This window comes from Natronomonas salina (assembly GCF_013391105.1).
GTDB classification, from domain to species: domain Archaea; phylum Halobacteriota; class Halobacteria; order Halobacteriales; family Haloarculaceae; genus Natronomonas; species Natronomonas salina.
Genome location: NZ_CP058335.1, coordinates 2,422,984 through 2,478,227, shown reverse-complemented (window position 1 = coordinate 2,478,227; position 55,244 = coordinate 2,422,984). Strand labels below are relative to the sequence as shown.

Here is a 55,244-nt window from a genome sequence, read left to right as displayed (position 1 = left end):
AGCCGGGTATGAGCGACGGCACGTTCGTCTACGACGAGGACTGCGGGTTCTGCACGTGGCTGGCCGACTACTTCGGCCAGCGGACGAACCTGGAGCTGGTCGGGTTCAGCGAACTCACCGACGCGCAGCGCGAGCGCCTGTCCGCGGACTACGAGGAGTGTTCGCACCTCGTGACCGACGACGAGGTCTACTCCTGCGGGGCCGCCATCGAGCAGGCGCTGGCCCGCGCCGACGTGCCGCCGGGCTCCCGCGACCTCTTCGAGTTCCTCCGGCAGTTCGAGGACTACGAGCGGGTCCGCGAGAAGCTCTACTGGGAGCTCGCCGACCGGCGTGGACTGCTCGGCCAGTTCGTCTCCAGCGAGCGGGTCGGGGACGGCAGCGGCCGCCGGTGATCCCGGGCCGAGCCGTACCGCTCGCCTTCGAAGCGCTTTTGCCCTGCACCTGCGGTATCCAGAGCATGGATCGTGATGCCGTCGTCGAAGCCGCCGTCGCGTTCGTCGGCGTCGCCACTCTCGCCGGACTCATCGTCACTATCGGAAGCGTCTACTACGACGACGGGCTCTCCAGCGACGGCGGGCTCGCGCTGGTCGGCGCCGTCGCCTTCTTCGTCGTCTTCATGTCCGCGATCGGCCTGTTCCTCGCCCGGCGGTACTGACGTCGCGAGCTGAAGCTTCCCGGCTCAGGTGCCGCTCTCCCGCCAGTCGGTGATCCGGTCGTCGGGCGCCTGCGCCAGCCGCTCCTCGTAGTAGGACAGCGGGTGCTGGATCGTCTCACAGAGGTCGTCCTTGTCGACGCAGTCGCCGTACTCCGCCATCACCGCACAGGACGGCGGCGCCGCGACGGCGCCGGTCTCGTCGCGGAGCCGCTCGACCTGCGAGCGGACCGCCGCCGCGGGTTCGCCGGAGACGTCGCACAGCTCCGTCACCTCCTCGGCGTCGAGGCCGGCGCTGACGAGGAACGCGACCAGCGAGAACCGCGAGTGGTCGGGCAGCGCCTCCCCCTCCCTGGCCCGGGTCAGCAGCGCGCGCATGCACGGCGGGAACAGCCCCGGTACGACGGCGTCGAACGACGTCGGTGGGTTGAGGTCCGCGACGCTGCCGCGGACGGCCGCCAGTTCGTCGTCCAGCGGGTCGGCGATGGCGTCCGGCACCGACAGCGGCAGCCCCTCCTCGACGCGGCGGCGGACGGCCTCCCGCAGCAGCGTGTACAGTTCCGGCCGGGCGACCGGCACCCGGCCCCCGTCGAGCGGCCGGCCGGCGAGCCGCCACTCGTCGCCGTCGAGCGACGAGGCGAGCTGGAGGTAAGCGGTGACGGCGACGCTGAACTCGCCGTCGCCGGTCGGCTCGACCCGCCCCGACAGCCCGAAGTCGGCCAGCAGGCCGTCCAGGGTGAGCCGCTCGTCGGCGGTGCTCTTCAGTTCGAGTTCGGCCTCGAAGTCGTCGACGAACCGCTCGCGGGCGGTGGCGGCCTCGGCGGCGGCGTACTTCTCGACGGCCCCCGGGACGTCCAGCAGCGAGACGAGCACGCGGGCGACGGGGTAGGAGAGCAGTTCCGCGCGGTCGCTCCAGGTCCGCGGCTCCTCGGCCTCGGTGGTGCCCGCCAGCAGCGCGCGCTGGACGCGCTCGCGGCCGCGCTCGACGGCGGGACCGCCGGCCGCGACGAGCTCCGCGAGGTCGACGTCCGCCGCCTCGACGGCGTCGCGGGACGCCTCGAGGAAGGGGTATCGGGCGTGGAGCCGCTCCATACCCAGCCCGTTTCGTACCGGTCCCGATAAACGAACCGGTCAGCTCTGGTTGCACGACCGGACGGGGTTGATTCGAGGTGTCGCGGTGCGGTATCCGCCGGGAGTCAGCCGATACGCTCTTGGCCCGCGGGCGGTATCCCTCCGGTGTGCGACTGAGGTATCGCTGTCCAGGCTGCCGGACGACGAGCAACCTCCACGACCCCGGTTGCGAGTTCGAGGGCACCGAGCGGGTGCACATCGAGAAGGCGTACACGGACCTGCTCGCGGCACTGACCGCGCGTACCTACGCCGACGAGGAGGCGCTCCGCGAGGCCGTCCCCGAGCGCTGGAGCGGACTCCACGCCGCCGCCCTCTCGCGGCTCCGGAGCGACCAGCGCGTCGTCGAGGAGGACGACGAGCTGCGGCTGCTCTCCGCCGAGGAGTACAAGGAGCGGGTCTCCCACCCCACCTTCGAGCCGATGCAGACCATCTACGAGAAGGGGAGCGTCCCCGGCGCCCACGACAACAGCGTCTTCAGCCTCATCGCGTTCTACGAGATGGTCGGGCTCTCCTGGGAGGAGGCCCGCGAGAACACCATCGACTGGCTGGAGACCTCCGGCACCTGGGACCGCGGCGGCTTCGACGAGGAGACCCCGGCGGAGCTCGTCGACGACAAGCAGCACGTCTACGAGCAGGGCTACGGCTGGAAGGAGAAGGCCCGGGCCGCGAAGGCGGTCATCGACCGCCACCTGGGGTAGCGCGGGCCGCGGACCGCCGTCTGATCTCACTCCCCGCCGTCGGGGCCCCACCGGTACCGGGTCGTCCGCGTGCCGTCGAACTGCGGGCCCGGGCCGTACTCGTCGAACTCGGCGCGGTCGGCCGCCGCGCGCGCGTTCTCGTCGTCCTGCGGTACGAGCAGCTCGACGGACATCCCCTCCCGCTCAGCGAACCGCCGCGGCTCCCCGAGCAGGCGCGCGCCGAGTTCCGGGTCGCCCTCGAGCTGTGTCACGTGGACCGTCTCGTTCTGGGCGTCGAAGCTGACGAACCCCGCGACCTCGTCGCCCTCCTCCGCGACGCGGACCGTCCGGTCGTGGACGAGGTTCCGCATCACGTCCTTCGGCGACCCGGTCAGGTTCGCCATCCGCTCGGCGTCGGCCTCCACGGCATCCCGAATATCCATGTGACCTCCTAGCGTATCCCCGTGGTTTAACTCTTGCAGCCGTCGGGGGGACCGGCACCGCCCGGACCGCGACTTCGGCCCACCCGAATCGGTTCGGGGGACGCTACATCCGGAAGCGCAATATTCGCCGCGAGTAGGCCGGCTGGCAAACGTTCCGCAGATGGACAGGATTATCTCCCGGGACCGGCTACCCGGCGGTATGAGCTACCACGCCGTACAGCGGGTGATCACATGCGCGTAGTCGCCAAGTTCGGCGGCACGAGCCTCGGGAACGGGGACCGCGTCAACCGGGCCGCAGACACCATCGCCGACGCCGTCGAGGCCGGCCACGAGGTCGCCATCGTCGCGAGCGCGATGGGGTCGACCACCGACTTCCTGCTGGACGCCATCGAGTTCGAGGCCGACGAGTCCGACGAGGCCGAGATCGTCTCGATGGGCGAGCGGACCTCCGTCCGGATGCTGAAGGCCGCCCTCGGCGCCCGCGGCATCGACGCGAAGTTCCTCGAACCCGGCGCCGACGGCTGGCCGGTCATCACCGACGAGCACGGCGAGGTCGACGTCGAGGAGACCCAGCGCCGCGCCAAGCAGCTCGCCGCCGACATGGCCGCCGAGGGCTACGTCCCCGTCATCACCGGCTTCCTCGCGCAGGACCACGCCGGCAACGTCACGACACTCGGCCGCGGCGGCTCCGACACCACCGCCGTGATGATGGGCAACTACATGAACGCCGACGAGGTCGTCATCATCACCGACGTCGAGGGCGTCATGACCGGCGACCCCCGCGTCGTGGAGGGCGCCCGCAACGTCGGCGAGATCACCGTCGACGAACTGCGGAACCTCTCGTTCCGCGGCGCCGAGGTCGTCGCCCCCTCCGCGCTCGCCTACAAGACCGCCGACATGATCGTCCGGGTCGCCCACTACCAGCACGGCGACCTCCTGGAGGGCGGCACCACCATCGAGGGGCAGTTCGAGAACCTCATCGACCTCCGGGAGGAACCGCTGGCCTGCCTCACCGTCGCCGGCCGCGCGATCCGCAACACGCCCGGCGTGCTCTCGGACCTCTCGGTCGCGCTCTCGGACTCCGACATCAACGTCGACGCCGTCGCCAGCGGCATGGACAGCGTGACGTTCTACGTCGACGAGGAGATCGCCGAGCGCGCCGAGAACGTCCTCCACCAGGCCGTCATCGACCTCGACGAGCTCTCCAGCGTCACCGTCGACGACAACGTCGCCGTCATCCGCATCACCGGCGGCGAACTCCCCAACCAGTCCGGCGTCCTCCAGGAGATCATCGCGCCGCTGTCCGAACAGCACATCAACATCCACGACCTCGTCACCAGCGCCACCTCCGTCGCCGTCTTCCTCGACTGGGCGGACCGCGAGGAGGCCCTGGAGATCATCCAGGACGCGGTCTAGAAACCCCACTTTTTGCACGCTCGGCGCGGCGGGGCCGCGCCTCGCGGCAAAAACTTGGGGAAAATATGCGCGCGTGCTCCTGCCGCGGCGCCTTCCTACGGTCGGCGCCGCGTTAGTCCGCGCGCGCTACGGCGACTCGCTCCCTGCTCACGGCTCGTTTCACTCGCCGTTCGCGCCACGCACCGCTCGTCGCCGGAGAACCGCGCTCGCTTCGCTCGCGCGGATGCTCCACCGACCGACGTTTTATATCCGATTACGCGGCCAGACCGCCCGTGACCTGACGTGAGCCGGCGGTCGGTCGAGACCGTAGCGCGGAACACCATCGCCGGTTGTAGGGATCGGGAGAAAATGTTGCCCTCGACGGTCGAGTGAGCCGTCTTCCCCGAATCCCAGTTCCGCCTGTCTGCCCTTCTCGGCGAGACACGTCTCTTGCGACCGTCGTCGTGGATCTATCGGCCCTTCCGCAGTCGGGTGCCCGTCCCCTCCGGGAGGCCCGCAGCCTCGACAGCCTCGACGACGGCCTCGACGTCGTACTCGACGCGGTGCTCCTCGACGGTGAGGTCGTCGAGGTCGACCACCGAGTACGCGGCCCGGGGGTCCTCGTCGCGGGGCTGGCCGACGCTCCCCGGGTTCATCACGACGCCTTCGTCGAAGGTCTCGTGGGCCTGGACGTGGGTGTGGCCCATCACCAGCACGTCCTCGTCCTCCAGCAGGGTCGCGGAGAACAGTCCCGGGTAGGTGTAGCGGTTCGGATCGTCCGGGTGGCCGTGGACGAGCTTCATCCGGCCGTCGAAGCACAGCCGCTCCGTCGGCAGGCTGCGGAGCCACTCGAGCTGGTCGTCGTCGAGTTCGTCGAGCGCGTGGTGGACCCCCGCGTCGGCCATCCGGTTGCCCGGGTAGCCGGTCTCGGTGACGACCGACCGGTCGTGGTTCCCCATGATCGTCGGGACGTCCCGCTCCCGGAGCGCGTCGACGCACTCGGCCGGCCAGGGGTTGTACCCGACGACGTCGCCGGCACAGACTAGGGCGTCGACGTCGGGCATGTCCGCCAGCACCGCCTCGAGCGCGACCCGGTTGGCGTGGATATCGGAGATGACCCCGACTAGCATCGTCGACTGCTACGCGGGCCGACGGCTAAGGCGTGGTGGTCGAACGGGAGTGTCGACGGCCCCCGGGGTCACATCCGGGAGGCTTCCTTGGCGTCCTCCGCGTGCTCCAGCGCGAAGGTGAGCTGCTCGCGGTGGAGCCGTTGCAGCTCCTCGGGGTCGCCGTCGGCGAGCTGGGTCGTCACCTCGACCCCGGGGAGCTTCGTCTTCATCTTGGAGTCGCTGCCGTCGACGAGTTCGTCCAAATCGAGTTCCACGTCTGACATCACCACGACGGACGGCACGGACCGACTTAGCGGTTGGTGTCGGACAGGAAAGACGGCTCGCGGGCCCGCTACTCGCCGTTGTAGAAGCCGGTCTCGAAACCGTCGCCGGTCTGCGCGACCGCGGCGGCACAGACCGGGTGTTCGAGGTCGAGGTCGTAGACCTCGCGGGCCATCTTCTCCGGCTCCGTGGCCTCGAGGGCCGTCGCCTCGGGGCGGTCCGTCTCGTAGGTGGCCACGAGCGTCGGTTCCTCGACGGCGTGGACGAGCATCGCGTCGCGGCGGACGATGCCGACGTAGCTCTCATCCGGCCCGACGACGCCCGCGATCCGCGGCGTGTCGTAGTCGTCCTTCTCGTAGTCCAGCGCCAGCAGCGGCTCGACGAGCGCGTCCCGCGCCGGGTAGCCCAGTTCGAGCTTCTCGGTGATCGGGTCGACCTGTGTCCCGTTGCCGACGACCGCCCGGTCGCCGTCCCCGGTGATCCGCAGGCAGTTGTAGGAGATGTAGGGGTTGTCCGTCTCCGGGGCGTCCGCCGTCGGCGCGACGGTGAGCGTCCCGTCGCGCTCGATGACTCGTCGGTTCGGGAACGACCGCGAGGAGACGCGGTAGGCGGCCCGGTCCGGTGCCACGACGATGAAGCGGCCGACGTACATGGTCGTACGTGCCCGCGAGGGCGGTATGTCGGTGTCGGTTCGCCGTTGCCGCGCCGACCGCGGTCCGTTACGACAATCATAAGTATGGCGGCGGCGTGCTACCGTGTGCAGGCAGTCCCGTGGGGTAGTGGCCAATCCTGTTGCCTTCTGGGGGCAACGACGGAGGTTCGAATCCTCCCGGGACTATACCCATTTTGGCACGAATCCCTAATTCACCAGGGATTCGTACCGCTAAATCTCCGGCGGAGTTGGTAATCGTACTGACTCACGGTCATCTGTGATTATCTCAGGTGATTGTGAGCAGTCACTGTGAGAGGAGTGGGTGACAAGCGATCGTAACGAGGGAGCACCACGGGCGATTGTGGTTGGTGGTTGTGAACTCTCACGGTGATTGGCGATTGTGCCCAATCACTGTGAGTTGTAACTCGCTCAGGTGACTGTGAGAGGTGTCTGTGACCGGTGATTGTGACGATACAGCCGTCCTAGTCGATCTCCATCAGGTCGAGAATCACCGCTCGTTCTAGCCGTTTGAGTTGGTCGCACCAGTTCGGCGCAATATTTCACGGTCTCAGCAATGAACCAGCCGCAAGTTTGAGTCTGCGTACTGTTCGATGTTTTCCAGTACACGCTACTCCGATGACGCCGTCACCATGACTGCTTATGGAGCGAGGAGACGTCTCTCCGCTATGACCGATCCGAGTAGCGACGAGTTCGACCCAACAGCACCAGACCAACGAGAGATTGGCCGCGAGATGGTTGACGACAGTACTGGACTCGGATCGGTGATGGCCCACGCCTATCGCGGAGAGATAGACCGCGTGGGGACGTGGCGGCAGCGCCTCGACGAGACGACGACGTGGGCGGTGACGCTGATGGCAGCGATCTTGACGTGGGGATTCTCGAGTACCGATAACCCTCACTATATCCTGCTGATCGGGATCGTTGTCGTCACCGTTTTTCTGGGCATCGAAGCGCGGCGGTACCGCGATTACGATGTCTTTCGCTCTCGGGCACGCGTCATCCAAGAGAACCTGTTCGCTAACGCGCTTGATCCGTCCCAGGGCACTGAACGTCACGACTGGCGGGCGGAACTGAGCAGGGACTATCGCAGGCCGACGCTGAAAGTCTCGTTCTACGAAGCTCTCGCAAACCGGCTCAGGCGTGTGTACCTCGCGCTGCTCAGTGTCCTCTTGGTCGCGTGGATCTTCAGAATCACAGCGTTCGCGCCACGCCAAGACTGGTTAACAGCCGCTGGAATCGCGCGTCTCCCCGGGAGTGCTGTGGTCGCCGTTATGGGTGTATTCTACGTCGTACTACTGGGCGTTACCTTCTGGCCCCACGAACGGCATGCCAAGGGTGAATTCCGTGAAGGGAACCCGGACGACTGGAAAGAGACGGACCGATAAATCCGTTCTCTCTACCGAACGGTTCGGGTTTCGGCTGGTTTCACCAGAATGAGGCTGAATCAGCTGATAGACTGATCCTGCTTGCCGACTGGCTCATCCGTATCTCCGTCCAGTAAAAATACGAGTTACCCACCGCTGGCGATCTTCCCCCAGACTAATTTCGGCAGCAGGAAAATCACGTCCGGGAAGGTGAAGCCGAGCTGGGCGAGCATGTCTTTCTGGTCGTAATAGAGGCGGTCTTCCTGTACCTGTCCATCTCTCACGATGGTTTTTGCCATCCCTCTAATCTCCATCGACCGGCCACTCGGCGGTGCGCCATAGAACTCGTTTCGAGGGTTCCGGCCACCGTCCACTCGACCATAACCGTCTCATCTTCAACGAGCATCTCCTGAGTCTGGAGCGTAAAATCGGGGAACGCCTCCCGCGTCTCCCGGAGGAACGCTTCGAATGGCTCACGACCGTGAACCTCTCCATCCGGAGCTGCCGGGTCGTACACATCGGCAGACTCCGCAACCACCTCAAGTTTCGAGAAGTCACCGTTCCACAACGCCTCGTAGTCGGCGATCACCTCTTTGACGTCCGCCTGGGTTTGAGCCATTGCATCTCACCGTAGACATATCGTGAGGTGTGGTAACATAATTATTGTTACTGAGAGTCAGCAACTCGGCAGAAAAGACGGTATGACGTGTGTTGCATTCTTCCGTCCCATTCCATAGATGCCCTACGTCGATCGAACCGAGAGCAAGTTGGTTCCACAGATCGACGGGAGAGGATCCGCCGAACGATCGGGCCTGCATACGTATCAGAGCCAGGGTGTCCAACTAACGAGACGGGGATGATTAGAGCGTATTCATCAGCGATGTATTAGTCCCTGTATCCGGCTTCGAACGTCATCAGCGGAATCGTACGTTTGGTCGTCGGTTGGGGCAAGCACTTCAGCAAGGGGTTTCTGCCCGTCCTGCGTTTCGATCTCATAGTCGCCATAGGCCTCGATCAATGCTTCCGTCGTGGTTGGGTACTCATGGTTTTGGAGTGCTTCATCAAGGTCACCAAGTTCCTCGCCAGGGTCATCGCGGATCGGTTCGGCTTCATCGCCGCGGTTACGTGCCTCCTCTAGCTCACGCTCCCGCTGGCGTCGCTCTGCATCATCCGCTTGGTCGTCTCGGCCCTGTTTGTCATCTGCCATCCTTCGTAATAGGGAATGGCTTCGGATAATGGTTTGGTCGAGCATCGGTCTGACCGATTCGAGCACACATTACACCCCCTATATAGACCGATCCGGGAGTGCCGTTGGTGGCGTAGAAGGCTTGACGGAGACGAAGAACCCGGTTTGTCGCCTCTGACGGTGGGGTGTTTGTCGTTATAGGGCCGAAGAACCAGCTGTGTGTCGATTATCCCGCTATCTGCTGTAGAAACGACATCGTTGGTGGGACCGTCTTGCTCTCAGTTTGGCCTTCTTCGAGGCCCTCAGGTACACGCTTGAGGAGTGCCCTGACGAATCGTTCCATTTGGCCAACCATTTATACGCTACCAGCGTTATTCGAGGACAATGGGTTCCTCCGAACAATCGCCAGAGGTGACGTTAGACGATGTTCGGGGGTTTTTCGATCAAACGGCTCAGTCCTTTACACCGCTCTCTACGGAGGAAGTGGCTGAACCGCTGGGCTGTTCTCCGCAAACAGCACATCGCTATCTGGAGGAGCTTGCCGGACAAGGAGAACTCCAAACGAAGGTCGTAGATGACTCAAGCAGAATTTGGTGGACGCCCGAGAAACAGCTCTCTGCTGGCCAGCAATCAGACGAAGAACGGTTTCGTGCCTTCGTGAGTTCCGTCAAAGACTACGCGATTTTCATGCTCGATCCCGACGGCGCCGTCGTCAGCTGGAACGAGGGCGCCGAGCGGATCAAGGGCTACTCGGAAGACGAAATCGTCGGCCAGCACTTCTCGACGTTCTACACTGAAGAAGACCGCGAGGCGGGGCGACCTGCGAACAACCTCGAAGCTGCACGGGAGCAGAACCGGGTCGAAGACGAGGGGTTGCGCGTCCGCAAGGACGGCTCGACGTTCTGGGCGAACGTCACCATCACCGCCATCCGGGACGACCAAGGAGCCCTCCAGGGATTCACGAAGGTCACCCGCGACATGACCGAGCGCCACGAGTACGAAGAACGGCTCCGCAAAGAGAAAGACCGATTCGAGACGCTCGTCCAGGAAGTCAAAGACTACGCGATTTTCATGCTCGATCCCGACGGCGTCGTCCAGACGTGGAACGACGGCGCACGCGAGTTGAAAGGCTACAGGGAGGACGAGATTATCGGTCAGCACTTCTCGACGTTCTACACCGAGGACGACCGCGACGACGGGCGGCCCGAGAGAAACCTCACGAAGGCCGCTGAAGATGGTCGCGTCGAAGACGAGAAGTGGCGCGTCCGCAAAGATGGCTCGACGTTCTGGGCGAACGTCATCATCACGGCGCTCCACGACGATGACGGTACACTGCGTGGATTCGCAAAGGTCACGCGGGATATGACCGAGCGGCGGGAACGAGAGCAGCAGCTCCAGCGCGAACGCGACCTGATCGAACAGATGCTCGAAACAAGCCCCGTGGGCATCGCGGTTGTGGATTCGGACGGCTCGACCAGCCGGGCGAACGAACGGATGGCCGAACTGCTCGGCCTTCCGACGACCGACATGGCAGCGTACACGGCAGGTCAGCGGGACATCTACGACGCCGATGGGGGGGCCTTCCCGATGGAGGAACGGCCTGCGAGTCGCGTGTTCGAACGCGGCGAGCCGGTCTACGATCGAGAGATCCTCCTCGATCCGCCGGATGGCCAGAAGCGGTGGCTCTCGATAAACGCCACCCCGATCACCGACGAACAGGGCGACCCTGAGCAGGCTCTCGTCACGGCAACGGACATCACCGAACTCAAGGAGCTTGCGACCCGGCGCAAGCACGAACTGGAGGAGCGCGAGAAGAATCTCGCTGCCGTCCGACTCGCCACGAACCTGTTGACACCCGGTGAACAACCACTGGAGGAACTCCTTCAGGAGTTCGTGACGAGTCTTGCCGACTCGTTCAGATTCCCCGACCACACTGCCGTGCGGATTGCGATTGGCGATGACGAGGTAGCGACTGAGGGATACCAGCCGCTCGACCGCTCGATCACTGCCTCGACCAGAACGACCAACGACACGCCGATCAGGATCGACGTCGTCCTCCTCGAAACGCCAGCAGAGGAGGCTACCAAGCCGTTTCTCGCCGAGGAGGAGGAACTGCTCGACACGCTCGTGACACTCCTGCGGTTTCACTTCGAACGGGAGGAGTACATCGAGCAGTTACACGCGGAGACCGATCGACTCGAACAATTCGCGTATGCAGCCAGTCACGACCTCCAGGAGCCGCTCCGGATGATCTCGACGTACCTTCAATTTCTCGAACGGGATTACGAGTCCGCCTTCGACGAGGACGGGAAGGACTACCTCGCGTTCGCTATCGATGGGGCCGAGCGGATGCGTGAGATGATCGACGGGCTGCTCACGTACTCCCGGGTCGAGAGGCAGGGCGACCCGTTCGAGGCGGTCGATCTCGACGCCGTTCTCGACGACGTGCTGAACGATCTCCAGATGCGCATCGCGGAAAGCGACGCCGAAATCACGTCCGAGGCGCTTCCCCAGGCGAAGGGAGACGCGGGGCAGCTCCGCCAAGTGTTCCAGAACCTCCTCGACAACGCCATCGAATACAGTGAGGAGCGGCCACGGATTCAGATCACGTCCGAACGGCGGGGGTCGGAATGGATCATTTCAGTCCACGACAACGGGATCGGCATCGAGCCTGAGCAACAGGAACACATCTTCGAGGTGTTCGAGCGCCTGCACGGCCGCGACGAACACGATGGCACCGGAATTGGCCTCGCGCTGTGCGAGCGGATTATTGAGCGTCACGGTGGCGAGATCTGGGTCGACTCCACGCCCGGGGAGGGGTCAACGTTCTCGTTCACGCTTCCGACCGCGAGCGGTAACGATACGTGAATCCCCTATACTGACCGCTTCAACGCGCCGAATGATAGACGGTGTTGTCCGTACTACCCTGCGCTCGGTTTGCAAGCTGGTTCTCACAGCTGATCCAGACTCATACTGCTGGAATCATCCTACCCACAATTCGGTCGGTATAGGGAACGTACGGACCGATGAACGTATCGATATTGGAAGCCACAGCAAACTGCTTCGACGAATTTACCTCCCGCTGCTGGCTGTTGTACTCATCACCTGGCTGTTCCGAATCACGGTGTTCACGCCAAACGAGAGTCTACTGACGACTGCCACCGCGGAAAGAAAAACGCTGCTCGTCGGAGTTAGATCCCGGACTGGGCCGCCTCGATCCACTCCTCGGCCTCGGACTCGGAGACGCCGACGGCCGTCGCGACCGCGTCGGCGTTCGCCTCGGCCAGCGCGTCGATGGACTCGTAGCCCTGGTCGTAGAGCAGGTCGGCGTTGTCGGTGCCGAGGTCGGCGAGGGTGTCGATGGACTCCTCGGCAGCCTCCGCCTGCGTCTCGACCTGTTCTTCGGCCGCGTCGGCGGTCTCCTCGGCCAGGTCTTCCGCGTTCTCCTGGGTGGTCCGGGCGACCTGTTCGGTCTGCTCCTGGGCCGTCCGTGCGGCCTCCTCGGCCTGCTGGACGCCCTCGATCGTCTGCCGTTCCGCGTCGGCGTGAGCGTCGAGGAACGCGTCGATCGACTGGGCGACGAACTGCTGTTGCTGCTCGTTCAGGTCCTCGAAGGCGTCGAGGAACTCCGGCTCGAACTCGTCCCAGGCCTCGTCCTGGGCGTCGGAGAACGCCTCGAACTGCTCGTCGACGGTCGTGCGGACGTCGAAGTCCTCGGACTCCAGGGCCGACTGGAAGGCGTCGAACTGCGCGTTGAGGAGCTGCTGGAAGAACTCCGCGCCCTCCTCGAACTGGGAGTTGAGCACTTCCTGGGTGAGCTCGGCGTTCTGCTCGAACTGCTCGTCCATCGCGGCGCGGAAGTCGCTCTCGTTCTTGTCGACGGCCGACTCGAAGGCGTCGATCTGGGCGTCGGTCACCTCGTGGGCGAGTTCGGCGCCCTGCTTCTGGGCGGAACGCTGGGCCGTCATGCTGTTGCGCAGGAACGCCTCGGTCGCGTTCTGCTGGATCTCGAGGCCCTGCTCGAACAGCTGCTGGGCCGGCCTGGTCGCCTGTCGCTGCATCTCGAACATCGTGTGGATCGGTGTGGTTGCGTTAGTCATGGGTTGTGTGGTGGGCGGCGAGATGGCCAGAAGCCACCCCGCCGCTGGTCTTCGCATTTGAAACGAGGGGACTCACACTGATAAGGGTTGCCGCGCAAAGGCTTTCGTTGCCTTTCGATACCGTCAGATGGTTACCATCCTGTTGGAGAGCCAACGTGAATTGGACCCGGACGGCGACGACGACGAGCAGACGGCGAGACCGGGCCAGGACCCAGCGTTCATGCACCGGCGGGCCCTAGTACGAGCGATGGAAGAAACCTCACAGACGGGGCCCTGGGTGCTCGCGCTCGGGGCCCTCGCGATCGGTGTCGCGGCGCTCGTCGTCGAGGGACTGCGCCGAAGCGGAGACGACGAGGGCGAGGGTCGCGACGGTGCCGGACAGGAACAGCGGAGCTGACGACCGGAACGGAGTACAGCCGGTACGCTCGAGTGGGGTCGAGAAGCGAAGGAGAGGGGGCGACGGCTCAGTCCGGCGTCGAGTCGCCGCTGGTGGCGACGGCTTCGAGGAGCGTCTCGCGCTCGTCGAAGTACGCGGGGGCGTCGGCGTCGCGCTCGAAGGAGACGACGCGGTCGAGGGCGGCCTGCCAGTCGTCGAGGTCCGTCTCCAGTTCCTCGGCCAGTTCGACGTAGCCGGCGGCGAGGTCCTGGAACAGCTCCATCCGCGTCTGCTTGGCCTCGACGAGCGCCTGCTTCGTCTGGAGTTCCTCCTCCAGCTGTTCGAGGTCCTCGACGTCGTCCTCGCCGGCCGCGGTCGCCGGCGGCTCGGCGGCGGTCGGGGCCCCCTGGTCGGCCAGCCGCGTCCGCATCCCGGCGATGTCCTCGTCGATCTCGTCGAGCAGGTCGTCGGCCTCCTCCCCGATGGTCTGGACGCGCCCCGAGAGCAGCCCGGCCTGCGTCCGGCAGTACTCGGCCAGTTCCGGGATCGTCAGCTGGCCCCCGTCGTCGGTCATGTCCACGGCTTGGGGCTCCAGCCCGAAGGCAGTTGTCACCCGCGGAGGGCAGTTAGCAGACACCTGATGCCATCTGAAACCATCCGATGCCATTCAGCGGTAAGTTTATATCCTCTCGGGTGGTAGTTGGAAGTACAATGAGCCAGAACGACTCCGCCGTCAGTCCGGTCTTCGAGTTCCAGCGCAACGCCATCGAGCAGACCCACCGCGTCTTCGCACGCGGCGTCGAGTTCCAGCAGACCGTCAACGAGACGTTCGTCGAGAGCTTCGACTCCGCAGCGGGCGTCTCCCAGCGCAGCAACGACCTCCTCCGCCGCAGCGTCGACGCCTACTTCGACGCCGTCGAGGCCACCGTCCCCGGCGACCAGGAGGTCCTCGCCGAGGTCCGCGAGAACGTCGACGAGCAGTTCGACGCCCTCGAGGAGAGCCAGTCCGAGGCCCTCGAGACCATCGAGCAGAACCTCCAGGAGGGCTCCGAGTCCGTCGACGAGATGCTCGAGGACTTCCTCGCGCAGCTCGACGAGCAGGTCCAGTCGCTGCTGGAGACCAGCGAGGACCTCGAGGACCAGACCGTCGAGGCCCTCGAGAACCTCGAGGAGCAGATCGACGAGCTCCAGGCCCAGGTCGAGGAGCAGTCCGAGCAGCTCCAGAACCAGGTCGAGGAGGCCACGGAGCAGGTCGGCGACACGGTCGCCTGAACGGCGGCGACTCCCTCAGAGTTCCCCACTAGTTCTTCCCTTTTCTCTCGCGTCTCGCCTCCGGAGCGACGGCGCCGTCCCGGCACGCCGACGCGGCCGGAGCCCCACGTTTCAAACCGTTCCCCGACGGAGGGGGACACATGTCCGCTTCAGAGCTCGCGGCGCAGGTGAAGGAGGCCCTGGAAGCCGACGGCGAGGAGTTCGCGTCGCGGGTCGAGGCAGAGGTGGAGGTGCTGCGCGAGGAGATCGAGGCGGGCACCTTCGACAACCCGCAGGCCATCGTCGGCCTGGAGTACGAGTTCTACGCCGTCGACGCCGAGACCGACGCGCTGATGCGCGTCCCCCGGCGCCTGCTCGAGTACATCGGCTTCGAGAAGGAGCTGGGGCTCCACAACGCGGAGCTGTCGACGGCGCCGCAGCCCCTCTCGAAGTACGGCCTGCGCGCCCAGGAGGCCGAGGTGCAGGCGAAGCTCGACGCCGCCCAGAACGAGGTCGCCCGCGAGGGGATGGCCCTCGTGAGCGACGGCCTCTGGACGGTGCCGCCGGTCGGCGAGACGGCCACCGGCTACCTCACCGACAGCGTCGAGGAAGAGGGCGTCCGCCTCGCGACGAACATGTCGGCGGCCGTCCGGTACCACGCGATGGCCAACACCGACTACGCCGCCGAGCTGCAGCTGGACGCCCCGCACGTCTCGCTGTCGGCGGACACGGTGATGCCGGAGAGTCTCATCACCTCTATCCAGCCGCACTACCAGATGGCCCACGCCCACGACCTCCCGGAGAACTTCCGGTACGCGCTGCGCATCGCGGGGCCGCTGCTGGCCGTCTCCGTGAACTCGCCGTTCTTCCCGCCGGACCTCTACCACGCCGACCCCGAGACGATCCTCTCGGAGGGGTGGATGGAGAACCGCGTGCCCATCTTCGAGTCGGTGCTCAACCCCAGCGACGACGAGAAGGTGACGTTCCCGCGGGACCTCGAGGACATCGACGACGCCCTCGAGCGGATCGCGACCGACGAGACGGTCGTGCCCGCGACCGTCGAGACCGGCGACCGCTTCGACGACGAGTTCGCGCACTTCCGGCACAAGCACGGGAGCTTCTGGCGGTGGGTGCGCCCGGTCTTCGGGGGTCGGACACGCAAGGGCGCCAACGCGCGCATCGAGTTCCGGCCGCTGCCGGCCCAGCCGACCGTCCGCGACACCGTCGCGCTGCAGGCAGTGTTCGCCGGGCTGCTCGAGAGCCTCCCGCGGCGGGAACACCCCGTCTACGACCAGTCCTGGGCGGTCGCCCGCGAGAACTTCTACGCGGCGGTCCGGGAGGGCCTCGACGCCGACCTGCGGTGGGTCACCGCCGACGCCACCGAGACGACCGACACCGAGGAGCTGTACGCCGAGCTGTTCGAGCTCGCCCGCGACGGCCTCGAGCTCCGCGGGATGGACGCCGAGGAGGCCAACCGCTACATCCAGCCGCTCCGCGAGCGCGTCGACCGCGGCGTCACGCCCGCCAGCTGGAAGCACGGCCGCGTCCGGCGGGCCGTCGACCGCGGCGAGCCGTTCGCCCAGGCCATCTGGGGGATGCAGTCCGAGTACATCGACGAGCAGTCCGAGACGCTGGTCGAGGGGACGTTCGTCGACTGGCTGGGCGACGATGGGGCCTGACGGCTGCCGTTTTACGTCCGCTCCCGCTAGTTGGCGTATGCCGAGTCGGGAGGACGTCGTCGAGTTCGCGGTGGCCGTCTTCCGGTCGGCCGAAGAGCACGACGTCAAGTATCCGGCGGCCGCCTTCGCCTACTACGGGTTCGTCGCGTTCCTCCCGCTGCTCGTGCTGGCTGTCGGGCTCCTCGACCGGGCCGCCGTCGTCCGGCTCGACCGGTCGCTGCCGCAGCTCCTGGCGCCGGAGGCCCAGCTGCTGGTCTACGAGTCGCTGGCGGTCGCCTCGGGCCGGGCGGGCGCGACCCTGTTCGCCATCGGCGTCTTCGCCTGGAGCGGCGCCAACATGACCGTCGCCTTCCAGACCATCGTCGAGCGGGTCGAAGGGCTCGACGGCCGGACCTGGGGTGAACAGCTCCGCGACGCCGCCGGCATCTTCGCGTCGCTCTGCCTGGCCGTCGGGTCCGTGGTGTTCACGGAGGGGTTCGTGGCAGCCCGCTCCACGGTGCCGTTCGTCACGTGGCTGGCGCCGGGCGTGCTCCTGGTGACGCTCACCCTCGCGTTCCTCCCGCTGTACTTCGTCTCCTCGCAGGTCGTGACGGATCTGGTCTCGGCGCTGCCGGGCGCGATCACCGCGGCGCTCGGGTGGACGTCCCTCGTGACCGGCGTCGTCTTCTACGCCTCCAACGCCGGACAGTACGCCCTCTATGGCATCCTCAGCGGCATCATCCTCATCTTCACGAGCCTCTACATCGCCGCCGCCGCGCTCATGCTGGGCGTCGTCGTCAACGCCACGGTCGCCGAGTTTCGCGAAGCGTCGGGGGCCGCCGGCGACTAGGAGAGCACCTCGACCTCGTAGCCGGCGGCCTCCAGGGTCTCGAGCAGGTCGAGGACGTGCTCGGGGCCGCGGGTCTCGAGGTCGAGTTCGACCTCGGCGGCGTTCATCGCGATGTCCTTGGAGGCGCGGTCGTGCTCGATGGCGTGGATGTTGGTCCGGTTGTCGGCGAGCAGTTCGGCGAGGTCGACCAGCGCGCCGGGGCGGTCCTTGAGGACGGTCCTGATCCGCAGGAAGCGGCCGCGCTCGACGAGCCCGCGGGTGACGACGGTGGTGAGGACGTTGAGGTCGATGTTGCCGCCGGAGAGCACCGGGACGACGGTCTCGCCGTCCTCGTAGTCGAAGCGCTCCTCGAGGACGGCCGCGACGGGGACGGCGCCGGCGCCCTCGACGAGCACCTTCGTCCGCTCCAGCAGCGACGTCAGCGCGTCGGCGATCTCGGGGTCGGAGACCGTGACGACCTCGTCGACGCGCTCCTCGATGACGTCGAAGGTGTGCTCGCCGACCGTCCGGGTCGCGATGCCGTCGGCGATGGTGTCGACGGACTCCCGCTCGACGCGCTCGCCTTTCTGCAGGGACTCGGCGACGCTGGAGGCGCCCTCGGCCTGCACGCCGATCACGCGCGCGTCGGTGGCGGCCTTCAGCGCGGTCGCGACGCCGGCGATGAGGCCCCCGCCGCCGATGGAGACGACGACCGTGTCGACGTCCGGGCACTGCTCGGCGATCTCGAGGCCGATGGTGCCCTGGCCGGCCATCACCGCGGGGTCGTCGAAGGCGTGGACGTAGGTGCGGTCCTCCTCGCGTTCGATCTCGTGGGCGCGGTCGGCGGCGTCGGCGTAGTCGGTGCCGTGGAGGACGACCTCGGCGCCGTACTCCTCGGTCGCGTTGATCTTTGAGATGGGCGCGTACTCGGGCATGACGATGGTCGAGTCGACGCCCGCCCGGGTGGCCGCGAGGGCGACGCCCTGGGCGTGGTTGCCGGCGCTGGCGGTGACGACCCCGGCCTCGCGCTCGGCGTCGTCGAGCTGGGCGATCATGTTGGTGGCGCCCCGGATCTTGAACGAGCCGGTGCGCTGGAAGTTCTCCAGCTTCAGGCGCACGTCGGCGCCGGTGTACTTCGAGAAGGTGTTGGAGTACTCGAGCGGCGTCTCCCGCGCCGTCTCAGCGACGCGGTCGCGGGCCGCCGTCACGTCCGCGAGTTCGAGCATACCCCCGCCTAGTCGGGGCTGGGTGGTAGGCCTTCCGGGCGGCGGGTCCGCCGGCGGACGGGAACGGTCGGTGTGCGGTCGACCTCGCCCGGGGGAGCACCGCCGCTCGGAGTGTAGCGACCAAAGGGGAAGGAGCGTGTGCAACTGATTCGGGGGAGGGGAGGAACATAAAACCCGCCCATGCATACTGAAAGTGAAATCGGCAGCGGGCGGCGCTGTGAGGCCGTCGTCAGACGGTCGTTCGACGGCCGGCCGACGGTTCGATACGGGGTTCGAATCGGTGGGGAAAGCGGGGGCTCGATCTCGGCCGGCCGGTCAGTTGATCGGGATGTCGTGGCCGTCGTCGACGCCGACCTTCGGGAGGGTCACCGTGAGGACGCCGTTGTTGTACTCCGCCTCGGTGCCGGACTCGTCGACGGCCTCCGGGAGCCGGATCGTCCGGCTGACCGACTGCTGGCGGCGCTCCTTGCGGACGTAGCGGCCGTCGTCCTCCTCGGCCGTGGTGGCGTCGGTGTGGTCGGCGGAGACGGTGAGCCGCTCGCCGGCGAGCTGGACGTCGATGTCCTCGCGGTCGTACCCCGGGAGGTCCGCCGTGACGACGTACTCGTCGCCGGCGTCCTCGACGTCGACGGCGACCGAGCCGCCGAGGGGGCCGCCCAGGGCGCCGCCCTCAGTGGGGTCGAACTGGCTGCTCATCCGGTCGAACATGCGCTCGATCTCGTCGAAGGGGTTCCGGGACATCGTGTCGGTGACGAGGGGCCGCGGACGCAAAAAGGATTCCCGGGGGGTCGGCCTCAGAGGTCGGCGGACTCGAACCGGAGGTAGCCGATCGCCAGCGGAACGACGATCCACAGCGCCAGCACGACGAAGCCGAACCAGTCCTGGACGTAGAAGGGCAACTCGGAGACCGCCTGGTCCAGGCTCTGGTCGTCGGCCATGAGCCGGATCGTCCAGTTCGTCCCCTGCTGGTAGGCGGTGGTGGGGCTGAGGATCTGGATGAACTGGTAGAGTTGGTAGAGGCTGTCGCCCTGCTGGATACCCTCGTAGGAGAAGCCGTTCGCGACGTAGACGATGCCCCGGCCGAGGATGCCCCACAGGAACTGGAAGACGACGAACAGGCCGAACGAACCGTAGGCGGCCCGGGACGTGGAGGAGGTGAACGCGGAGATGCCGACCGCGATGGCGACGAAGACGAACGCGAACAGCAGCGAGATCAGCACGAACGCCAGGTACTCCACCGGTGCGAAGCCGTCGGCCAGCGCCGCGGTGACCACGAGCCCGATGGAGAAGCCGATCAGCAGCGCGACGGAGACGACCGCGGCGCGGCCGAGGAACTTCCCGGCGACGACGTCCTCGCGGCTGTTCGGCAGCGACAGCAGCAGCTTCAGGCTTCCGCTCTGTCGTTCCCCCGCCAGCGAGCGATAGGCGGCCGCGATGGCGACGATGGGGATGAACACGGCCGTCGCCCGGACGAGGCCGCTGATCAGCAGGGCCGTCGTCATCTCGCCGGTGATCGTCGCCTGCTGGGGCGGCTCGATCTCCGAGACGACGTAGGAGGCGAGCGCGGCGAACAGCACGAACAGCGTCGTCAGTGCGATGAGCAGCCGCGAGCGGATGGCGTCGCGGAAGTCCTTCTCGGCGACGGCGAGCACGCTCATGCGTCGCCCTCCGTGTAGGCCGCGAAGAGGTCCTCCAGGGGCGCCTCCTCGGTCGAGAAGTCGGAGACGGTCGCGCCCGCCGCCTCCAGTTCGCCGACGACGTCCATCTTCGCCTCGTCGGCGCAGGCCACCCGGAGGGTCGTCCCCTGGACGGTCACCTCGGAGACGCCGTCGAGGCCCTCGAGCCGCGAGACCGCGTCGTCCGGTACCCGGTCGACATCGACGACGAGCGTCGAGCCGCCGGCGACGTTCTCGCGGAGCCCCGCGATGCTGTCGACGGCGACGACCTCGCCCTCGCGGATGATGCCGACGCGGTCGCAGACCGCCTCGACCTGCCCGAGGATGTGACTCGAGAAGAAGACGGTCGTGCCGTTGGCGGCCTCCTCCTCGACGATGGTCCGGAGTTGCCGGGCGCCGTTGGGGTCCAGCCCCGATGACGGCTCGTCGAGGATGAGCAGGTCGGGGTCGCCGACCAGCGCCATCGCCAGCGTGAGCCGCTGCTGCATCCCCGTGGAGAAGCCGCCGGCCTTCCGGTCGGCCGCGTCCGCCAGCCCGACGCGCTCGAGCAGGGGGTAGGGGTCGTCGTCGGCCTCCTTCGAGTCGATGGCGAACTCGAGGTGCTCGCGGGCGGTCAGCCGGTCGTAGAGGTCGTACCCCTCCGGCAGCACGCCGGTGCGCTCCCGGACGGGGACGCTCTCCTCGCGGACGTCGCGGCCGAGCACGCGGGCCGACCCGCCGTCCGGCCGGACGAAGTCGAGGATGATGTTGATCGTCGTGGACTTGCCGGCGCCGTTCGGCCCGAGGAAGCCGAAGATCTCGCCCTCCTCGACCTCCAGGTCGACGCCGCGCAACGCGCGCACGTCGCCGAAGGACTTCCGTACGCCGTCCAGCTCGATGGCGGCCATGATTCTGTCGGCGGTTCAAAGCCCGGACCTATAGGCCTTTAGGGCCCGCCTGACGTGTGTTAATCATTTCCAAAACGGGGCGCCGCCGCCTCAGATCGGGTCGTCCGGCTCGTGGTCCTCGCGGACGCGCTCGACTTCGGTGGCGTAACGCTCCCGCGTCTCCTCGTCGGCGACCGGTTCGAGGTCCTCCGGGTCCGCGTCGACGGCCGCCGTGATCGTCGTCCGCTGGAGCATCGTCGAGGCGAGCTCCTTGCGGAGCTGCTGCTTTCCGTCCGGCGTCGCGTAGATGAGGACGACGAGGTCCCGGTCCGTGTAGGTGCGCTCGACCATCCACAGCCGCTCGGTGTCGGTCATCGAGTGTGCGGTTGGTCCGCCGGTCGTTTGTACGTGCCGCTCCCGGGAGCCCCGCCGGCCTCCGAGATGTTCGGCGGGAGCGCACGGTCGGCGAGCCCAAACCAGGCAAGGGCGACCCGACGCGTCACGCTGATACGGTTCCGCCACCACTAACCGACAACACATGGACGCGGTGGCGGTCCGGGAGCGCGCGAACGACCTGCCCCGAGAGCCGGGCGTCTACCACTTCGAGGCGGGCGACGACGTCCTCTACGTCGGGAAGGCCGTCGACCTCCGGGACCGGGTGCGGTCGTACGCGGACCCGCGGGGCCGGCGCATCCGCCGGATGGTCGACGCCGCCGAGCGGATCGACTTCGCGGTCACGGACACCGAGACCCAGGCGCTCCTCCTCGAAGCCAACCTCATCAAGCGCCACCAGCCGCGGTACAACGTCCGGCTGAAGGACGACAAGTCCTACCCCCTGGTCCAGCTGACCGACCACGAGTTCCCGCGGATCGAGGTGACCCGCGACCCGGAGGACGGTGCGACGGTGTTCGGCCCGTTCACGAACAAGGGCCGCGTCGAGACCGTCGTCAAGGCACTGCGGGAGACGTACGGCATCCGCGGCTGCTCGGACCACAAGTTCGCGAACAGGGACCGACCGTGTCTCGACTACGAGATGGGGCTGTGCACGGCGCCCTGCACCGCGGAGATCGGCGCGGAGGAGTACCTCGCCGACACCGAGTCGGTGGTCCGGTTCCTCGAGGGGGAGACGGGCGTCCTCGCCGAGCCGCTGCGCGGGGAGATGGAGCGGGCCGCCCAGGAGCAGGCCTTCGAGCGCGCCGCGGCGGCCCGGGACAAGCTCGACGCCGTCGAGGCGTTCCACGAGGGCGGCGGTGAGGCGGTCGTCAACCGTGAGGAGGAGGTCGTCGACGTCCTCGGCGTCGCCGTCGAGGGCGACTCGGCGACGGTCGCGCGGCTCCACAGCGAGGACGGCAAGCTCGTCGACCGGGAACGCCACCGCGTCGACGCGCCGGAGGGCGAGGAGCGCGTGGCGGCTGTCCTCGCCGCCTTCATCCCGCAGTTCTACGCCGACCGGCGGCTGCCGGACGCGCTGCTGCTGCCGGAGCGCCACGGCGACGCGGACGTCGACCGGTGGCTGGAGGCCGAGAGCGTCGCCGTCCGGGTGCCCGGCGCCGGTCGGGAGGCGACGCTGGTCGACCTGGCGCTGAAGAACGCCCGCCGGACCGCGGGCGAGGCCGACGACGCGACCGCGCTCGCCCGCCGGCTCGGCATCGACCGCCCGGAGCGCATCGAGGGGTTCGACGTCAGCCACGCCCAGGGGAAGGCCGTCGTCGGCAGCGACGTCACCTTCGCGGGCGGCTCCCCGGAGAAGCGCGGCTACCGCCGGAAGAAGCTCGACGAGACCAACGACGACTACGGCAACATGCGGGAGCTGGTGCGGTGGCGCGCGCTGCGGTCGCTGGAGGGCCGCGACGACCGCCCGGACCCCGACCTGCTGCTCATCGACGGCGGCGAGGGGCAGCTCGGCGCCGCCCGCGACGCGCTCGCGGAGACCGGCTGGGACGTCCCCGCCATCGCGCTCGCCAAGGAGAAGGAGCTGGTCGTCACGGACGACGGCGTCTACGACTGGGAGGGCGACGACCCCGCGCTGCACCTGCTGCAGCGCGTCCGCGACGAGGCCCACCGCTTCGCCGTCCAGTACCACCAGACCGTCCGCGACACCGTGTCGACGCCGCTGGACGACGTCTCGGGGATCGGCCCCGAGCTGCGCAAGCGCCTGCTCCGGCGGTTCGGCAGCGTCGAGGGCGTCCGGAAGGCCTCCCGCGACGAACTGGCGAGCGTCGACGGCGTCGGGGAGTCGACGGCCGACGCCATCGACCGCGCGCTCTGAGGTAGCCGCCTTCAGGCGGTCATCCCGAGGGCGGCCAGGTCGTAGGCCGCGATGTCCGCGGGCGACTCGAGCAGGACGACCGTGAACGACCAGCTCGACCCCGACGAGAGGTCACCGGTGCTGGCGACATACCGGCCGAGTTGACGGTCGGAGCCGTCGTAGACGCGGACTCGGACCTCGACGGACTCGAGGCGGTCGTCGCCGGTGTTCGAGAGCGTCCCCTGGACGGTCGACCCCAGGTAGCCGTCCTCGAGGACGAACTCGTGGTCCTCGACGGTGATCGCGTCCAGCATCGAGAGGTTCTGGTCGACCTGCTGCTGGGCGACGGCCTCCGCTGCGGACATCTCCGAGGCGTTCCGTGCGGTTCCGTTGACGCCCTCTACCGTCCGCTCCTCGTAGGAGGGAGAGCGGGCAGAGTCGCTACAGCCGGCGAGCCCGACGGCCAGGCCCGCGCCGAGACCCGCGACGACCCGGCGGCGGCTCGACGAGAGCGGGCCCGCCCGCGACTCCCGGTCGGCGTGGTGTCGCTGCTCTGTCATAGTTGCCCAGACGGGGCCGACCCATTTCAGTGCTGGTCTCCCGGGCCCGAGAGACCGCGGCGCTCGCGCGCCAGGGTTCAAGTGCGGACGGGCCCAAACCGGGGGTATGTCCCGAAGCGCCGCCCGGTCGCTCGGGCGCGCGAGCGCCCGCGTCACCTCCAGCCTGACGGTCGCCGCGCTGGCGGCGGCAGCGGTGGGGCTGGCGGTCTGGTCCGGGGTCGTCCAGTTCGACCCGATGCTCCTCGTGGGGCTGGCGCTGCTGGCGATCACCGTCGCGGCGGTCGTCAGTTCCATCGAGATCGTCGAGGCCTACGAGAAGCGCGCACTGACGGTCTTCGGCGAGTTCCGCGAACTCCTCGAGCCGGGGCTCCACGTCGTCCCGCCGTTCGTCTCGCGGACCTACCCCTTCGACCTCCGGACCCAGACGCTCGACGTGCCCCAGCAGGAGGCGATCACCCGCGACAACTCGCCGGTCATCGCCGACGCCGTCGTCTACGTCCGGGTGATGGACGCGAAGCGGGCGTTCCTCGAGGTCGAGGACTACCGGAACGCGACATCGAACCTCGCGCAGACGACGCTCCGGGCGGCGCTGGGCGACATGGAACTGGACGAGACGCTCAGCCAGCGCGAGAAGATCAACGCGCGCATCCGCGAGGAACTGGAGGGCCCGACCGACGAGTGGGGCGTCCGCGTCGAGGCCGTCGAGGTGCGGGAGGTCACCCCCTCCGGCGCCGTCACCGGCGCGATGGAGCAGCAGACCGCCGCGGAGCGCCGCCGCCGGGCGATGATCCTCGAGGCGCAGGGCGAGCGGCGCTCGGCCGTCGAGCGCGCGGAGGGCGACAAACAGGCCGACATCGTCCGCGCGCAGGGGGAAAAGCAGAGCCAGATCCTCGAGGCGCAGGGCGACGCCATCGCGACGGTGCTGCGGGCGAAGTCCGCGGAGTCGATGGGCGAGCGCGCCATCGTCGAGCGCGGCATGGACGCGCTGACCGAGATCGGCACCAGCCCCTCGACGACGTACGTCCTGCCCCAGGAGCTCACCTCGATGCTCTCGCGGTACGGGAGACACCTCACCGGCAGCGACGGGGCCGCCGGGGACGGCCCGCCCCTGGAGTCGCTCGGCTTCGACGAGGAGACCAGCGAACTGCTCGGCCTGGACGACATCGACTCCATCGCGGCCGGCAACGGCGCCGGCGGGATGGACTTCGAGATGGAGACCGCCGACATCGAGCGGGACGCCGCCGACGAGTGAGGACGTCAGTTCTCCAGAGGCACTCGACCTCGTAGCGATAGCTGAGCAAGTTCACCCGCCGGTCGATAAACCACACTTTCCCTAGAACAAGCATAATTGTTTTACGCGCTGCTGTAGTTGTATCCCCATGGCACGCGTAGCGCTCCCCCACGACGCGAAGGCCGGGCCGACGAAGCCGGAGGTCCGGTCGGTGACGCTCGGGAAGCTCGAGTTGGGCCCGGCCGACCACTTCGTCGAGGTCGGCTCCTGCACCGGCGCGGTCACCGTCGAGGCCGCCCGTCGGGCCGGCCGCGTGACGGCGCTGGAACGGAAGCCAGAGCGGCTCGAGACGACTCGGAAGAACCTCGCGGCGAACGACGTCGGCGACGTTGAACTGATCGACGGGGAGGCCCCCGAGGGGCTCCCCGACGACGCCGACGCGCTGTTCCTCGGCGGGTCGAGGAACTACGGCGCGGTACTGGACCACGCCGCGGAGACCGGCGTCGACCGGATCGTCATGAACGTCTCGCGGCTGGAGGTCGCCGGCGACGCCGTCCGGGCCTTCCGCGAGCGCGACCTGTTCGAGGAGATCGTCCAGGTGCAGGTCTCGACGGGCTACGAGCTCGCCGGCGCGACCAGCTTCGACTCGAACAACCCCGTCTACGTCGTCGTCGGAGGTGCGGCGTGACGCTGTACGGCGTCGGGCTCGGCCCAGGCGACGCCGGGCTCGTGACCGTCCGCGGCCGCGAGGTCCTCGCGGACGCCGATACGGTCTACACGCCCGGGCGGCTCTCCCGGAACGTCGCGACCGAGTACGTCGACGAGTCCCAGCTCGGCGACCTCGACTTCCCGATGACGCGCGACGAGGACGAACTCCGACGGGCCTGGAAGGCCGCCGCCGAGGAGGTCGCCCCCGTCGCCGAGGACGGCAGCGCCGCCTTCGTCACGCTCGGGGACCCGAACGTCTACTCGACGTTCGGCCACCTCCGGCGGACGCTCGACCGCTTCCACCCGGAGGTCGACCTGGAGGTCGTCCCGGGTGTCTCGGCGGTGACCGCGTTCGCGACGGCGCTGGACGTCGAGATCACGGCCGGCTCCGACCTCGTCCTCCGCGAGGCGGCCGGCGGGAAGGCCCCTACCGGCCCCGACCGGATGGTGCTGTTCAAGGTCACCGACGTGCCCGCGACCCACGAGGGGCTGCTCGAGGCGGGCTACGACGTCACCTACGGCCGTCGGCTGTTCATGGACGGCCACGAGTCGGTCGTGACGAGCGACCCCGACCGGCTCGACGAGCGCGACTACTACACCGTCGCCTACGCCGAGCAGCCGGACGCCGGCGAGGAGCCGGCGACCGCGGCGTTCGGCCGGGAAGCGGCGACCGACGGTGGCGGAACCGTCGCGGAGGAGCTAGCGGTCGCCGAATCGGGCGGGGACAGCGAGGCGCATCGCGCCTCGACCGGTCGAGCAGTGGAACCGCGAGAGGAGGTCCACCATGACTGAGGAGGCGGACCCGCAGGCGGCCATCGACGCCGAGCGGGCGCGGCTGGCCGGGGAGCGCGACGACCGCATCTACGAGCACGGCGCCGGCGACGAACAGGAGGGCATCCCCTTCGTCGGCGCCGGGCCGGGCGACCCCCGACTGCTGACCGTCGCCGGCCGGGAACTGCTGGCCGACGCCGACCTCGTCGTCCACGCCGGCTCGCTGGTCAACAGCGAACTGCTGGAGGTCTACTGCGACCACGCCGAACTGGTCAACAGCGTCGGCAAGGACCTCGAGGAGCTAATCCCACTGATGCGGGACGCCTACGAGGACGGCCGCGAGGTCGTCCGGCTGCACAGCGGCGACCCAGCAATCTACGGCGCCGCCCTCGAGCAGATGGACGCCCTGGAGCACGAGGGCGTGCCCACCTACATCGTCCCCGGCGTCACGTCGGCGTTCGCCGCGAGCGCGACGCTGCGCACGCAGCTGACGCTCAACGGCGTCGCCAACCACGTCGCCTTCACGCGTCCGCAGGGGAAGACGCTCGACCCCGAGGACGATCACATCGCCGACTTCGTCGGGAAGGGCGACGTGACGACCTGCATCTACCTCGGCACCCACGCCATCCCGGAGACGATGGACCGGCTGCTCGACTCGGGCGCCGACCCCGAGACGCCGGTGGCGGTCGTCTACCACGCGTCCTGGCCCGACGAGGACGTGCTGGAGGGCACCGTCGCCACCATCGACGAGGCCGTCGAGGAGGCCGGCTACCGGGCCTCCGCGATGGTGATCGTCGGCGGGGCGGCCCGCGGCGCGAGCGACGAGGGGTACGAGCGGTCGTACCTCTACGGCGACTGGGCGAACAGGAGCGGAGACACAGCGGAGGGAGACGACTGACATGAGTACTGACGACACCACCGACACCAGCGACAGCGGCGGCGGGGAGGCGAGCGAAGCGAGCCGACCCTCGTCGGACGAGACGTCCGACGGTGGCCACTGCTCGACGCCCGACTCCGACGGCGAGGTTGCGGAGGAGATCGCCATCGTGAGCTTCGAGCGGAAGCTGCCCGTCGCGCGCGACATCCAGGACGAACTGGCGGACGACTACGACGGCATCGACGTCGTCGAGTACCACGGCGAGGTGTTCGAGGAGCACTGGGGGGAGTACGACTGCTTCGTCGGGCTGATGGCCTCCGGCATCGCGATGCGGAAGACGGCCCACCTGCTCGACGACAAGTGGGACGACCCCGCGCTCGTCGTCGTCGACGAGGAGCTGACGTGGGCCATCCCGATAACCGGCGGTCACCACGGCGCCAATCAGGTCGCCCACGACCTCTCGAAGATGGGCGCCGTGCCGGCGATGACGACCGCCAGCGAGGCCGCAGGCAAGCAGGGCATCGAGTCGAAGGCGAAGGCGCTGGACGCCCACGTTGTCAACGGCGACTCGACGGTCGCGACGAACCTCGCCGTCCTGAACGACGAGATCGACGCCGTCGAGCGGCTGGACGGCCCCCGGGCCGTCCTCGTCGGCGACGACGTGACCGTGATGAAGCGGAACACCGACGGCGTCGTCCTCGGGACCGGCACCGTCGACGGCGTGAAGAAGGCCCAGGTACTCGACGCCTGGGAGGCCGCCCTCGCGGACCTCGACCGCGACTTCTCGGACGTGGAGTTCGTCGCCACCGCGACGCGGAAGGAGGGCGAGGAGGGGCTCTACGAGGCCGCCCGGGAGATCGACGCCGGCGTCGTCCTGTTCGAGAAGGCGACGCTGCTGGACTACGAGGGGCCGACCCCCTCGCGGGCGAAGGAGCTGATCGGCTGGCCCGGCATCGCCGAGGCGTCGGCCATCGCCGGCGGCCGCGAGCACGAACTGGCCCGCGAGAAGGAGCGGTACGACGAGGCCGTGACGGTGGCGGTGGGACGATGACGCGCGAGACCGACCGAAGGGAGGTCTCGGAATGAGCGAGCGGGGAGCGGAGCGACCCGCGAGTGGTGGCGAAACTGACGCCGACACCGACGACTATGGCACGCTCTACGTCGTCGGCATCGGTCCCGGCCTGCCGCACGCGATGACCCAGCGCGCCCGCGACGTCGTCGAGACGGCCGACTGCGTCATCGCGTCGAACCTCTACCAGGAGTTCCTGCGACAGGACGGGACGCTCCCGCCGGAGACGGCGACCGATGGCGGCGTCGCGACGCGACCGACCGGCGACGAACAGGAGATCGTGCGGTCGTCGATGGGCCAGCAGGTCGAACTGGCCCGCGAGGCCTTCGAGCGCGTCCGGGACGGCCAGGACGTCGCGCACGTCTCCGGCGGCGACCCGAACGTCTACGGGAAGAGCGACCTCGTCTTCCTGATGGCCGAGGAGGAGGACGCCTACGACGTCCCCATCGAGATCGTCCCCGGCGTGACGGCAGCGCTGGGCGGGGCCGCCAACCTCGGCGCGCCGCTGTCGAACGACTTCTGTACGATATCGCTGTCGGACAAGTGGCGCGGCTGGGAGGAGATCGCCGAGAAGCTGCGGGCCGCCGCCATCTCCGGGTTCGTCGTCGTCCTCTACAACTGCTGGCGCGACTACGAGCGCGCCATCGAGGTGCTCCGCGAGGAGCGGGCCGACGACGTCCCCGTCGCCATCTTCAACGACGCCGGCCGCGGCGAGGCGGGGCGGAACCTGGAGGACGAGACCCACACCATCACAACGCTCGGGGAGGCGATCGAGCACGACGAGAAGGTCGGCGGCATGGGGACCAGCATCCTCGTGGGCACCCACGAGTCCCACGAGTGGACCAACGACCACGGCGAGTACCTCGTGACGCCGCGCGGCGGCCGCGAGGTGGAGGACTTCTGAAATGAGCACTGACAACACCGCGGAGACGACCGAGGCATCGACAGGCAGCGAATCGAAGTGCGGGGCGAGCGAGGCGCGGAGCGCCTCGGAAGCGAGCGGCGAAGCCGCGAGCTCCTCGACGGCGGCCCAGGCCAGCACCGAGCCCTCTAACGAGAGCAAGTGCGGCGCCTCTACGACCGAGACGTCGACGGAGAGCACGTGCGGAGCCGCCTCGAGCGACGCGTCCGCCTCGAAGTGCGGCGCGTCCTCATCCAGCGACGAGCAGGAGGTCGGCGCCACCGTCGACGACTTCGAGGGCGACCCCGGCCGCCTGATCGCCGTCGGGCTCGGTCCGGGCGAGCCGGAGGGGATGACCGCCCGCGCGAAGGCCGCGCTGGCCGACGCCGAGCACATCGTCGGCTACACGACGTACGTCGACCTGCTGCCGGACGACGTCACCGACGGCGCCGACGACATCTACTCGACGCCGATGTGCGGGGAGGTCTCCCGGACCGAGGAGGCCATCGACCGGGCGCTGGCGGGCAACGACGTCGCCATCGTCGGCTCCGGCGACCCGAACGTCTACGCGCTGGCCGGCCTCGCCCTGGAGATCCTGGAGTCGAAGGGCGGGACGGCCTCGGCGGTCGACTTCGAGGTCGTCCCCGGCGTGCCGGCAGCGCAGTCCTGTGGCGCCCGCCTCGGCGCCCCGCTGGTCAACGACACGGTCTCCGTATCGCTGTCGGACCACCTCACCCCGATGGACGAGATCGAGTCGCGGCTGCACGCCATCGCGCCCGAGGGGTTCACGATCGCCATCTACAATCCCTGGAGCCGGAAGCGCCGGGAGAACTTCCAGCGGTGCTGCGAGATCCTGCTGGAGCACCGCGACCCAGAGACGCCGGTCGGCATCGTCCACGGCGCCTCCAGGGACGACGAGGCGACGATGATAACCGACCTCGGGACGCTCCCGGAACTCGGCGAGGCGGACATCGTCGACATGACGACGACCATCGTCGTCGGCAACGGGGAGACGTACGTGTGGGACGACCGGATGGTCACTCCGCGCGGCTACGAGACGAAGTACGACTACTGACCATGTCGGGATACAGCGTTTCGGTCGACCTCGACGCCTGCGACGGCGTCTTCGCGTGTCTCGTCCGCGACGGCCGCTTCGCCGAGGCCGAGGACGGCCTCGTGACGCTGCCGGGCGGCGATCGCGACGGCGGCGAACTGGTCGCGACGTTCGACGACGAGCGCCGCGACGAGGCCGAACAGGCCGCCGCGGCGTGTCCGCTAGATGCCATCGAGGTGCGCGGAGACGAGCGGAGCGAGTCCCCGGAACGAGCGAGCGGGGAGCCTGCGCGACCCGCGAGCGGTGACCGGAGGGAACCATGAGCGTCGAGACCGGCGCGCCGAGGAACCTCCTCGACGCCCACCCCGAGACGGCGTACTTCTGGGGTCGGGTCGTCGGCGACGGCGAGGTGACCCGAGACGGCGTGACGGTGCGGACGACCGACGAGACGGCCGCGGACCGCCTGGCTGCGGTGGCCGGCGCGGACGTCATCGACCACCGGATCGTCGGGCGGGAGTACGCCCACGACACGGCGATCATCCGCAGCGAGGACAGCTACACCGTGCAGGCCCTCGGCGGCGTCGGCGACCGGGCGGCGGCCGCCCTCGGGCTCCCCTTCGAGGGCGACGACGGCGGCTACCGGCTCGACGTGCTGGCCGACCACGACCGCCAGCTGTTCCGCGGGCTGCTGGAGGGCTGCGGGACGGTCTGCTTCAAGTCCTCGGCCGGCACCGTCGGCGTCTCGTTCGTCCACGACGACCGGAAGCTGCTCGAGCGAATCCAGCGCCTGCTCGAGGACGCGCCGGTCGCGGCGCCGTACGGAGAGGTCTCGGAGACCTCGTCGGGCGGCTACTGGTTCGGCCTCGACGACGGCGCGGCGCCAGCCTTCGGCGAGTGGGTCTACGAGGGCAGCGAGCGTTCGGGGCTGTTCGCGCCGAGTCGACGCCGGAAGCTCCGCCGGAGCGTCGAGCAGGCGGAGGAGTACTGATGCTCGACGCGGAGGCGGTCGTCCTCGCCGGCCACGGCTCGCGCCGCGAGAAGTCCAACGAGCAGGTCCGGACGCTCGCCGCGGACCTGGAGGGCCGACTCGGGCTACCGGTCGACGCCGGCTTCCTCGAACTCGCGGAGCCGACCATCGGCGACGCCATCGGCGCGCTGGCCCCCTCCGCCTCGGACGTGACCGTCCTGCCGCTGTCGCTGTTCGCCGCGAGCCACGTGAAGGCCGACGTCCCGCTGGTCGTCCGGCGGGCGCGCGCCGACCACGACGTGACGCTGCACAGCGGCAAGCACCTCGGCGTCCACCCCGCCATCGTCGAACTGCTCGACGACCGGGCTGCCGCCGTCGAGGACGAACTGGGCGTCGACCGGGAAGCCGACGACGTGCTCGTCGTGCTCTGCGCCCGCGGCTCCTCCGACCCGGACGCCAACGCCGACGTCCACAAGCTCGGCCGGCTGCTGTACGAGGGCCGCGCCTTCGGCGACGTCCGGGCGTCCTTCATCGGCGTCACCGAGCCGCTGCTCGAGGAGACGCTGCACACCGTCGCCAAGCGGCGCCCCGACGCGGTTGTCGTCCTGCCGTACATGCTCGGCGACGGCGTCCTCACGGAGCGGATCCGCGACCGGACCGAGGAGTTCGACGCCGACTATCCGTACGTCGACGCCGCGGCCGGGGACCCGCTCGGCACCGACGACCGCCTGCTGGAGGTACTGGCCGACCGCTTCGAGGCGGCCCGCGCCGGCGACGTCTCGATGTCCTGCGACACGTGCAAGTACAAGGTCGAGATGGACGGCTTCGAGGGCGAGGCCGGCGGCGCCCGGGCGATGCTGCGGGCGATGACCCACCGGGCCGCCCACGCCGACCGCTCCGAGGTCGACGACGAGCCGCACGTCCACGACGCGCCGGACAAGCACGTCACCGTCTGCACGAACCGCACCTGCGCGGGCGACGGCGCGGCGACGGTCCTCGAGCGGCTCCGCCAGGCGGCTCGCGACCGCGACGTCGACGCCCGCATCACGCGGTCGTCGTGTCTCGGCCGCTGTGGCGACGGCCCGAACGTCGCCGTCTACCCCGACGGCGTCTGGTACGGCGACGTCGCGCCGGACGACGCCGACCGCCTCGCCTCGTCCCTGCAGCGGGACCGCATCGTATCCGATTTAGTCACACAGACACTCTGATCGCACATGACCTGCCACGAGATCGAAGCCCTGCGACTCGGCCTGATGAACAGCCTCGGCGTCGGCGACGACGCCGCACGCAAGCACGCCCGCGACGAGATCGGCGACGACCCCGACCCCCACATCGCGGCCCTCGCCGAGGCGGAGTCGCTGGCGGAGTGCCGGCGGCACCTCGACACCGCCCTCGTCGAGCTCGAGGAGGAGGTCGCCGCCGCCGACGCCGACGGACAGGCGTACGACTACCTCCGCGGGCGCCTCGTCGCCGTCCGGGACGCCGAGGGCGCCCTCGAGCGCCTGTCGACTCACGGCGAGGGCGTCCTCGAGGGCCTCGGGGACTCCCACGAGGCCCTCCACGAGGCGTTCCCGACGGATGAGTAGGACCGCCCGACGCGTCCCGCTCGGCGACGTTAATCCCTGCGGATCCCGACAGGCGGGCCGCCGCTCCGGCGTCACGACGACCGACGACGGTCCCGTCGTCGGCCTCGCGGACGGGCGCGTCCGCGCGTTCGATCCCGAAGGAACGGAGCGGTGGACCGCCGACGGCGAGGGCAGCGCCATCACCCTCGTCCCGTTCGGCGACGGGGTGATTGTCGGCGAGCGGTCCGCTCGCGGCGCGATCAGGTACCTCGAAGCCGGCGAGGAGCGCTGGCGCCACGACGCGACCGACGCCATCGGCGAACCAACGAAGGACACGCGGTTCTTCCTGCCGATGGTCGTCGACGCCTCGGTCGACGGTGACACCGCCTACGTCGCCGCGCGACGGTACGAGCGTCGCGGGGACCAGCGCCACTTCGAGAGCACCGTCTACGCGCTCGCGCCCGACGGCACGGTCCGCTGGCGCCACGCCGCCGACGCCTCGCCCATCGCCGTCGTTCCGTTCGAGAGCGGCGCGGCCGACCGACGGGAGGCCACCGAACGGGAGAGCGGTGACGGAGGAACCGCGAGCGGCGTCGCGGTCGCGTACAACCGGTGTCCCGGCGACCACGACGACGGCCTCGTCGTCCTCGACGGTGACGGCCGGGAGCGGTGGACCTGGGACCCCGACCGCGGAGCCCAGCGCCGCGTGGGCGACGTCGCGGCGACTGCCGAAGGACTGGTCGTCGCGAGCCACGCGGACTACCGAGGGTACCGGCTGACGGACGGCGCGGTCGACTGGGCGGTCGACCTCGGCATCGCCCTCGACCGCGGCGACCGTGTGTACGCATACCCGAACCACGTCCACGCGACGGACTCGGGCGTCGCCTTCCTGACGGGCAATTCCTTCCCCGAGGAGGGCCGGGAGACCGACGAGCGCCACCCGGACGAGCAGTCGGCGTTCGGCTACTCGCTGAACGGCGAGGAGCGCTGGCGCGCCGAGGTCGGCGGCTTCGCCCACGAGATCGACGCGGACGGCGACCGGCTGCTCGTCCCCGTCGCCCAGCACTTCCGGGACCGCGACCCCGTCGTCCACGGCTGGCGGCTGTTCGACGTCGCCGACGGCCTCGTCGAGACCATCGACTGCGAGGGTGTCGTGACCGCCGCGGGACTCGACGGCAATCGGCTGGCGCTCGTCGAGGAACCCGTCCGGTACCACGACGACGGCGAGGTGCGCGGCGGCTACGCGCTCCACCTGCCGTAGCGCTGTCTTCTACCACAACGTTATATCGGCGCCGGGCGCACGGGGCGCCATGACAGTCGTCCTCCGCCTCGTCGGCCCCGACGGCACCGACGAACGGGAGTTCACCACAGAGGACGCCGACCGGGTGTGCCGCCCGACGAGCATCGAGCTGCTGCGGGCGGTCGCCCGCGAGGAGCCGGCGAGCATCCGCGAGGCCGCGAGGCTCGTCGACCGGGACGTCCGGCAGGTCCACGACAACCTCTGGAAGCTCGGGAAGCTGGACCTGGTGACGTTCGACCGGAGCGGCCAGGCCCACCGGCCGGTCGTCGACTACGACCGGATAGAACTGGAGATCGAGGTCTAGTCGGCCGCCGTCGGCGGGACGCTCGGGGAAGGAGTCGCGCCCGTCGCGTCGAGGCGGTCGTGGGCCGCCGCGGCGACGCCCCAGAGTCCGAGCTGCCCGGTCACGACGACTCCGACGTAGGCGGTCTCGAACGTCGCCGGGAGCGCGCTCTCGTAGGTCGGCGCCGGCGCGGCGAGGACCGCCAGACCGACGACCGCGGCGAAGACGGCGAGTCCCGCCCCGGCGGCGACCGGCGAGCCGCGATCCGACGTTCGATGGTACGTCCAGCCCGCTCCGAGGCAGGCCGCCGCACCGACTGCCATCAGCCCCGCGTAGAGGGCCAGGGCGGCGTCCGTCGAGATGGACGGCTCGACGCCCGGCGCGGCGGGCGGGAGGACGAGCCACGGGACGCCGGAGACCGTGAGGAACCCGGCGAGTCCGAGCAGGTAGCTCCCGCCGCGGTCGGGCAGCGCCGGCTCGAAGAGGTACGCCGCGACGCCGAACACGACGACCCCGAAGAGGAGGCCGAGGACGACGCCGCCGCCGACGGAGACGGCGCTGGTCACGCTCTCGCCGACGAGGCCCGCGGCCTCGGTTTCGTGTCCGTGCGAGTGTTCGTGTCCCTGATGAGCGAGGGCCTCGGCGTGTGCGACGAGGGGGTTGCCCACGAGCGCGGTGTAGAGCCCGTAGGCGCCGCCGCCGACCGCGCCGGCGACGGCCCCCCGTCTGAGGTGGTCGTCCATCAGTGGCAGACGACGCCGGCGACGTGGCGGCCGTTGTGCATCGCGTCGTGGACGAGCGGCTCCTGGGCGAACGCCAGCAGGAACAGCGCGAGCGTGATCCCGAGCAGCCCCAGACCCACCTGGGTCGGGGAGAGCGTCGCGCGGGCGGTGTCGATGCGGTCGGACACGGTGTCGTTGGCTACCGGCATTCCAAATCTGTTTGTTCTAACAACAAGCTCGTTTGTAAATCTACCGGCGCGACGCGGTGACGGCCGCTTCGACCCGCTCGGGGGTCAGGGCGTCCAGCGGGACCCGCTCGCCGTCGGTCGCCGCGACGACGTCGTCGAGCAGGCCGCGCTCCGATCCGGCGTCGACGCAGACGACGCGGGCGCCCGTCGAAGCCAGCGCCGCCGCCGCCGAGCGAGTGTCGGCCGTCGGGTCAGCGACCGCGTTGGCCCGCCCGTCGGAGACCAGGACCACGACGGCCGCCTCGGGGTCGGCGCGGTCGACGACCTCCGCGGCCGAGCGGAGGCCCGCCGGGAGCGGCGTCCGGTCGCCGGTCGGGAGGTCCTTGAGGTGCCGCGACGCGAGCGTCACCGAGTCGGTCGGCGGCAGGAGCACCTCGGCGTCCTCGCCGGCGAAGGCGACGACCGCGACGCTGTCCCGCTCGGTGTAGGCGTCCTCCAGCAGTTCGAGGGTGACGCCCTTCGCGGTGCGCATGGCCGACCGCATCGAGGCGCTGGCGTCGACGGCGAAGACGACCAGGGCCTCGCCGTCGCCGGAGCGCACGGACCGCCGGAGGTCGCGTTTCTCGACGCGGTCGGCGCCCCTGCTGGCTGCCGCGCGGACCGACGCGGCGGCGTCGACGCCGCTCGCGCCGTCGGTGGACTCGGTGCGGACGCGGGCGCCGCGGTTGCCCGTCGACGGCGCCGAGCGTGCGCTACCGGGGCCGCTCGATCCCTCGGTTTCGGGTGCGTCGAGGTCGGGGGCGCCGGCCGCTCCTGGTTCATGTCGCGGCTGACCGGGGACGATCGGTGTCGCTTCTTCACCGGTGTTGCCGCTCGCGTCGTCGGGTTCGTCGGGACCGTCGTCGGCCGTTTCGGCGTCGGCGGGAGTCGGGTCGGACGCGGGTGTCGACCCGTCGTCTCCGACTTCGTCGTCGTCCGGGGGCGGAGCTTCGCTCCCCGCTTCGTCCCCGGACCATCCGTCGGGGTCGGTTCCCTCCCCGGGCTCCGAATCGTCGTCCCCGGGCTCGTCGGCCTCCGGACCGCCGGCCTCCTCCGCATCGGATTCGCCGTCGCCACCTCCCGGATCGGGGTCGCCGTTCCCCGACTCGTCCTCGAAGTGGTCGTCGACCACCTCGTCGGCGTCGGGCGCGTCCTCGAACGGCGCCGACCGCATCCGGTGGCCGAGCGCGAGTTCCGCCGCGCGCCGGAGGTCGCCGTCCGTCACGGTGGGGCGGCCGTCCAGGGCTGCGAGCGCGCGGGCGGCGCGAGCGGCGGCGATATCGGCGCGGTGGCCGTCGACGCCGGCATTGAGGCACAGCTCCGCGATTTCGCGTTTCTGGTCGTCGGTCAGCGCGACCGCGTCGAGCATGTCGCGTCCGTGTCGGAGACGGCGACGCTGGTCGGCCGTATCGTCGTCTCCGACGGCCTCCCGCAGGTCACCGTCGATGATGGCGACGCGGTCCTCGAGGTCCCGCTCGCCGCGGACCTCGACCGAGAGCGCGAAGCGGTCGCGCAGCTGCGGCCGGAGGTCGCCCTCCTCCGGGTTCATCGTCCCGACGAGGGTGAACTCGGCGGGGTGGGAGACGCTGACGCCGTCGCGCTCGACGCGGTTCTCGCCGGCGGCGGCCGCGTCCAGGAGGACGTCCACGAGGTGGTCGTCGAGCAGGTTCACCTCGTCCACGTAGAGGATACCGCGGTTGGCGCGCGCCAGGAGCCCGGGGTCGAACTCCGCCACCCCGGCCAGCGCGTCCGAGACCGACAGCGTCCCGACGACGCGCTCGCGTGTGGCGCCGAGCGGGAGCGTCACCAGCGGGACGGACCGCTCCTCGACGGGGAACGCCGCGCGGTCGCGACAGCCCTCGCACTGCCGCGAGCGGTCGCCCGGCGGGCAGCCGTAGGGGCAGTCCGCGACGGCGCGCTGGTCCGGCAGCAAATCGGCGAGGCCGCGGACCAGCGTGGACTTCGCGGTGCCCTTCTCGCCGGAGACGAGCAGGCCGTCCAGGCCGTCGTCGGTCGCGACCGCCAGGAGCGCCTCCTTCAGCGGCTCCTGGCCCACGACCGCGCCGAAGGGCGTGGAAACGCTTTTGGTTTCGGCGAATTCAAACACACTTGTACTAGAGAAAGCGGAGTTTATCAAGATTATGCCACGGATTGGACTCTACACCGCGACCGAGAACGAACTGGGGGCGCTGCAGCGCGCCGCCGGCGAGGTGGACTGCGACCTCGTCGTCCGATCGGAGAGCGACCTCGACGACCCCGAGCGCGTCGAGGCGTTCTGCGACGAACTATCCGACTGCGACGCCGTCGTCCTCTGGCTCCACGGCGCCGAGGACTCGATGCCGGGCTACGACCGCGCGGTCGACGCCTGCTACGAGGCCGGCGTCCCCCTCGTGGTCGAGGCCACCGGCGACGCCTTCGCCGTCGAGGACACGACCGTGCCGGGGAGCGTCCGCGAGGACGTCTGTGGGTACCTCGAGACGGGCGGCAGCGCGAACCTCGCGAACGGGATTCGGTACCTCGTCGACCGGTTCACGCCCGCAGAACCCGAGTACGACGACCCCGTGGCGCTCCCGACGGAGGGCGTCTACCACCCCGACCACCCCGGCGCCTCCTACGAGGAGCTGCGCGCGACGCTGGACGAGGGCCGGCCGACCGTGGCGGTGTGGTTCTACGAGTCCCACTGGACCCACGAGAACACCCGGTACGTCGACTCGCTCGTCCGAGCCATCGAGGCCCAGGGCGCCGACGCACTCCCGGTGTTCTGCAACCCCGTCACCGACAGCGAGGAGCAGCAGGACAGCGAGGCGTCGGAAGACGCCTCGGGCAGCCGGACGCGGTCCGGCGACGCCGAGTGGGTCGTCGACGAGTGGCTCACGGACGATTCGGGCGAGCCGATCGTCGATTCGGTCTGCTCGTCGTTCATGTTCTCGCTGTCGATGGCCGAGCGCGGCCGCGACGCCAGCGACGAGGGCACCGACGCCGAGGAGGTGTTCCTCAAGCGCCTCGGCGTCCCCGTCCTCCAGACGGTGACGACGATGCGCTCTCGGTCGCGGTACGACGCCAGCGATACGGGTGTCATGGGCTTCGAACTCGCCCTCTCCGTGGCGCTGCCGGAGTTCGACGGCAACGTGATCACCCACCCGATCTCGGGCAAGGAGCGCACCGACGACGCGGCGGGCATCGGCAGCGCCCCGAAGCAGCACTTCCCCATCGAGGACCGCGTCGAGCACGCCGCCTCGCTGGCGGTGAACTGGGCGAACCTCCGCTACACGCCGAACGAGGAGAAGCAGGTCGCGGTCGTCCTGCACAACTACCCGCCGAGCGACGACGGTATCGGCACTGCCTTCGGCCTCGACTCGCCCGAATCGACGGTCAACCTGCTCGAAGAGCTGCGGAACCGGGGCTACGACCTGGGCGGCGAGTTCCCGGCCTCGGGCCAGTCGCTGATGGAGACCCTCACGTCGCAGCTCACACTGGACGACCGCTGGGTCGCCCCCGAGGACGTCCGCGACCTCTCCGTCGACGTCGTCTCGCCCGACCAGTACGACGAGTGGTGGAGCGACGCCGACCCCGCGTTCCGCGAGAACGTCGTCGAGGAGTGGGGCGAGGCCCCCAACCGGCCGTTCGCGATCCCCGGCGCGGAGTTCGGCAACGTCCTCGTGACCGTCCAGCCGCCGCGCGGCTTCGGGATGGACCCCTCGAAGGTGTACCACGACTCCGACCTCCAGCCGCCGCACGACTACTACGCCTTCTACGCGTGGCTCCGGCACGCCTACGACGCCGACGCGGTCGTCCACCTCGGCACGCACGGCTCCCTGGAGTGGCTCCCCGGCAAGACCGTCGGGCTCGATTCGGAGAGCGCTCCGGACGCCCTCGTCTCGGACCTGCCGAACGTCTACCCCTACATCGTCAACAACCCAGGCGAGGGGACCCAGGCCAAGCGCCGCTCCTACGCGACGGTGGTCGACTACCTCACGCCGCCGATGGCGAACGCGGGTACCTACGACGAGCTCGCGGAACTCGAGGAGCTGGCCGACCAGTACCGCGAGGCCGGTAGCGAGGCCGGCGAGACGGTCGAACGCCTGCTCCGCGAGACCGTCGCGGAACTGGACCTCGCCGTCGAGCTCGGCATCGCGGGCGAGATAGACGAGCAGGCCGACGTCCGAGGTCCCGACGAGGCCGGCACCACCCTCGCCGAGGGCGAGGTCTCCGGGGACGACGTCGACGCCGACGAACTCGTCGAGCGCGTCCACGCCTACCTGACGGACGTGAAGACCACCCAGATTCGGATGGGCCTGCACACGATGGGGGAGCCGCCCGAGGGCGACGCGCTCGTGGAGTATCTCGTCGCGCTGACGCGGCTGGAGAACGCTGGCGCGCCCAGTCTCCGCGAGAGCGTCGCGGGCGTGCTGGGCGTCGACTACGAGGCGATGCTCGAGTCGCCCGGCGAGTACGACGAGACGCTCGGGATGACCTACTCGCAGGCCGCCGACGAAGTTCACGAGAAGAGCGTCGAGCTGGTCGAGACCCTCGCGGAGTACGGCTTCGACCTGCCCGAATCCGAGGTCGATTCGGGTCCCGAGGACGAGGCGAACATGAACCTGCTCGTCGTCGATATCGACCCGCTCGGCGACGCTCGCGTACAGGGCGGCGCCCACGACGGCCTGCGGGAGGTCCTGGCGTTCATCTGCGAGGAAGCCGCGCCGCGGGTCTTCGGCGCCGCCGAGGAGATCCCCCAGACGGCGGACGCGCTGAACGGCGAGTACGTCCCGCCGGGCGGCAGCGGCGCGCCGACGCGCGGCGGCGTCGACCTGCTGCCGACGGGGCGGAACTTCTACACGCTGGACCCGCGGAAGGTGCCCGCGCGGTCCGCCTGGGAGGTCGGCAGCGAGGTCGCCGACGGTACCCTCGAACGCCACCACGACGAGCACGGCGAGTACCCCGAGGAGGTCGGCGTCGTGGCGTGGGGCACGCCCACCGTCAGGACCCGCGGGGAGACCATCGCGCAGGTGCTCGCGCTGCTGGGCGTCCGGCCGGTCTGGACCGACGCCGGCCGCGTCGACGACGTCGAACCGATCTCGCTGGACGAACTCGACCGGCCCCGCGTCGACGCGACGACGCGGGTCTCAGGCCTGTTCCGCGACGCCTTCCCGCAGGCCGCCGGCGTCGTCCACGACGCCGTCGAGGCCGTCGTCGACCTCGACGAACCCCACGAGATGAACTTCGTGAAGAAGCACGTCGAGGAGGAGGCCAAGGAACTCGAAGCCGAGGGCATGGACCCCGACGACGCCCGCGACGCCGCGCTGCCGCGCGTGTTCACCACGCGGCCGGGCGGCTACGGCGCGGGGACAAACAAGGCCGTCGACGAGGGGAACTGGGAGGACCGTTCGGACCTCGCGGAGGTGTACGTCCAGTGGGGCGGCTACGCGCTCGGCTCCAGGGGCCGCGTCTCGGAGGACCGCGATGCCTTCCGCCGGCGACTGGGGAGCGTCGAGGCGACCGTCAAGATCGAGGACACGATGGAACAGGACGAGTTCGACTCCTCGGATTGGTACGCCTTCCACGGCGGCTTCATCACCGCCGTCTCGGAGGTCGCCGGCGAGGAGCCCGCCTCCTACGTCGGCGACTCCTCGGACCCCGACAACGTCGACGTCTACACCAACGAGGAGAAGGTCCGCAAGGCGATGCGGGCGCGCGTCCTCAACCCCGAGTGGCTGGAGTCGATGGAGGACCACGGCTACAAGGGCGCCGGCGACCTCTCCCAGACGGTCGACGTGACGCTCGGCTGGGACGCGACGACGGGCGTCGTCAGCGACGCGCTGTGGGACGACGTCGCCGAGAAATACGCCTTCGACGAGGAGCGCCAGGAGTGGCTGCGCGACGTGAACCCCTGGGCCCTCGAGTCGATCACCGACACGCTCCTGGAGGCCATCGAGCGCGGGCTCTGGGACGCCGACGAGGCGACCGAGGAGCGCCTGACCGACCTCAACCTCCGGGTCGACGGCGACCTCGAGGAGCGCGCCACGAATCCGGGGACGGTCGGGGAGGTGGCCAGCGATGACGACTGAGGACGAACGCACCGCGACCGACGGCGGCGCGGCCGCGGGCGACGCCGGGGAGTTCGAAGAGTACGCCGACCTCGGCGCCACCACCTCGGACGCCATGGAGATAGCCGAGACGAGCATGGACCGCGTCCACGACCTCGTCCCCCAGGAGACGCTGGCCGATCGGATGCGGGCGAAGGCCGTCCACGCCACCGGCGACCCGGAGTTCCAGCACCTGGTGCGGTTCACCGGCGCGGACGATTCGGAGCCGGTCCGCGAGGGCGCGCGGGCCGTCCTCGACGAGGCGCCCGTGGTGACCGACATCACGATGGTGAAGTCGGGCGTGACCGGCCGCGGTCACGAATGCGAGGTCCGGAAGGCCATCGGCAACGGCGCCGACCTGGCCGCCGAGACCGGGATGACGCGGACCGCCGCGTCGGTCCTCGAGCTCGACAGGCGGGGCGTCTACGACGGCGCCGTCGCAGTCGTCGGGAACGCGCCCACGGCCGCGCTCGCGCTCGCGGACTGCATCGAGCAGGGCACCCGGCCGGCAGTCGTCGTCGCCACGCCGGTCGGCTTCGTGAAGGCAGCCGAGAGCCGGAAACGCGTCCGCGAGGTCTGCGAAGAGCACGGCGTCCCCGCGATCACGAACGTCGGGCGGCGCGGCGGCAGCGGCCTCGCGGCGGGGCTGACGAACGAGCTGGTCCACGTCGCCAGCGACGTCAGATCGGGGGACGTTACGCTGTGACCGAGGAGGTGGCGTTCCCCGACTCGCCGGCGGCGTTCGCGGCCGGTGGGCCGGAGCCCCGCGGCGACGACCCGGTCTACGCGGTCGGCATCGGCCCCGGGAATCCGGAGTACCTCACCCCTCGAGGCGCCCGGGCCATCCGCGAGGCGGACGTGGTCGTCGGCTTCGAGACCGTCGTCGACTTCGTCCGGGAGGAGATCGAGGGCGTCGCGCTGACCTGCGGCTACAGGGACGAGCCAGAGGTTCTCGCAAGCTTCGCCGACCGCGTCGCCGACGGCGAGCGCGGGACGGCGGTGCTGATGGGCGACCCGAACCACTCCGGCTACCAGTTCGTCGGGAAGGTCGAGTCCGCGGTCGACGCGCCCGTCGAGGTGGTCCCGGGCATCTCGTCGCTGCAGGTCGCGGCGAGCCGCGCACGGACGCCGATGGAGGAGACGACCTTCGTCACGCTGCACAAGAGCGGCCCGATCGAGGCCGACCTGCGGCGGCTGGAGCGGGACGTCGGCGACCGCCACCTGCTCGTCCTGCCACGGCCCTACGACTGGATGCCGGAGCGTATCGCCCACCGTCTGCTCAAGTCGGGCGCCGCGGACGGCGAGGCGCTCGTGCTGGAGCAGCTGACTCACGACGACGAGTCGGTGACCCGGACGTCGCTGGCGGAACTGGCGACCGACGTCGACTCGAAGGAGGAGACGGCGTTCTCGGACCTGTCGGTCCTGGCCGTGCGGCGGTGACGGTCGGCGACCCCACATCCCGGGTCGGTCCTTAGCGATCCTCTGACACCGGTCGACCGCAGTACTCGCAGTTCTCCTCAGCGACGGGGGTCCGGGCGCCGCAGTCGGCGCAGTTCGTCAGTTCGTCCGGAGATGGACCCTCGGACTGCCCTGTCCCCTGGATCATCGCCACGCGGACGACGCCGAAGAGGACGCCGAGGGCGAGTAGAGCGACGACTCCGAGGGGGAAGAGGGGGTCCGAGAACGAACCGGTCTGGACCTGGAGGAGAGCACCTGCGAACGGTTCGGAGACCATGTCGTTGCCTCGGTACCGCCTTCTAATAAGCCTTGAACGGGCTGAGGACCCGACGGGGGACAGTGGCGTCGGCGCTACTTGCCGCCGCCGTCCGTGGCGACGGGGCTGACCGACGCGGTGCCGGCGTCGATGGCGCGGGCCTTCGCGACCTCCGCCTCGATGGCGTCGGTGACGGCCTCGTGGGCGCCGAGCGGGTCGGCGTAGGCCAGGCCGCCGCGGTCGAGTTCGAGCTTCTCTGGGAGGGCGCGCTCGGTCTCCTCGCAGGCGGCCAGGAAGAACGGGACGGCGACGGCTCGGTCGCCCGAGAGGTTGTATCGGACGCACTCTGCGGCGGGGTTCTGCAGCAGGTAGGCGGTCGTCACCTCGCCGTAGGCGGCGGACTCCCGGAGGCGGGCGGCGTGGTCCTCGGTCGTCCGCCGCGAGCCCTCCAGGGAGGTGTCGCCGAAGGCCACGAGCGCGAGCGAGGCGTCGTCGCCGGGGGCGGTCGCCGCCGCGGCGCGGTCGGCGAGCGCGCGGCTCACCGCGGGGCTGGTGCCGATGGGCTGGCAGTGCCGCGCCGCGGGGAGCGCCCCGGGGATGCCGCGGGTGGTGTCGCGGTCCGGCGCGACCGCCATCGGCACGACGTAGGTGGCGTCGCCGGCGTCGACGTCCAGCTCCGCTGGGTCGCGGTCGTACGTCTCGACGGCGACGCTGTCGGCGACGCCCCGTTCCCGGAGCCGCCTCGCGTGCCGCTGTGCCACCTCGCGCGTGTGCTGCCGCCCGACGAGCAGGAGTGCGTCCGTCATGGTCGTTGAAACAAATGCGCTTGTATTAGCGCAACTTTGGTTGTCATCCAGTGCAACGGCTTCGGGTAAATACGTTACGGGGGCGACAACCGACCCGCAAACTCAAGTCCGGTTGGACGCTATACAATCGTAGTGACTCGACTCGTCTGCTGCGCCGGGACCACCCGGACCGCCCTCGTCGACGGCATCAGCGCCGCCGGCGCCGACGCCGACGCGATGGCCCACACGCCGAGCGCCGACGCAGAGATCCTCGCCTACGGCCGGCCGGTCCGCGCGCCGGTCGTCCCCGTCTCCCCGACGGGCTGTCCGACCCCCGCCGTGGTGACCCGCGCCGTCCTCGAGCGACTCGGCGTCGACTGCACGGTCGTCGACGCGGGGCTCGCCGAACCGACCGGCGCGCCGACGGTGACGGTCGGCGCCCGCGCGGGCGACGACATCCGCGAGCAGGACCCCGTGCCCTCGGCGCCGGGTGCCTTCGCCGCGGCCCGCCAGTTCGGCCGGAAGCTCCCGGACGACGAGCTGTTCCTCGCCGAGACCGTCCCCGGCGGGACGACCACCGCGCTGGGCGTGCTGACCGCCCTCGGGGACGAGGACGTCCTGGGCGGCGAGGCGCGAGGCGCCGTCTCCTCGTCCCTCCCGGAGAACCCCCTCGACCTGAAGCGCCGCATCGTCGCCGAGGCGCTCGAGGCCTCGACGCTCGAACCCGGCGACGCCGCCGGCGAACCGCTCGTGGCGCTCCGCCGCGCCGGCGACCCGGTCCTCGCCGTCCTCTCGGGGATCGCCGCGGGCGCGCTGGAGACCGACACCGCCGTCACGCTGGCCGGCGGCACGCAACTGGTCGCCGCGGCGGCCTGCCTCCGCCACGGCGGCTACGACAGTCGGCTGTCGCTGGCCACCACCTCGTTCGTCGCCGAGGACCCCGCCGTCGACCTGGACCGGGCGGCCGCGGAACTGGACCTCTCCGTGACGGCGACCGACCCCGGCTTCACCGACGACCACCCCGCGACGGCCGCCTACCTGCGCGGCGAGGCCAAGGAGGGCGTCGGCATGGGCGGCGCGCTGGCGCTCGCCGACCGCGCCGGGTTCCCGATGGCCGAGGTTCGCGACGGCGTCCGCGAGGTGTACGACGACCTGCTGGCCGACGACCAGCGGGAGGCGCCCCGGCCGTGAAGGGCGTCGTCATCGCCGGCACGGCCTCGGGCGTCGGCAAGACCGTCGCGACGCTCGCCGCCCTCCGGGCCCTCCAGCGGCAGGGGTACGACCCCCAGCCCGCGAAGGCCGGACCGGACTTCATCGACCCGAGCCACCACGCGGTCGTCTGCGACCGCCCCTCCCGGTCGCTGGACCCGTGGCTCTCCGGCGAGGTCGGCTGCCGGCGCAACTACTGGCGGGGCGGCGGCGACGTCTGCGTCGTCGAGGGGATGATGGGCCTGTACGACGGCGCGAACTCGACGGCCTACGTCGCCGAGACCCTCGACCTCCCCGTGGTCCTCGTCGTCGACGCCGCGGCGGGCATGGAGAGCGTCGCCGCGCAGGCGCTCGGCTTCCGGGAGTACGCCGCCGAGGCCGACCGGGACGTCGACGTGGCCGGCGTCCTCGCCCAGCGCGCCCACGGCGGCCGCCACGCCGAGGGCATCCGCGAGGCGCTCCCGGACGGCCTCGAGTACGTCGGTCGGATTCCGCCGCTGTCCGGCCTGGAGATCCCCGACCGCCACCTCGGCCTCGAGATGGGCGAGGAGTCGCCCATCGACCGCGACGCCCTCGAGGACGCCAGCGAGCACGTCGACGTCGACCGGCTGCTGGACCTGGCCCGCGAACCGCTCCGACCGGAGCCCGAGCCCTCGCGACCGCTGACGGACACGACCGTCGCCGTCGCCGACGACGCGGCGTTCTGCTTCTCGTACCCCGCCACCCGCGAGCGCCTCCGGGAACGGGCCGAGGTGACGACCTTCTCGCCGGTCGCCGGCGACCCGGTCCCCGACTGCGACGGCGTCTACCTCCCCGGCGGCTACCCCGAACTCCACGGCGCCGAACTCGAAGCCGGCGGGACGCTCGACGAACTGGGCGACCGCGCCGCCGAGGGACTGCCCGTCCTGGGCGAGTGCGGCGGTTTCATGGCGCTCTGCGAGACGCTCACCGACGCGGAGGGGGCGACCCACGAGATGGCCGGCGTCCTCCCCGCCGACGTCAAGATGCGGGAGCGCTACCAGGCCCTCGACCACGTCGAACTCGTCGCCCGCGACGACGCGCTGACCGCCGACGCCGGGGCGAGCGTCCGCGGCCACGAGTTCCACTACTCGTCCGCGGACGTCGCCCCCGACGCCAGCTTCGCCTTCGACGTCGAGGGGGGCGACGGCATCGCCGACGGGAAGGACGGCCTCGCCGAGTACCGGACTCTGGGGACCTACGCGCACGTCCACGCCGATTCGGGAGCGTTCGACACCTTCGTCGAGCGGCTGTAGCCGTCGCGAGACGGCGGGTGTGGGTCACTCCCCGCTGTGCTGCTGGCGGCGCTGCCCTCGTCGCTGCACGTGTTCCGGGACGGCCGCGGGGTCGGCGTCGGCCCACTCGGTCCACAGCGCGAGCAGGCTCGGCAGGACGACGACGCTCCCGACGAAGGCGTAGACGATGGTGAGCGCGGTGATGACGCCGAACTGCTGGAGCGGGACGAGCAGCGCGAACCCGAGGATGGCGATGCCGCCGGCGGTCGAGGCCGTCGACCCCAGCAGCGCGCCGCCGGTGCCGAGGACGGCGTTCTCGAGGGCCTCGTCCCGCCCGACCTCGCGGTTCAGTTCGTAGACGTACCGCTCGGAGACGTGGATGCAGTAGTCGATGCCGAGGCCGATGGTGAAGCTGGTGATGAGCGCGGTCATCACGTTGAACGGGATGCCGAGGGCGGCCATCGACCCGGTGATCCAGACGACGGCGAGGGCGATGGGGACCAGCGTCACCGCCCCGAGGCTCGCGTACCCCTCGACGCGCCGGTAGACCGCCATCAGGACCGCGAGGACGACCGCGAGCGTGATGGCGAGGCTGTAGAGGACCGTCGACAGGAGGTTCTCCGCGACGGCCTGGTTCATGATCGGCTGGCCGGTGGCGGTGGCATCCAGGCCGTCGCCGTCGACGGGCTCGGCGGCCGACCGGACCTGCTCGGCGATGGCCGGCTCGCCGGCCGTGCCGTCGACCGGGACGACGATCCGGAGGGCGACGTACTCGCCGTCCTCGCGGTGGACCCAGTTCCCGGCGCCGTCCGGCGCCGCCGCGTAGAAGGCGTCGTAGACGGCCTCGAGGTTCCGGTCGGGGACGCCGTCGCCGTCGGTGTCGGCGGCCTCGAACGTCTCGGCGAAGCTCTCGTTGTCGTCGGCGAGTTCGCCCATCATGCGGACCGGGCTCTGCGTCCCGTAGGTGTCGTCGGGCATGACGAGGACGACGTCCGTCCCGTTGGCCGCGTCGGAGGCATTCTGGACGCGCTCGAGTGTGTCGTTCGCCGTCACGTCGCCCCTGACGAGGATCTGCGTGGACGTGCCGTCGTAGATGTACGTCGCGCCGTCGACGAACGCGATGTTCTCCTGGGCGGTGTACTCGCCGGGGGCGAGCGGCCCCAGCCCCTCCATCCAGTCGGGGACCTCCTCGACGAGCAGGTCCTCCTGCTCGAAGGTGGTGTCGACCGTCGCGGCGCCGGCGCCGGCCACCAGCGTGACGACCAGCGCGGCCGCGAGGACGCCCTTCGGCGAGAGCCGGGCCGCCGCGATGGGCACGGCCAGGGCCGCGGAGAGCCGGCCGCCCTCCGTGCCGAAGGCCGTCTGCCGGCGGTCGTGGCCGCGGGCCTCGAGCCACCGGTCGAGTTCGACCTTCAGCGCCGGGATCAGCAGCGCGAAGACGACGAACGCGCCGAGGATGCCGACCGCGCTGACGACGCCGAACTGCCTGATGGGCTGGACCTCGCTGACGACGTTCGAGAGGAAGCCCGTCGCCGTCGTGGCCGTGACGAGCGCGAGCGCGACGGTGACGCCCGCCAGCGCCGTCCCCATCGCCTTCCGGACCGACGGCGGTCGACCGGCGTCGTCCCCGTCTCCGAACTCGAAGCCGCCGTCCCCGGCGCCGGGCCGTGCATCCGAAGCCCCTCCCGGCGGCCGCTCCTCGCGGTACCGCATGAAGACGTGGATGGCGTAGTCGATGGACAGCCCCATCAGCAGCACCGGGACGGCGACGAACAGCTGGTTGAACGTGATGCCGGCCCACCCCATGAACCCGAACGTCCAGACGAGGACGAGGCCGACGCCGAGCAGCCCCAGCGCCACGTCGTAGACGTCGCGGTAGGCGTACAGCAGCACGAGCAGGATGAACAGGAACGCCAGGGGGCCGACGATGCCGAGGCTGTCGAACGACGACCGGCGGAGTTCGTCGTCGATCACGCCGTCGCCGATCACCATCGCCTCCCCCTCGACCTCCTCGTCGACGATATCGGCCATCCGGGTCTGGGCCGCCGCGAGGTCCTCGGCGGGGACGTCGTCGCGCTGGGAGACGAGGATCGCGGTCGACTCGGCGTACTTGCCGTTGCCCTCGTAGCTCGTCGGCACCGTCGCGAAGGGGCCGCCCTCCGGCCAGGTGTGGTCGACGCCGTCCATCACGATGCCGACCGCCCAGGCGGTGTAGAGCCGGCGCTCGGCGGCCGAGAGGTCCTCCATGGCCGCGATCTGCGCCTCGAGGGACGGCCGCGGCTCGACGGTGATCTCCCGGACGTCCTGTCCCTCGTCCGACCGGATGGCGACGATGGCGACAACGTTCGCGAGGCCGAGCGGTTGCTGCTCTTCGACGAGCGTCGGGCCGACGACGGGGTCGTTCCGCAACCGCTGCTGGGCCCGTAGCTGCTGGCGGTACCGGTCGGTCGTCAGGACGTTCTCGTCGTCGCGGACGACGACGAGGGCGGCCGTCGAGTTCGGGGCCTGCCCGCTGAGGTGCCGGTCGACGTACGCGTCGGCGGCGTGCTCCTCGGTGCCGCCGCGGAACTCCTCGAGGGTGGTGTCGATGACGACGCCCGGGAGCCCCAGACTGAGGACGAACACCGTCGCTAGGGTGACGGCGATGACCTTCCGACGGTGCTCGTAGACGAGGGCTCGAGCGAAGGAGTCCAGCTTCATGCGGGGCGAAGGCGAGAGTCAGCGACCATGCACCCGGATTCCGTAAATAGTCATCGCCCCAGATGAGAGGCCACAGCGTCGAGTATCGGGAGCAGCGGGGGCCTGCAGTCGGTCGGTTGGCCGCGAACGGTCCGGTATCGTGGCACGGTGCCGAGATGGCACCCACGTGCCCATCCGTAGATTCCGCGCCGTGGGAATGGGCACGATCGTGTCCACATCTCCCGTTACGTCTCCGGCAGAACGGGGCGATGAGGAAAGCGTTATCCCTGACGCCGGGGACGATACGGCCATGAAGGTACTCGTCACGGACCCCATCGCCGACGCCGGCATGGACGTGTTGCGCGACGCCGGCCACGAGGTCGTCACGGACTACGACGCCGAGGGCGACGAGCTGCTGGCGGCCGTCGCCGACGCCAACGCGCTCATCGTCCGCTCCGGCACCGACGTCAGCCGCGAGGTGTTCGAGGCCGCCGAGGAGCTCGTCATCGTCGGTCGCGCCGGCATCGGCGTCGACAACATCGACATCGACGCCGCCACCGACCACGGCGTCATCGTCGCCAACGCCCCCGAGGGGAACGTCCGCGCCGCCGCCGAGCACACCGTCGCGATGACGTTCGCGACCGCCCGCTCCATCCCGCAGGCCCACGCCCGGCTGAAGACCGGCGAGTGGGCGAAGGGCGCCTTCCTCGGCACCGAACTCAACGGCAAGACCCTCGGCATCGTCGGCCTCGGCCGCGTCGGCCAGGAGGTCGCCAAGAAGCTCGACTCGCTGGGTATGGACCTGGTCGCCTTCGACCCCTACATCTCCGAGGAGCGCGCCGAGCAGCTCGGCGCCGAACTCGCCGAACTCGACGCCGTCCTCGAGCGCGCCGACGTCCTCACCATCCACACGCCGCTGACCTCCGAGACCGAGAACATGATCGGCGAGGAGGAGCTCGCCCAGATGGAGGGCGGCTACCTCGTCAACTGCGCCCGCGGCGGCATCGTCGACGAGGTCGCCCTCGCCGAGGCCGTCGAGGACGGCGTCCTCGCCGGGGCGGCGCTGGACGTCTTCGCCGAGGAACCCCTCGCCGAGGACAGCCCGCTGCTCGACGCCGAGGACGTCATCGTCACGCCGCACCTCGGCGCCTCGACGGAAGCCGCCCAGGAGAACGTCGCCGTCTCGACCGCCGAGCAGGTCGCCGCCGCCTTCGCCGACGAGCCCGTCGCCAACGCCCTGAACGCCCCCTCCATCGACCAGTCGGCGTTCCCGCGCGTCGAGCCGTACATCCACCTGGCGGACACCGCCGGCAAGATCGCCGTCCAGCTGCTCGACAGCCGCGTCGAGAGCGTCGAGGTGCGCTACGAGGGCGACATCGCCGGCGAGGACGTCGAGCTCGTCACCGCCTCCGCGCTGAAGGGCGTCTTCGCGCCGCTGGAGCTGCAGGTCAACGCCGTCAACGCCCCGGCGATGGCCGAGGAGCGCGGCATCGAGGTCAGCGAGACCAAGCGCCAGCAGGCCGAGGACTTCCAGAGCCTCGTCACCGTCACCGTCAGCGACGGCGAGGAGGAGATCTCCGTCGACGGGACGCTGTTCGCCGGCGACGACGCCCGCATCGTCCGGGTCGACGGCTACCGCGTCGACGCCATCCCCGGCGGCAAGATGATGGTCACGCGCAACACCGACGAGCCGGGCGTCATCGGCCACATCGGGACGGTCATGGGGAAGTACGGCGTCAACATCGCGGCCATGTTCAACGCCCGCGAGATCATCGGCGGCGAGGCGCTCACCGTCTACAACGTCGACGAGGAGGTCCCCGACGAGGCACGCGAGGAGTTAGAGACCGACGACCGCATCATCGAGACGCGCTACATCAGCCTCAACGGCGTGTAGAGCGGGTAGAAAACGGAGACCGGCGGGGAGTAGACTAACTTTCTCGAGTCGTTTCGACGGACTCAGCGACCGCGGAGCCAGCCGGCCAGCCGCGCCCACAGCCTGCCAGATCCCCCCTCGGCGTCCCGCTGGACGCCCTCGAGCTGGGTCTCGTACTGGTCGATGACGCCGTCGAGTTGCTGCTCGCGCGCTTCGAGTTCCCGCTCCAGGAACTCGGCCCACTCCTCTGCGGCCTCGCGGCGGCGGCGCTCCCGGGCCAGTTCGGCCTCGAGTTCGGCGGCCCGATCGCCGTCCGCCCGGACCTCGCTCCCCACCGGTTCGGATGAAGCCGATGCCATGGCTCTAGTACGCCACGAAGTCCCAAATAACCGCGTCAGACGGCCGTCACACCGCGTTACTCGGAATCGCCATCCAAGGGCCACGTAACACGGGAACACGGGGAGCGACACCGCCCCGCATGCGGATAAAAAGTCGGGGTGATACTAGGGGGAATCCCTATCGCGGACGAACGTAACGGGCCACTATGTCCGAAGAGTCGAGCGGCGGGACGGACCCCCCGGCGCGGGAGACGCCGCAGGCCGGCCCCGACGCGCTGTACGGAGCGAACCCGACGCCGCCACAACTGGAGAACGGACCGGGATGGGAGGCAGACCCGCTTCTGTTCGCGGGCTGTGACGCCTACGTCGACGGCGAGTACCTCTACCAGGACTACGTCTACGACGACCACGGCGCCGACACCCGCTCGGTGCTCGAACAGCCGCCGGACGGCGACCACCTGGGCGGCTTCTACTCCCGGCCGACCGGCGACTACCGCTACCCGAGCGACCCCGACACCTACGCCTACAACGGCGCGGACCTCCTGGAGTTCCGCGCCCGCTCCACCGACGACGGCGTCGCCTACCGCATCACCCTCAACACGATGCTCGAACCCGACGCCGCAGCCGTCGCCGTCGGTATCGACACGCAGTGCGGGACCGCCGACGAGACCGACGACGACCGACAGAGGGACACCGACCGTCAGAGCGACACCGGCCGCCAGACCGACGACCGCCGAACGGACTGGGGCTACGGCCTCGGCGACCTGGGCGCGCCCGTCGACCACCGACTGGTGACGTGGGGCACAGGTGCCGAACTCGACGGCGAACCCCTCGACTCAGACCGCGTCTCCGTCGACGTCGAACGTAACCAGATCGAACTCGAAGCCCCCCTCGACCCCGGCGAAGAGACCTGGCGGCACTACTGCGTCGTCGGCCTCTGGGACGACGACAACGACGCGTTCCAGCAAGTGGCGCCCGACGCCGACGACGAGCGCCCCGGCGGCAACGCGCAGCGCGGCGGCGCGCCGCCGATCTTCAACGTCGGGTTCCGGTTCGAGGAGCCGATGGGGCGGAACGTCGACCTCGACACGCTGGTGCCGCGGCTGACGACCGTCCTGGCGAACGCGCCGAGCGACGCCCTCGACGAACTCGACGGGCCGCTGGAGATCGTCGACCGCCTCGACGACCTGCCGAACCTCATCGGCGACCTCGACGACTCCCTGGACCTGCTGAACCCGCTGGAGAGTCCCCTCACCCCGCTCGGTTCGTCCAGCCTCTCGGACCTGCTCGACGAACTCGACCGGTTCTGGCTGTTCAACGGCACCGAGGGCATCCCGCGCGTGCTCGGCGTCGGCAACTGGCGCGAGCACCGGCAGGCCACGAAGCTCGCCGAGCGGGACCTCTCGGAGTTCCACGCCGACGTCGACTTCGGGGCGCTCCGCGAGGGGACCACCGAGCGCAACGTCCCCGACTCCGGCGTCGTCTCCTGTCTCTACCCGTCCCGGGAGGAGTTCGGCGACGGCGTCGACCCCTTCGCGAACGTGCTGCGGGGGCGCATCCAGCCGTACAACGTCTACGTCCCGGAGAGCGTGGACCTCGAGGAGCCGGCGCCGATGGTCGCGATGCTGCACTCGCTGGGCAACTGCTACAACCAGTACCCGGTGTGGATGTCCAACTACGTCGAGGACGTCGGCGAGACCTGCGAGGCGCTGGTGTTCATGCCCCAGACCCGCGGCCCCGGCCTGTGGTACAGCCGGGAGGCCGAACTCGACGTCTTCGAGGCCTGGCGCGACCTCGAGACGCGCTTCGACGTCGACCGCTCGCGGGTGTCCATCACCGGCTACTCGATGGGCGGCTACGGCGCCATCATAACGGCGGCGAAGCACCCGGACTGCTTCGGTCGCTGCTTCCCGGTCGTCGGACCGCCGGCCGAGGACCCGCTGGAGGCGCCGACGAACAACATGCTCGCGACGCCGTCGCTGCTGTTCGACGGCCTGTTCGGCGGCGAGGGCGGCGGCCGGCTGTTCACCGTCTTCGACGAGGAGCCGGAGAACGCGCTGCGCCTCACCGAGAACCTCCGGCACGTCCCCATGCTGCTGTGGCACGGCGGCACGGACCCGCTGGTGCCCCTCCTCGGGCCGACGAACTACGCCGGCCGCCTCCGGTCCCACGGCTACCGCCACCAGATCGACGTCTTCCCGTCGGACCACTTCCTGCTGGCGCTGCAGGACCGCTGGGACCGCGGCCCCGAGTACCTCGCCGAGGCGGCGGTCCCGCAGCGGCCGGCCCGGGTGACCTACAAGCGGGTCCCGGAGTTCGACCACGACGACCTCGGGCTGGTCCACGACGGCGCCCACTGGGTCACGGACGTCGAGCCCCGCGCCGGCGAGGACAGCGCGCTCGTCGACGCCACCTCGTTCGCCGACGGCTACGGCGAACCCGACGCCGAGCGCTACACCACCACCGGGAGCAAGCCCCTGGCGTACACCGCCACGGGCGTCCGGTGGAACGAACCGGAGACCGAGCGCGGCCCGGAGAACGCGCTGGCGCTCGACCTCGAGGGCGTCGGCTCGGCGACGGTCTGGATCGAAGAAGCCGGCCTCGACGTCGACGAGGAACTCACCATCGAAGCCGACAGTGACGGCCCCGCGACGGTCACGCTCCGGGGCCCGTTCGGCACCCACGACGTCAGCCTCCGGGAGGGCGAATCCGAGACCACCGTCGGCCCGCTCGCGTAGCGGCCGACCGCCGGAGCGGGCTCAGCGGCGAGAGCCGCCCTCCCGCCGTTCAACCGCAGTAAACGAACCCACCATTCATCGTCGACACTTAAACGTCCAGTCGTGCGTCGGGTTAACACCTTTCCGCCTCGCAGGCGACCCTAGACGTATGCCGCACGGCAACCGTGAACCGGAGGCGGGTTCAGACGCCGCCGATCCGCCTTCGCCCCCTCGACCCGGCCCCGACGCCCTCTACGGGGCGAACCCGACGCCGCCCCAGCTGGAGAACGGGCCGGGCTGGGACGCAGCGCCCCTCCTCGTCTCCGGCTGCGACGCCTACGTCGACGGCGAGTACCTCTACCAGGACTACGTCTACGACGACCGCGGCGCCGACACCCGCTCGTGGGTAGCGGGATCGCCCGCCGACGCCTCCGCGCTCGGCGGCATCCTCTCGCAGCCGACCGGCGACTACCACTACCCGAACGACCCGACCCGGTTCGGCTACAACGGCGCGGACCTCCTGGAGTTCCGCGCCCGCCCCACCGACGACGGCATCGCCTACCGCATCACCCTCAACACGATGCTCGAACCCGACGCCGCCGCCGTCGCCGTCGGTATCGACACCGACCCGGACGGCACCGGGAGCGACGGCGGCCGTCGCACCGACTGGGGCTACGGCCTCGGCGACCTCGGCGCGCCCGTCGACCACCGCCTCGCCACCTGGGGCACCGGCGCCGAACTCGACGGTGAGCCGCTGGCCGACGACCGCGTCTCTGTGGACGTCGAACGCAACCAGATCGAGGTCGAGGTGCCCCTCCAACCGGGCGAGGAGACGTGGCGACACTACTGCGTCGTCGGCCTCTGGGACGACGAGAACGACGAGTTCCAGCAGATCGCCGTCAGCCCCGACGCGGAGACGCCGGGCGGCGGAAAGTCGGGCCACGACACGCCGCCGGTCTTCAACGTCGGCTTCCGGTTCGACGAGCCCTACGCCAGCAACGTCGGGCCGGTCGACGTCGGCCGCGGCCTCTTCGACCTCCTCGACGTGACCGGCATCGGCAACGGCATCCTCGAGACGCTGCTCGACCGGTCGCCGCGGGTCTTCGGCCGGGGGAACTGGCGGGAGCACCGCCAGGCGACCGCGCTGGCCGACCGCGACATCTCCGAGTTCCACGCCGACGTCGACTTCGGGGCGCTCCGCGAGGGGACCACC

Annotated in this window: 55 protein-coding genes and 1 tRNA gene (1 of these 56 running past the window's edge); 33 read left to right on the top strand and 23 right to left on the bottom strand. The window is 69.9% G+C overall.

Features of this window, described 5'->3' with window-relative positions:
- The first annotated feature begins 8 nt into the window (after positions 1 to 8).
- Positions 9 to 392, top strand: coding sequence for a DCC1-like thiol-disulfide oxidoreductase family protein (locus tag HWV07_RS12890; RefSeq protein ID WP_178334694.1), 384 nt, complete (start codon positions 9 to 11; stop codon positions 390 to 392).
- Positions 393 to 457: 65 nt separating this feature from the next.
- Positions 458 to 655, top strand: coding sequence for a DUF7472 family protein (locus tag HWV07_RS12885; RefSeq protein ID WP_178332314.1), 198 nt, complete (start codon positions 458 to 460; stop codon positions 653 to 655).
- 24 nt (positions 656 to 679) lie between these two features.
- Here the strand turns inward: HWV07_RS12885 and priL are convergent, their stop codons facing one another.
- Positions 680 to 1,744: a DNA primase regulatory subunit PriL gene (priL, locus tag HWV07_RS12880; RefSeq protein WP_178334693.1), complete on the bottom strand. Its 1,065-nt coding sequence runs from the start codon at positions 1,742 to 1,744 to the stop codon at positions 680 to 682.
- Between the two features lie 146 nt (positions 1,745 to 1,890).
- Here priL and HWV07_RS12875 point away from each other — a divergent pair, with 146 nt between their 5' ends.
- Entirely contained in the window at positions 1,891 to 2,481 is a 591-nt protein-coding gene (locus HWV07_RS12875; RefSeq protein WP_178334692.1) for a DUF7474 family protein, read from the top strand.
- Between the two features lie 26 nt (positions 2,482 to 2,507).
- Here HWV07_RS12875 and HWV07_RS12870 read toward each other — a convergent pair whose 3' ends face one another.
- Complete coding sequence (locus HWV07_RS12870; protein WP_178334691.1) at positions 2,508 to 2,903, bottom strand: hypothetical protein; 396 nt, start codon at positions 2,901 to 2,903, stop codon at positions 2,508 to 2,510.
- A 231-nt stretch (positions 2,904 to 3,134) separates the two neighbouring features.
- On the opposite strand from HWV07_RS12870, the gene HWV07_RS12865 reads away from it, so the two are divergent.
- Positions 3,135 to 4,319 carry an aspartate kinase gene (locus HWV07_RS12865; RefSeq protein WP_178334690.1) on the top strand — a complete coding sequence of 395 codons (1,185 nt, stop codon included), beginning with the start codon at positions 3,135 to 3,137 and terminating at the stop codon, positions 4,317 to 4,319.
- 449 nt (positions 4,320 to 4,768) lie between these two features.
- Here HWV07_RS12865 and HWV07_RS12860 read toward each other — a convergent pair whose 3' ends face one another.
- The 3 genes from HWV07_RS12860 to HWV07_RS12850 form a co-directional block, all read right to left on the bottom strand.
- Positions 4,769 to 5,428, bottom strand: coding sequence for a metallophosphoesterase family protein (locus HWV07_RS12860; RefSeq protein WP_178334689.1), 660 nt, complete (start codon positions 5,426 to 5,428; stop codon positions 4,769 to 4,771).
- A 68-nt stretch (positions 5,429 to 5,496) separates the two neighbouring features.
- Positions 5,497 to 5,691, bottom strand: coding sequence for a hypothetical protein (locus tag HWV07_RS12855; protein ID WP_178334688.1), 195 nt, complete (start codon positions 5,689 to 5,691; stop codon positions 5,497 to 5,499).
- A gap of 68 nt (positions 5,692 to 5,759) precedes the next feature.
- Positions 5,760 to 6,341 (bottom strand): IMP cyclohydrolase, encoded by a 582-nt coding sequence (locus HWV07_RS12850; RefSeq protein WP_178334687.1) that lies wholly within the window; start codon positions 6,339 to 6,341, stop codon positions 5,760 to 5,762.
- 113 nt (positions 6,342 to 6,454) lie between these two features.
- Here HWV07_RS12850 and HWV07_RS12845 point away from each other — a divergent pair.
- Together HWV07_RS12845 and HWV07_RS12840 are read left to right on the top strand one after the other, a co-directional pair.
- Positions 6,455 to 6,527, top strand: a tRNA-Gln gene (locus HWV07_RS12845).
- A gap of 500 nt (positions 6,528 to 7,027) precedes the next feature.
- Positions 7,028 to 7,747, top strand: coding sequence for a DUF2270 domain-containing protein (locus HWV07_RS12840; RefSeq protein WP_178334686.1), 720 nt, complete (start codon positions 7,028 to 7,030; stop codon positions 7,745 to 7,747).
- Positions 7,748 to 7,872: 125 nt separating this feature from the next.
- Here HWV07_RS12840 and HWV07_RS20040 read toward each other — a convergent pair whose 3' ends face one another.
- The 3 genes from HWV07_RS20040 to HWV07_RS12830 all read right to left on the bottom strand — a co-directional run bounded on the left by HWV07_RS20040 (position 7,873) and on the right by HWV07_RS12830 (position 8,933).
- Positions 7,873 to 8,025, bottom strand: coding sequence for a hypothetical protein (locus HWV07_RS20040; RefSeq protein WP_211694130.1), 153 nt, complete (start codon positions 8,023 to 8,025; stop codon positions 7,873 to 7,875).
- The gene (locus HWV07_RS12835) at positions 8,007 to 8,345 is read right to left on the bottom strand and encodes a nuclear transport factor 2 family protein (protein ID WP_211694128.1); all 339 of its coding nucleotides are present in this window, start codon (positions 8,343 to 8,345) and stop codon (positions 8,007 to 8,009) included. Before HWV07_RS12835 ends, HWV07_RS20040 begins: the two co-directional genes overlap by 19 nt.
- A gap of 255 nt (positions 8,346 to 8,600) precedes the next feature.
- Entirely contained in the window at positions 8,601 to 8,933 is a 333-nt protein-coding gene (locus HWV07_RS12830) for a DUF5789 family protein (RefSeq protein WP_178334685.1), read from the bottom strand.
- 363 nt (positions 8,934 to 9,296) lie between these two features.
- Here HWV07_RS12830 and HWV07_RS12825 point away from each other — a divergent pair, with 363 nt between their 5' ends.
- Positions 9,297 to 11,780, top strand: a complete 2,484-nt coding sequence (locus tag HWV07_RS12825; protein WP_178334684.1) for a PAS domain-containing sensor histidine kinase — start codon at positions 9,297 to 9,299, stop codon at positions 11,778 to 11,780.
- A gap of 323 nt (positions 11,781 to 12,103) precedes the next feature.
- Here HWV07_RS12825 and HWV07_RS12820 read toward each other — a convergent pair whose 3' ends face one another.
- Complete coding sequence (locus tag HWV07_RS12820; protein WP_178334683.1) at positions 12,104 to 13,012, bottom strand: helix-hairpin-helix domain-containing protein; 909 nt, start codon at positions 13,010 to 13,012, stop codon at positions 12,104 to 12,106.
- 247 nt (positions 13,013 to 13,259) lie between these two features.
- On the opposite strand from HWV07_RS12820, the gene HWV07_RS12815 reads away from it, so the two are divergent.
- Complete coding sequence (locus HWV07_RS12815) at positions 13,260 to 13,409, top strand: hypothetical protein (RefSeq protein ID WP_178334682.1); 150 nt, start codon at positions 13,260 to 13,262, stop codon at positions 13,407 to 13,409.
- A 67-nt stretch (positions 13,410 to 13,476) separates the two neighbouring features.
- Here HWV07_RS12815 and HWV07_RS12810 read toward each other — a convergent pair whose 3' ends face one another.
- Complete coding sequence (locus HWV07_RS12810) at positions 13,477 to 13,962, bottom strand: hypothetical protein (RefSeq protein WP_178334681.1); 486 nt, start codon at positions 13,960 to 13,962, stop codon at positions 13,477 to 13,479.
- A 137-nt stretch (positions 13,963 to 14,099) separates the two neighbouring features.
- Between HWV07_RS12810 and HWV07_RS12805 the strand changes: the two genes are divergently transcribed.
- The 3 genes from HWV07_RS12805 (at position 14,100) to HWV07_RS12795 (ending at position 17,147) form a co-directional block, all read left to right on the top strand.
- Entirely contained in the window at positions 14,100 to 14,660 is a 561-nt protein-coding gene (locus HWV07_RS12805) for a ring-infected erythrocyte surface antigen domain-containing protein (protein ID WP_178334680.1), read from the top strand.
- A gap of 140 nt (positions 14,661 to 14,800) precedes the next feature.
- Positions 14,801 to 16,318 carry a glutamate-cysteine ligase family protein gene (locus HWV07_RS12800; RefSeq protein ID WP_178334679.1) on the top strand — a complete coding sequence of 506 codons (1,518 nt, stop codon included), beginning with the start codon at positions 14,801 to 14,803 and terminating at the stop codon, positions 16,316 to 16,318.
- A gap of 37 nt (positions 16,319 to 16,355) precedes the next feature.
- Positions 16,356 to 17,147 carry a YihY/virulence factor BrkB family protein gene (locus HWV07_RS12795; RefSeq protein WP_178334678.1) on the top strand — a complete coding sequence of 264 codons (792 nt, stop codon included), beginning with the start codon at positions 16,356 to 16,358 and terminating at the stop codon, positions 17,145 to 17,147.
- On the opposite strand, the gene ilvA is transcribed toward HWV07_RS12795, so the two are convergent.
- The 5 genes from ilvA to HWV07_RS12770 form a co-directional block, all read right to left on the bottom strand.
- A complete protein-coding gene (ilvA, locus tag HWV07_RS12790) occupies positions 17,144 to 18,352 on the bottom strand; it encodes a threonine ammonia-lyase (RefSeq protein ID WP_178334677.1) in 1,209 nt (402 codons plus the stop codon). The two genes, HWV07_RS12795 and ilvA, sit on opposite strands and share 4 nt — an antisense overlap.
- A gap of 315 nt (positions 18,353 to 18,667) precedes the next feature.
- A complete protein-coding gene (locus HWV07_RS12785) occupies positions 18,668 to 19,093 on the bottom strand; it encodes an Hsp20/alpha crystallin family protein (RefSeq protein ID WP_178334676.1) in 426 nt (141 codons plus the stop codon).
- 53 nt (positions 19,094 to 19,146) lie between these two features.
- Positions 19,147 to 20,010 carry an ABC transporter permease gene (locus HWV07_RS12780; protein ID WP_178334675.1) on the bottom strand — a complete coding sequence of 288 codons (864 nt, stop codon included), beginning with the start codon at positions 20,008 to 20,010 and terminating at the stop codon, positions 19,147 to 19,149.
- Positions 20,007 to 20,915, bottom strand: coding sequence for an ABC transporter ATP-binding protein (locus HWV07_RS12775; protein ID WP_178334674.1), 909 nt, complete (start codon positions 20,913 to 20,915; stop codon positions 20,007 to 20,009). The genes HWV07_RS12780 and HWV07_RS12775 overlap by 4 nt, the downstream gene beginning before the upstream one ends.
- A 90-nt stretch (positions 20,916 to 21,005) precedes the next feature.
- Positions 21,006 to 21,269, bottom strand: coding sequence for a DUF7967 family protein (locus HWV07_RS12770; protein ID WP_178334673.1), 264 nt, complete (start codon positions 21,267 to 21,269; stop codon positions 21,006 to 21,008).
- Between the two features lie 163 nt (positions 21,270 to 21,432).
- On the opposite strand from HWV07_RS12770, the gene HWV07_RS12765 reads away from it, so the two are divergent.
- Positions 21,433 to 23,163, top strand: coding sequence for an excinuclease ABC subunit C (locus tag HWV07_RS12765; RefSeq protein ID WP_178334672.1), 1,731 nt, complete (start codon positions 21,433 to 21,435; stop codon positions 23,161 to 23,163).
- 11 nt (positions 23,164 to 23,174) lie between these two features.
- Here HWV07_RS12765 and HWV07_RS12760 read toward each other — a convergent pair whose 3' ends face one another.
- On the bottom strand, positions 23,175 to 23,702 hold the full coding sequence (locus HWV07_RS12760; RefSeq protein WP_178334671.1) for an FxLYD domain-containing protein: 528 nt from the start codon (positions 23,700 to 23,702) through the stop codon (positions 23,175 to 23,177).
- A gap of 106 nt (positions 23,703 to 23,808) precedes the next feature.
- Here HWV07_RS12760 and HWV07_RS12755 point away from each other — a divergent pair, with 106 nt between their 5' ends.
- From HWV07_RS12755 to HWV07_RS12695, 13 genes are all read left to right on the top strand, one after another.
- Entirely contained in the window at positions 23,809 to 24,954 is a 1,146-nt protein-coding gene (locus HWV07_RS12755; protein WP_178334670.1) for an SPFH domain-containing protein, read from the top strand.
- Positions 24,955 to 25,081: 127 nt separating this feature from the next.
- Complete coding sequence (gene cbiT / locus HWV07_RS12750; RefSeq protein ID WP_178334669.1) at positions 25,082 to 25,621, top strand: precorrin-6Y C5,15-methyltransferase (decarboxylating) subunit CbiT; 540 nt, start codon at positions 25,082 to 25,084, stop codon at positions 25,619 to 25,621.
- On the top strand, positions 25,618 to 26,433 hold the full coding sequence (locus HWV07_RS12745) for a cobalt-factor II C(20)-methyltransferase (protein ID WP_178334668.1): 816 nt from the start codon (positions 25,618 to 25,620) through the stop codon (positions 26,431 to 26,433). The genes cbiT and HWV07_RS12745 overlap by 4 nt, the downstream gene beginning before the upstream one ends.
- Complete coding sequence (locus HWV07_RS12740) at positions 26,426 to 27,310, top strand: cobalt-precorrin-4/precorrin-4 C(11)-methyltransferase (protein ID WP_178334667.1); 885 nt, start codon at positions 26,426 to 26,428, stop codon at positions 27,308 to 27,310. The genes HWV07_RS12745 and HWV07_RS12740 overlap by 8 nt, the downstream gene beginning before the upstream one ends.
- A 1-nt stretch (position 27,311) precedes the next feature.
- The gene (gene cbiG / locus HWV07_RS12735; RefSeq protein ID WP_178334666.1) at positions 27,312 to 28,340 is read left to right on the top strand and encodes a cobalt-precorrin 5A hydrolase; all 1,029 of its coding nucleotides are present in this window, start codon (positions 27,312 to 27,314) and stop codon (positions 28,338 to 28,340) included.
- Positions 28,341 to 28,371: 31 nt separating this feature from the next.
- Positions 28,372 to 29,262: a precorrin-3B C(17)-methyltransferase gene (locus HWV07_RS12730; protein WP_178334665.1), complete on the top strand. Its 891-nt coding sequence runs from the start codon at positions 28,372 to 28,374 to the stop codon at positions 29,260 to 29,262.
- A gap of 1 nt (position 29,263) precedes the next feature.
- Entirely contained in the window at positions 29,264 to 30,334 is a 1,071-nt protein-coding gene (gene cobJ, locus HWV07_RS12725) for a precorrin-3B C(17)-methyltransferase (RefSeq protein ID WP_178334664.1), read from the top strand.
- Positions 30,335 to 30,336: 2 nt separating this feature from the next.
- Positions 30,337 to 30,636 carry a ferredoxin gene (locus tag HWV07_RS12720; protein ID WP_178334663.1) on the top strand — a complete coding sequence of 100 codons (300 nt, stop codon included), beginning with the start codon at positions 30,337 to 30,339 and terminating at the stop codon, positions 30,634 to 30,636.
- Positions 30,633 to 31,301, top strand: a complete 669-nt coding sequence (locus tag HWV07_RS12715) for a cobalamin biosynthesis protein (RefSeq protein WP_178334662.1) — start codon at positions 30,633 to 30,635, stop codon at positions 31,299 to 31,301. Before HWV07_RS12720 ends, HWV07_RS12715 begins: the two co-directional genes overlap by 4 nt.
- Positions 31,301 to 32,488: a CbiX/SirB N-terminal domain-containing protein gene (locus HWV07_RS12710; protein WP_178334661.1), complete on the top strand. Its 1,188-nt coding sequence runs from the start codon at positions 31,301 to 31,303 to the stop codon at positions 32,486 to 32,488. Before HWV07_RS12715 ends, HWV07_RS12710 begins: the two co-directional genes overlap by 1 nt.
- Positions 32,489 to 32,494: 6 nt before the next feature.
- On the top strand, positions 32,495 to 32,866 hold the full coding sequence (locus HWV07_RS12705) for a DUF3209 family protein (RefSeq protein WP_178334660.1): 372 nt from the start codon (positions 32,495 to 32,497) through the stop codon (positions 32,864 to 32,866).
- Positions 32,859 to 34,106 (top strand): PQQ-like beta-propeller repeat protein, encoded by a 1,248-nt coding sequence (locus HWV07_RS12700; RefSeq protein WP_178334659.1) that lies wholly within the window; start codon positions 32,859 to 32,861, stop codon positions 34,104 to 34,106. Before HWV07_RS12705 ends, HWV07_RS12700 begins: the two co-directional genes overlap by 8 nt.
- Before the next feature lie 49 nt (positions 34,107 to 34,155).
- Positions 34,156 to 34,449: an HVO_A0114 family putative DNA-binding protein gene (locus HWV07_RS12695; RefSeq protein WP_178334658.1), complete on the top strand. Its 294-nt coding sequence runs from the start codon at positions 34,156 to 34,158 to the stop codon at positions 34,447 to 34,449.
- Here the strand turns inward: HWV07_RS12695 and HWV07_RS12690 are convergent.
- The 3 genes from HWV07_RS12690 to HWV07_RS12680 all read right to left on the bottom strand — a co-directional run bounded on the left by HWV07_RS12690 (position 34,446) and on the right by HWV07_RS12680 (position 37,484).
- Complete coding sequence (locus HWV07_RS12690) at positions 34,446 to 35,171, bottom strand: CbtA family protein (RefSeq protein WP_211694126.1); 726 nt, start codon at positions 35,169 to 35,171, stop codon at positions 34,446 to 34,448. The genes HWV07_RS12695 and HWV07_RS12690 overlap by 4 nt on opposite strands.
- Entirely contained in the window at positions 35,171 to 35,338 is a 168-nt protein-coding gene (locus HWV07_RS12685) for a CbtB domain-containing protein (RefSeq protein ID WP_246279764.1), read from the bottom strand. The genes HWV07_RS12690 and HWV07_RS12685 overlap by 1 nt, the downstream gene beginning before the upstream one ends.
- Before the next feature lie 61 nt (positions 35,339 to 35,399).
- Complete coding sequence (locus HWV07_RS12680) at positions 35,400 to 37,484, bottom strand: VWA domain-containing protein (RefSeq protein ID WP_178334656.1); 2,085 nt, start codon at positions 37,482 to 37,484, stop codon at positions 35,400 to 35,402.
- A gap of 34 nt (positions 37,485 to 37,518) precedes the next feature.
- Here HWV07_RS12680 and cobN point away from each other — a divergent pair, with 34 nt between their 5' ends.
- Genes cobN through HWV07_RS12665 form a run of 3 tightly spaced genes read left to right on the top strand, consistent with a single transcriptional unit; the run spans position 37,519 to position 42,903 of the window.
- A complete protein-coding gene (gene cobN / locus HWV07_RS12675) occupies positions 37,519 to 41,445 on the top strand; it encodes a cobaltochelatase subunit CobN (RefSeq protein WP_178334655.1) in 3,927 nt (1,308 codons plus the stop codon).
- Entirely contained in the window at positions 41,435 to 42,169 is a 735-nt protein-coding gene (locus HWV07_RS12670; RefSeq protein ID WP_178334654.1) for a precorrin-8X methylmutase, read from the top strand. The genes cobN and HWV07_RS12670 overlap by 11 nt, the downstream gene beginning before the upstream one ends.
- The gene (locus tag HWV07_RS12665; RefSeq protein WP_178334653.1) at positions 42,166 to 42,903 is read left to right on the top strand and encodes a cobalt-precorrin-7 (C(5))-methyltransferase; all 738 of its coding nucleotides are present in this window, start codon (positions 42,166 to 42,168) and stop codon (positions 42,901 to 42,903) included. Before HWV07_RS12670 ends, HWV07_RS12665 begins: the two co-directional genes overlap by 4 nt.
- 31 nt (positions 42,904 to 42,934) lie before the next feature.
- On the opposite strand, the gene HWV07_RS12660 is transcribed toward HWV07_RS12665, so the two are convergent.
- Both HWV07_RS12660 and HWV07_RS12655 read right to left on the bottom strand, forming a co-directional pair.
- Positions 42,935 to 43,198, bottom strand: a complete 264-nt coding sequence (locus tag HWV07_RS12660; RefSeq protein ID WP_178334652.1) for a hypothetical protein — start codon at positions 43,196 to 43,198, stop codon at positions 42,935 to 42,937.
- A 74-nt stretch (positions 43,199 to 43,272) separates the two neighbouring features.
- On the bottom strand, positions 43,273 to 43,983 hold the full coding sequence (locus tag HWV07_RS12655) for a CbiX/SirB N-terminal domain-containing protein (RefSeq protein WP_178334651.1): 711 nt from the start codon (positions 43,981 to 43,983) through the stop codon (positions 43,273 to 43,275).
- A 132-nt stretch (positions 43,984 to 44,115) separates the two neighbouring features.
- Here HWV07_RS12655 and HWV07_RS12650 point away from each other — a divergent pair, with 132 nt between their 5' ends.
- Complete coding sequence (locus tag HWV07_RS12650; RefSeq protein WP_178334650.1) at positions 44,116 to 45,153, top strand: nicotinate-nucleotide--dimethylbenzimidazole phosphoribosyltransferase; 1,038 nt, start codon at positions 44,116 to 44,118, stop codon at positions 45,151 to 45,153.
- Positions 45,150 to 46,445, top strand: a complete 1,296-nt coding sequence (locus HWV07_RS12645; protein WP_178334649.1) for a cobyrinic acid a,c-diamide synthase — start codon at positions 45,150 to 45,152, stop codon at positions 46,443 to 46,445. The genes HWV07_RS12650 and HWV07_RS12645 overlap by 4 nt, the downstream gene beginning before the upstream one ends.
- A 24-nt stretch (positions 46,446 to 46,469) precedes the next feature.
- Here the strand turns inward: HWV07_RS12645 and HWV07_RS12640 are convergent, their stop codons facing one another.
- Positions 46,470 to 49,124, bottom strand: a complete 2,655-nt coding sequence (locus tag HWV07_RS12640; protein ID WP_178334648.1) for an efflux RND transporter permease subunit — start codon at positions 49,122 to 49,124, stop codon at positions 46,470 to 46,472.
- 289 nt (positions 49,125 to 49,413) lie between these two features.
- Here HWV07_RS12640 and serA point away from each other — a divergent pair, with 289 nt between their 5' ends.
- On the top strand, positions 49,414 to 50,997 hold the full coding sequence (gene serA, locus HWV07_RS12635; protein ID WP_178334647.1) for a phosphoglycerate dehydrogenase: 1,584 nt from the start codon (positions 49,414 to 49,416) through the stop codon (positions 50,995 to 50,997).
- A 62-nt stretch (positions 50,998 to 51,059) separates the two neighbouring features.
- On the opposite strand, the gene HWV07_RS12630 is transcribed toward serA, so the two are convergent.
- Entirely contained in the window at positions 51,060 to 51,335 is a 276-nt protein-coding gene (locus tag HWV07_RS12630) for a hypothetical protein (protein ID WP_178334646.1), read from the bottom strand.
- Between the two features lie 185 nt (positions 51,336 to 51,520).
- Between HWV07_RS12630 and HWV07_RS12625 the strand changes: the two genes are divergently transcribed.
- Both HWV07_RS12625 and HWV07_RS12620 read left to right on the top strand, forming a co-directional pair.
- Positions 51,521 to 54,052, top strand: coding sequence for a prolyl oligopeptidase family serine peptidase (locus HWV07_RS12625; protein WP_178334645.1), 2,532 nt, complete (start codon positions 51,521 to 51,523; stop codon positions 54,050 to 54,052).
- Positions 54,053 to 54,200: 148 nt separating this feature from the next.
- On the top strand, positions 54,201 to 55,244 hold the start of the coding sequence (locus tag HWV07_RS12620; protein ID WP_178334644.1) for a prolyl oligopeptidase family serine peptidase. It continues 1,323 nt past the right edge of the window; 1,044 of the gene's 2,367 nt are visible here — the first part of the coding sequence; its start codon is at positions 54,201 to 54,203; its stop codon lies beyond the right edge, outside the window.

Bases quoted from the DNA above. Each gene is read 5' to 3' on its own strand.
- HWV07_RS12890 (WP_178334694.1), top strand. From the start codon at position 9: ATGAGCGACGGCACGTTCGTCTACGACGAGGACTGCGGGTTCTGCACG.
- HWV07_RS12885 (WP_178332314.1), top strand. From the start codon at position 458: ATGGATCGTGATGCCGTCGTCGAAGCCGCCGTCGCGTTCGTCGGCGTC.
- priL (WP_178334693.1), bottom strand. From the start codon at position 1,744: ATGGAGCGGCTCCACGCCCGATACCCCTTCCTCGAGGCGTCCCGCGAC.
- HWV07_RS12870 (WP_178334691.1), bottom strand. From the start codon at position 2,903: ATGGATATTCGGGATGCCGTGGAGGCCGACGCCGAGCGGATGGCGAAC.
- HWV07_RS12865 (WP_178334690.1), top strand. From the start codon at position 3,135: ATGCGCGTAGTCGCCAAGTTCGGCGGCACGAGCCTCGGGAACGGGGAC.
- HWV07_RS12860 (WP_178334689.1), bottom strand. From the start codon at position 5,428: ATGCTAGTCGGGGTCATCTCCGATATCCACGCCAACCGGGTCGCGCTC.
- HWV07_RS12855 (WP_178334688.1), bottom strand. From the start codon at position 5,691: ATGTCAGACGTGGAACTCGATTTGGACGAACTCGTCGACGGCAGCGAC.
- HWV07_RS12850 (WP_178334687.1), bottom strand. From the start codon at position 6,341: ATGTACGTCGGCCGCTTCATCGTCGTGGCACCGGACCGGGCCGCCTAC.
- HWV07_RS12840 (WP_178334686.1), top strand. From the start codon at position 7,028: ATGACCGATCCGAGTAGCGACGAGTTCGACCCAACAGCACCAGACCAA.
- HWV07_RS20040 (WP_211694130.1), bottom strand. From the start codon at position 8,025: ATGGCAAAAACCATCGTGAGAGATGGACAGGTACAGGAAGACCGCCTC.
- HWV07_RS12835 (WP_211694128.1), bottom strand. From the start codon at position 8,345: ATGGCTCAAACCCAGGCGGACGTCAAAGAGGTGATCGCCGACTACGAG.
- HWV07_RS12830 (WP_178334685.1), bottom strand. From the start codon at position 8,933: ATGGCAGATGACAAACAGGGCCGAGACGACCAAGCGGATGATGCAGAG.
- HWV07_RS12825 (WP_178334684.1), top strand. From the start codon at position 9,297: ATGGGTTCCTCCGAACAATCGCCAGAGGTGACGTTAGACGATGTTCGG.
- HWV07_RS12820 (WP_178334683.1), bottom strand. From the start codon at position 13,012: ATGACTAACGCAACCACACCGATCCACACGATGTTCGAGATGCAGCGA.
- HWV07_RS12815 (WP_178334682.1), top strand. From the start codon at position 13,260: ATGGAAGAAACCTCACAGACGGGGCCCTGGGTGCTCGCGCTCGGGGCC.
- HWV07_RS12810 (WP_178334681.1), bottom strand. From the start codon at position 13,962: ATGACCGACGACGGGGGCCAGCTGACGATCCCGGAACTGGCCGAGTAC.
- HWV07_RS12805 (WP_178334680.1), top strand. From the start codon at position 14,100: ATGAGCCAGAACGACTCCGCCGTCAGTCCGGTCTTCGAGTTCCAGCGC.
- HWV07_RS12800 (WP_178334679.1), top strand. From the start codon at position 14,801: ATGTCCGCTTCAGAGCTCGCGGCGCAGGTGAAGGAGGCCCTGGAAGCC.
- HWV07_RS12795 (WP_178334678.1), top strand. From the start codon at position 16,356: ATGCCGAGTCGGGAGGACGTCGTCGAGTTCGCGGTGGCCGTCTTCCGG.
- ilvA (WP_178334677.1), bottom strand. From the start codon at position 18,352: ATGCTCGAACTCGCGGACGTGACGGCGGCCCGCGACCGCGTCGCTGAG.
- HWV07_RS12785 (WP_178334676.1), bottom strand. From the start codon at position 19,093: ATGTCCCGGAACCCCTTCGACGAGATCGAGCGCATGTTCGACCGGATG.
- HWV07_RS12780 (WP_178334675.1), bottom strand. From the start codon at position 20,010: ATGAGCGTGCTCGCCGTCGCCGAGAAGGACTTCCGCGACGCCATCCGC.
- HWV07_RS12775 (WP_178334674.1), bottom strand. From the start codon at position 20,915: ATGGCCGCCATCGAGCTGGACGGCGTACGGAAGTCCTTCGGCGACGTG.
- HWV07_RS12770 (WP_178334673.1), bottom strand. From the start codon at position 21,269: ATGACCGACACCGAGCGGCTGTGGATGGTCGAGCGCACCTACACGGAC.
- HWV07_RS12765 (WP_178334672.1), top strand. From the start codon at position 21,433: ATGGACGCGGTGGCGGTCCGGGAGCGCGCGAACGACCTGCCCCGAGAG.
- HWV07_RS12760 (WP_178334671.1), bottom strand. From the start codon at position 23,702: ATGACAGAGCAGCGACACCACGCCGACCGGGAGTCGCGGGCGGGCCCG.
- HWV07_RS12755 (WP_178334670.1), top strand. From the start codon at position 23,809: ATGTCCCGAAGCGCCGCCCGGTCGCTCGGGCGCGCGAGCGCCCGCGTC.
- cbiT (WP_178334669.1), top strand. From the start codon at position 25,082: ATGGCACGCGTAGCGCTCCCCCACGACGCGAAGGCCGGGCCGACGAAG.
- HWV07_RS12740 (WP_178334667.1), top strand. From the start codon at position 26,426: ATGACTGAGGAGGCGGACCCGCAGGCGGCCATCGACGCCGAGCGGGCG.
- cbiG (WP_178334666.1), top strand. From the start codon at position 27,312: ATGAGTACTGACGACACCACCGACACCAGCGACAGCGGCGGCGGGGAG.
- HWV07_RS12730 (WP_178334665.1), top strand. From the start codon at position 28,372: ATGAGCGAGCGGGGAGCGGAGCGACCCGCGAGTGGTGGCGAAACTGAC.
- cobJ (WP_178334664.1), top strand. From the start codon at position 29,264: ATGAGCACTGACAACACCGCGGAGACGACCGAGGCATCGACAGGCAGC.
- HWV07_RS12720 (WP_178334663.1), top strand. From the start codon at position 30,337: ATGTCGGGATACAGCGTTTCGGTCGACCTCGACGCCTGCGACGGCGTC.
- HWV07_RS12715 (WP_178334662.1), top strand. From the start codon at position 30,633: ATGAGCGTCGAGACCGGCGCGCCGAGGAACCTCCTCGACGCCCACCCC.
- HWV07_RS12710 (WP_178334661.1), top strand. From the start codon at position 31,301: ATGCTCGACGCGGAGGCGGTCGTCCTCGCCGGCCACGGCTCGCGCCGC.
- HWV07_RS12705 (WP_178334660.1), top strand. From the start codon at position 32,495: ATGACCTGCCACGAGATCGAAGCCCTGCGACTCGGCCTGATGAACAGC.
- HWV07_RS12700 (WP_178334659.1), top strand. From the start codon at position 32,859: ATGAGTAGGACCGCCCGACGCGTCCCGCTCGGCGACGTTAATCCCTGC.
- HWV07_RS12695 (WP_178334658.1), top strand. From the start codon at position 34,156: ATGACAGTCGTCCTCCGCCTCGTCGGCCCCGACGGCACCGACGAACGG.
- HWV07_RS12690 (WP_211694126.1), bottom strand. From the start codon at position 35,171: ATGGACGACCACCTCAGACGGGGGGCCGTCGCCGGCGCGGTCGGCGGC.
- cobN (WP_178334655.1), top strand. From the start codon at position 37,519: ATGCCACGGATTGGACTCTACACCGCGACCGAGAACGAACTGGGGGCG.
- HWV07_RS12670 (WP_178334654.1), top strand. From the start codon at position 41,435: ATGACGACTGAGGACGAACGCACCGCGACCGACGGCGGCGCGGCCGCG.
- HWV07_RS12660 (WP_178334652.1), bottom strand. From the start codon at position 43,198: ATGGTCTCCGAACCGTTCGCAGGTGCTCTCCTCCAGGTCCAGACCGGT.
- HWV07_RS12655 (WP_178334651.1), bottom strand. From the start codon at position 43,983: ATGACGGACGCACTCCTGCTCGTCGGGCGGCAGCACACGCGCGAGGTG.
- HWV07_RS12640 (WP_178334648.1), bottom strand. From the start codon at position 49,124: ATGAAGCTGGACTCCTTCGCTCGAGCCCTCGTCTACGAGCACCGTCGG.
- serA (WP_178334647.1), top strand. From the start codon at position 49,414: ATGAAGGTACTCGTCACGGACCCCATCGCCGACGCCGGCATGGACGTG.
- HWV07_RS12630 (WP_178334646.1), bottom strand. From the start codon at position 51,335: ATGGCATCGGCTTCATCCGAACCGGTGGGGAGCGAGGTCCGGGCGGAC.
- HWV07_RS12625 (WP_178334645.1), top strand. From the start codon at position 51,521: ATGTCCGAAGAGTCGAGCGGCGGGACGGACCCCCCGGCGCGGGAGACG.